The organism is Cobetia sp. Dlab-2-AX, from assembly GCF_024124625.1.
Classification (GTDB): Bacteria; Pseudomonadota; Gammaproteobacteria; order Pseudomonadales; family Halomonadaceae; genus Cobetia.
This window is the reverse complement of sequence record NZ_JAMXRV010000001.1, coordinates 1-57,671: the sequence shown is the minus strand read 5'-3', so window position 1 is coordinate 57,671 and position 57,671 is coordinate 1. Positions and strand designations below refer to the sequence as shown.

Genomic DNA, 57,671 nt, shown 5'->3' with positions numbered 1-57,671 from the left:
ATAGTGCGTCAATGTCTGTTCCGGGGTGCGGTGGCCGATCCAGACGGCAAGTTGATACAACAACATGCCGCGATCCTGACTGTCCTGTCCGGCATAGCCTCGAACCCCCTTCAGAAAGCGTTCCAGGGGCGCTTTTTGCAGTCCCCAGGAGCCGTGCTCCTGCAAGTCGTCGAGAATGTCACGGCTCTGCGCCGCCTCAAGACGGATCAGCCACCAACTGACCGCTGCATGGCGCAATGAGTGAAAGTCGATGGCGCTCCCCAGCACACTTCGCATGGTGTCAATTGCCGGAGCGATCAGCCCGGCATGATTGAATGCCTGACAACTCTCTTTCGGGCCGAACAAGGCGATGTCAGATAGGGCTGTCGAGGGGAAGCATCGCCGTCGATATACCCACCATACTGCCAACAGTTCGATATCGCCGAAGAATGTCAGAAGGTGCAGGGGAAGTACGCGCCGCGCTGAAGGCGTCTTTCCGGCGTGAATATAAACGCGGCACTCAATCTCCGGCAATGACTTCAGCAGTTCACGCAACTTCACGTGCAGGGTATCTCTCTCATGTGGTGCGGGAGGTGAGAATCCCGTATCAGGTAGCGCCTTTGCGAGCTCGGCTGGGCAGTTGTCCTCCAACCACTGCTCGAGCGAAAAGGTGCCCTGAGGACATTCGATGCGAATGTCCCGTAGGGTCAGGGCGCAGACCTCGCTGGCGCGCATCCCCCCGTGGAAGCCCAGTGCGATGCTGAGCCACTGCATGGTGGCATCAGGCATTGCATCGGGGACTGCGAGAAGATGGGTACGTACCTTTTCCATCTGTCTCAGGGTGGCGAAATGAATGCGTTTGGCGCTGGGGGTCTTGTGATTGCCTGATATCGGCGGCTCCACGTCCAGCAATACCCCCATGCTGTGCATGAAGCGGATGAGCTGCCCAATATTGCCAAGAAAGCTGTGTGTCGTGCTGGCAGACCACCCCATATCGCGTGGCACGCACCAGCACATTTCCTGGGCACTGTCGTTGTCCCACTCCTGAATGTCGATCGACAAGGTGTAGTCCGCCATCGCCATCGGCAAGCTGCGAGAAAGATAGGTGTGCAGCGAACTGACGCGTAGCATGCGAGTCACGCGCAGATCATGCAGCCAATAGAGCACCATGACCGGGTAGCTATGGCGGATGCCCATGAGTCTTGTGAGGCGTCTGCTTGTCTCGAGCAGCAGCGCCTCCAGACGCTTCTTGACCCTTTCGTCACTTGTCTTGCGAAGATGATCAGAGGAAATGACCCCGATCCATTGCTTTAGGATGCGTCTCGCCGACGGAAGCCAGTCGATCGGCCAGGAATCCGGGGGCATCAAGCGCTGCCCCGGAGGTTGTGTCAGTACGGGTGAGTGGGGGGAAGCGTTCGTTTCTGATGCTTTGGTCGCGAAAAGATCCATGGCGCTCATCGCGTCGTCATTCGCCACGGATTCCTGCTGATGGTTGCCGGAATCAGCCGCCATGACCGTGCTGACCGGTGGTGAATCGAGCCGAGCGAAGTAGGAGTGGGGCTCATAAAGCCCATGCGCGCTGCTGTAGGGAATCGGATAGCGACTGAACTGGCTGACCCAGTAGCCGGGCAATCCCCCCAGGACTGCGGCATGAGGCAATGCGCTCAGCAAGGTGGTCAGCTTAAGCCTTCGGCGTTCCTCGATTGTCATGGGCAGTGTGGTGATCAGGGAGGCTAGCTCCTGTCTCATGCGACCCTTGACGATGCGAATCCGTTCGGGAATCGAGAGGGACTGGTCTTCTGGCCTCTCGGCCAATAACCACTCGTCCCTGGCGGTGGTGGGTTTTCTGGCTCTCAATGTCTTGAGCGCAGTCGTCAGTGTCGACTCCAATGGCAGACGGTAGGCCGTCATGTGAGGCGACATGACCGGCGACGGTGTCGCGTGAGCGGGGATCCAGACCCACTCATTGGGGGCGTTGCGATCGCTCTCGAAGTGACGACGCGTCAGGCAGGCCAATGTGACCAGAATCACCTGTTGGCCTAACCCTGCACGCACACCGAGCTCTACGGCAGCGCGCAACAGTGCAAAGCCAGTCCCGGGTTGACGTAGCGCGCGGATGATCGGCAAGACCCTGGTCGCGCGGTCCAGAGCTTTGGCCTCCATTGGTAGCACGCTTTTGCGCCGAGCCTGTGTGGGCCACTGTGGCAGCATCGCCACGACTCCCGGGCTTTGGTTGACTTCCTCCAGAAAGCGGCCGATGACGCGGTAAGCTTCACGGGGGCTTATCGGCCGGCGATGATGCGCCTTTCTCCATCGAATCAGCTCCGTGACCATTGCCTTGGCTTGCGTATGGTTGAGGGACAGCATCATGCTTCCAGCCTCTGCCGGCATATCGTTGGCCGGTTGGCGCTTGGCGTGACGCTCGATCCAGTACAGCAGGTGTAGGCTTTGCTGGCGTTGCGTGCCTTTGACTCGATCAAGTCGGCGTTCCTCCCAGCGCGACCAGAGCTCTTGCATGTGGTGGGTGCTCATGAGCTTTAGGTGCAAGTCAGGGTCGAGCTTGGCCAGTGATCGGATTCCTGACGCCTCCCTTGCAGGTGCAAGGTAAAACTTCCCATCTCTACTCATGGCAAATCCTTGAGAGGTATCACCTTGATTCGCAACTCATCGGACAACTCCCCCAAGAGGCGTTGCATCTCCGGCGGTAGGCAGATGTTGCTGGCATAGGGGGCGTGACGCTGCTGGCCGCGTTTGACATGGCCCAGCAGCATATCCAGCGTGTTCGCTTGCATTCGCCCATCGAGTGTCTGGGCGACGAAATGACGTGGCGCGTTATCGGGAAGTGCCAGCAGGGTAGCGAGTGCACTGCGTGACGCGGCTGTCAGTGACGGCGCTTGATGATGTGTGCTGATCCAGCCTCGGATGTGGGTCTGCTGGCAAGGCTTTGCGGTCAGATTGAGGCTGGCTTGGCGTCTTGACCACCACATGGCCAGTGCCTGCTCGTCTTCAGGCCATGACAGCCAGGTCCCGCCATTTCGTGGCCAGTGCTGTCGCCAAGAGGCCTGCCATGCCTGCAGGGTATCGAGATTCTGGCAAACCGGGAGAGGCAACGGGATGACCCGGCTTTCTCTGTAGAGACCTGAATCCTTGTCAGCGACCCACAGCAGTCGTCCACGCCGAGACATTTGCGTAGTGGCACCTGGTGGACGAAGTCCTGCCGTCAGCTGGACTCCCATGAGCACGTAGCAGCACAGCGCACTGTTGAGCTCGATCAAGGCCGAGCAGTCCTCAGGTGAAGGGGTTCGGCCACGGGCAGCAATGGGAAAGTCGGAAAGCCCCTTTTGGACCAGATCATGCAAGCCCTTCAGTGCCTCCCTGGCAGTGTGGAGCGAAAGTGTCACGCTCGAGCCCAAGGTCGTGATGGCGTGTGCATTCCTGGGAGGCACGGTCGCTTTCATCGGTGTCGCGATCCCCCACCACGCCAGCGAGGTGTTCATGAGACGCTGCAGTTCACGTAGGGACGTCTTGCGGTAAGCGGCAGGCGCTGCTGTTTTCAGACTGAGCTCCCCGTGAAGCCACTCCGCTTCGATATCGGTCTTCGCCATGCCGAGAAGGTGATGACGTGCGGCTCTCGCCACGCGCTGGGCCGTGGGAGTCGTGCCTGTGTGCGTTGCCATGTGTTGCCTCAGCTGGCGGTTGAGCACCGCCAGGCTCTTGGTCAGAGGCTGAGTTGTCGCTTCGCTCAATTGATTGAGGGATATCGCGAGGACGTCCGGTAGGCGCAGAGGCAGGGCTGAGCTTTTTGACGGTGCATGAATGACAGGGACGTAGAGTGTGTTGCTTTCGGGGACCCACTGCAGTGATTGATTCCGCGACACCGGCGTAGTGCGGAGCAATGCCTCCTGCTCGACGTCCGTCACACGGAGCTGACTGAGACGTTCGGGGGCAATACCTGTTGCGAGGACAAGCTGCACCAGCAGTCTGGCATCAGGCGGCAAAGGTAATGTCAGTATTCTTCGGATCTGCCCTTGAGTGGTGGCGAAATTCGACAGGCTTCCCAGGCTCTGTGCGATAGAGGTTTGCTGACGTTTGCGCGCGATCACCCTGCAATCTTCCGGTGTCAACAGGGTGTCTCCCTTGTGATGAAAGGGCGCTTCCTCTTCGTCTTGTGGCTGCGAGATCTCGTCTGGTTCGAGACTGGTGTCAACGTCCTCGTTGTCGTCCGAGTGTCGTGCGGTACCGAGTGTCTCAGGTAGTTCAGGATTGGAGGCAACCGATGAAAAGTCGCGCTTGAATGAGTCTTGAAACAAGACGGAGCGTTGCGGAAGCCGCTTCGCGTAGGGCGCGCGACGAGCCCCGATGGGCAGGTAACCAGATAGCAGTTCCTGGGCCAGCTGCAATTGGTCATACAGCCTTGGGTTGCCGTTTTTCAGCCACGGGATATGTTTACAGGCGCTGAGTAACGAGAGATTGGCAGAACGATGCCACGCGATCGGGTGCTGCCAAAGTGGCAGCATGTACTTCAATGCGATATGGAGGGTCGATAGATGCTGGTAATAGAGATTGCAATCGACAGAAGGCCCCGAGTGGTAGCCAGCCATGTCGCGCAAGGCAAGACGAATCAATCGGCGATTGTGCTCGATGGGGGATGGCTCGCCATTGCCTGGCAAGAGTTCGAAAGCGTGTGTTGAGGGCGTGTCATGGCGCGCGAGCTGTATTGCCTGGTTTGCGATATTGGCTCGCACCATGGAGGGAGCGAATTTATCGGGAAAGGTCAGCTGACTATGCAGTGGGTGGCTCTGGCGAATCGCCTGTAAAGGCCCCGGCGCAAGAGGGAGTCTCCTCAGGAGTTTGTTGATGAGATCGAGCAATTCAGGATCATTGTCATCTGCTGCCTGAATATGAGCGGATATCCAGAGATCCGCCTGACTACACGGGGGAAGATTACAGTGAAGAAACGGCCATAAGCGCGTTTCCTCCGAAGCCGACAATACCACGTCATCGAGTTTCTCTTCCCACTGATGAAGGATGGTTTCGGGGAGCCATGTCTTGCTCTCGGGAATGTCATGCATCATGAGGAGGACTCCCTTCCTCGTCCAATAGATCGCCCAACAGGTCGTCAACCCTTTGTGCTACATGGGACCTGCGAGTGGGTGAGGTGGCTGGCCTCGTGGTGTCTTTAGCGGGGCCTGATGCTGCTTGCCACCGAGTGGGTGGAGTCGGCTTGGGTGCCTGTGGAGTGAGGGGCACTGATGTTGGCGCCGCTTTTTGTGCCTCGTTGTCCTTGCTTGTCTCGGGGGAGAGTGGCTCTGAGGCTCCGCGATCGTCGTCGAGACTCTGCTGGCCTTTGGGACTGTGGGCACGTTGCAGTGTGCTCTTCGCCCAGCGACCCTGGGTCAGGATCATGAGACTCTTGATATCCAGGGTGGGTTTCGATAATCCGAACACGATACGGGCCAATTTCTCTTCCAGCCCAGGCCTCGCATTGAGCTGTTTGATGAATGCACGGGCTTCCATCACGTGTGTGGTATTGAAAAGCTCCTGTGGCAGCATCTCTGACAGATAGCGCAATACCTCCAGCTCCTCGTGGGTGAGAGTTTCACGGTCTACCTCAAACACCTTGAGGGAACGGAAGTTCTCGAGAGATGCCCCTCTGAGTTGTCGCAGGAGCATGCCATGGGTGAGCAGTTCGGTGTGGCCCTGGGCACCGACAAGCACGATGGGGAGGTGACTGAGCAGTAGCCCCTTGTGTGAAAGGGCCTTGCCTTTGCGTGGAGGCGGGAGATAGATGAGATCGCCAAGATAGCGTCGTGAAAGATTCCGTATCTTGCCTGAGATGGAAAAGTCAGCCTCAGGCAGGGGCGTGTAGGTATCGGTCATGAGCTGTCCCTTGTGTCTTATTAATCATCTAATTCTTATAGTAGGATAAATATCACCTCGTTGGTGCCTTGGGAAGTGCTGCCATCCTTGGCAGCGTCCTATATGGGCTGAGCTATCAGAAGAGGTCATTGCCCGGGTCATGCATGTCATCCGCCAGTCGAATGTAGCGTTCGAAGGTTTTCTGATCACGATGCCCGCTGATGCGCTTTATCTGTTGATCGCTTTTCCCACGAAGATGCGCTTCGGTAATGAAGCCGGCACGAAAGCTGTGGGTGGTGAACTTTTCTGCACTGAGGTTGGCGCGCTGTAACGCCTTCTTGAGTAGATTGCCGAACGTGACGGGGTGCATTCTGCCGGCCCCCACTCGATCTGCCTGATCGATGGAGCGATACAGTGCACCTCGACGAATACCACTCCAGGCAAGCCAAGCCTCCAGTAACGTCACTGGGCAGCAACGCCCCCCCGATGGATTGCGGGGGAGCGTCTTCTGTTCGATCCGTCCGCTTTGATTGGTTTTGCTGTGGCGCAACGTGATCACGATACCGCCATCACGCCATTCGATATCCTCTCGGTAGAGCGCGACGACCTCACTTGCGCGAAACGCCCCGTAGAAGCACAGGCAGAACATGCTGGCATCACGTAGATCTCGGGGAGCATCGAGGTCCAGAGCCTGCAACAGCTGTTGCAAATGATGGAGTCGCAAAGCGGGGGCCTGGCGCTGTCGTCCATCACTCTTGCGATGAATCCCCTTCAATACCCCTTTCACTTCCAGGCTCAGCGTGGGCGAGGGCAACTGCATATAGACATGCCAGGTACCCAGCGAGCTGGCGTGACGAGAAATCGTGGCAGGCTTGCGTCCTTTGGCATGCATCTCCGCCAGATAATTGGCGACCTGATGGGAAGTGGCGGGGAGTGAGTAGCCGGCTTTTAAGAAGCCCCGGATATCTGATCGAAATGCCAGGATGGTGTTCTTTGCCATGCTGTCAGCCAGTAGCCGTCTCGCGGCGCGTGACAATTGCATGTTGTCTGTCAGCTCATGGCTTTGCTCCTTGCCGAGCCATGGCGTGACTTCGCTCGGTAAGCGTCCCGGTTCCTTTTCAAGCGACATGCTCACCTCCTGATGATGTCAATCCATCGAAGTCAGAAGTCGTTATCCAGCATGTGGCGTTTTCACGCCTGGATGAATACCGGTATGGCAATGGGATGGTCATGAAGCACCTCGGTTGATCAGTAGTGTGGGGCGTCGACGATGTGACGCCTGTGGCTTGCGCTGTTGTTCGCAAGTCCCACCTACGCTATCGGGCTTCGTGCTTCAGGGAAGGCGATCTGCAACGGCCTGACGGCCGCACTCCTGCAGTCTGTATGCCAGAAGTCGCTGTCCTCATAGAGAGGGGAAGGGCTGTTAAATAGGGATTGATTTCGCAGAGACACCCTGTGGTTGGAAGGTCTATCGAGTGCGATATGCACCAGTACGCAACAACAAAACCAGTCTAAGAAGTACTGTGAAACAGAGGCTTATATAAGGAGTTTATAAAAAGCTCACCATATTGGTGCGCTTTCAGCATGAAGGAGATTTTGTTGCTCTGTTTCGGTGCGCTTGAGGTGCGCGCGCATCTATCCACAAGCGCGATACAAGGATGATGTCTCAATAACGGGGCGCTTGATCACGGGCTGGCACATCGATTGCAGTACCTCAGTCGGGACAACAAGTACAACAAGACACGAGGGAATGTCGTGAACAAGAAAATCGCTGCCGCAATGCTATCCGCCTGTGTCGGTTTCTCGCTCGCCAATGTCGCTCAGGCAGAAGAGGGGCCGATCAAGGTCGGCATCCTGCATTCGCTGTCCGGCACCATGGCGATCAGTGAATCGACACTGAAAGACACCATGCTGATGCTGATCGAGAAGCAGAACGAGCAGGGCGGGCTGCTGGGACGCAAGCTGGAGCCTGTGGTGGTCGACCCGGCCTCCAACTGGCCGCTGTTCGCCGAGAAGGCGCGTGAGCTACTGGCGCAGGACAAGGTCGACGTGATCTTCGGCAACTGGACGTCCGTCTCGCGAAAGTCGGTGTTGCCGGTGGTCGAGGAGCTCAACGGCCTGCTGTTCTATCCGGTGCAGTATGAGGGCGAGGAGTCCTCGGAGAACGTCTTCTACACCGGAGCGGCGCCCAATCAGCAGGCGATTCCGGCAGTGGATTATCTGATGAACGATGTCGGCGTGGAGCGCTGGGTGCTGGCGGGCACGGATTATGTCTATCCGCGTACCACCAACAAGATCCTGGCTGCCTACCTCAAGTCAAAGGGCGTGGCGGACGCGGATGTGATGATCAATTACACCCCCTTCGGCCATTCCAACTGGCAGTCGATCGTCTCGGACATCAAGTCCTTCGGCAGTGCCGGCAAGAAGACGGCTGTGGTGTCCACCATCAATGGCGATGCCAACGTGCCGTTCTATCGTGAGCTGGCCAATCAGGGCATCAATGCCGAGGATATCCCGGTGGTGGCCTTCTCGGTGGGCGAGCAGGAACTCTCGGGCATCGATACCGCACCGCTGGTCGGTCACCTGGCCGCTTGGAACTACTTCATGAGCGTGGACAGCGACACCAACTACGACTTCATCGATGAGTGGATCGATTACACCGGCAAGGAAGATGCGGTCACCAATGACCCGATGGAAGCCCACTACATCGGCTTCAACATGTGGATGGAAGCCGCGCGCAAGGCCGGCAGTGTCGAGGTCGATGCGGTCAAGGACGCCATCATCGGTGTCTCGGTGCCTAACCTGACTGGCGGCTACGCCACCATGATGCCCAACCATCACATCACCAAGCCGGTGTTGATCGGCGAGATCCAGGACAACGGTCAGTTCTCCGTCGTCTGGCAGACCCCGTCCACCGTGGCCGGCGATGCCTGGTCTGACTATCTGGAAGGTTCCAAGGACCTGATCAGTGACTGGCGCAAGCCGATGGAATGCGGCAACTACAATGTCGTGACCCATTCCTGTGGGGCTCAACAGAGCGTTGCGGCGCAATGATGCGTCGCACGTTCTGAGAGCGAGGCGGCGTGCAGGGGAGCCTGCATGTCGCCTCGTTGAGTGTCAGCTCCGAGGCCGCGATGCCCTCGGAAACTGATGACGCCTTTGCGCGTTCACCATGGATGGCCTTATTGATGTCTATCTCCGTTGCAACGATGTACCGCTGGTGCTGGCAGTGGATGCTGCTGGTCTGTCTCTTGTCATTCCCCCTGTTTGCCGCTGCCCAGTCCGAGTCCGCGACTGGCCAGTCTGCACGCCTGTCCGATGACGCTGCCCAATCCCTGTTGACCCGGCTTGCCGAGGCACGCAACCCGGCCAAGCCGGCCGTGATCGATGAGATCGCCATGAGCGGCGATGCACGTGCACGTGGCTGGCTGGAAGCCTTTTCTGCCAGCAAGCTGGCACGCCTCAAGGACGCCGAGCGCTTCTTGATCATCGACAATAATCGCGGCCGTGAGTGGGCCGTTTCCGACGCCCTGTCGGGAGAATCGGCGGGCAAGGTCTCGCGCCGCGACCTCAAAACGCTGCGCAGCAACAACTCGCTGCGTGGGCATATCGATGGCGTGCTCTCGATGATCGACCTGTCTTCCCCGGATGCCGAGGTCAGACTCGCGGCGGCGCGCGGCCTGCGCGGCAGTGTCGACGAGGCGATGGCCGAGCGGCTGCCGAGCTTGATCGAGCAGGAAGGCGATGACGCTATCCGCACCACTCTGAAGGAAGCGCTCGCCATCCAGCAGCTGGAAGCCACTGGCGACCTTGCGGCGCTGGACACTCTGTCCGGCAGTCTGAACGCCGCCGCGATCGCTGCCATCAATGGCGCCGCGGTGAGTGATGATCCACAGCTTGCCCAAGCCGCCAAGGTGGCGCTGGCCGGTATCGAGCAGAAGCTTCAGCTCAACAGCGGGCTCGAGACGCTCTACTTCGGCCTCTCGCTGGGCTCGGTACTGGTGCTGGCCGCCATCGGACTTGCCATCACCTTTGGTGTCATGGGCGTGATCAACATGGCGCATGGCGAACTGATCATGCTGGGCGCCTACACCACCTGGGGCATGCAGCAGCTGTTGCCGGGGCAGCCGGGGCTGGCGCTGTTGCTGTCGATTCCGGCGGGCTTTCTGGTCGCGGCGGCGGTGGGCGTCATCATCGAGCGCAGCGTCATCCAGCACCTCAAGGGGCGTCCGCTGGAGACCTTGCTGGCCACCTTCGGTATCAGTCTGATCCTGCAGCAGCTGGTGCGTACCACCATCTCGCCCTTGAATCGCATCGTGGTCACGCCGGAGTGGATGAGTGGCTCGCTGATGATCAACGAGGCGCTGTCACTGACGCTCAATCGTCTCTACATCATTGGCTTCGCGCTGTTCGTGTTCGCCGGCTTGATGCTGATCATGCGCCGCACCCGTCTCGGCCTCGAAGTTCGCGCGGTGACCCAGAACCGGGCCATGGCGCGTTCGATGGGCATCAAGGCGACCCGTGTCGACATCATGACCTTCGCGCTGGGCTCCGGTGTGGCCGGCCTGGCCGGGGTCGCGCTCTCCCAGATCACCAACGTCGGGCCGAACCTGGGCCAGAACTACATCATCGATTCCTTCATGGTCGTGGTGTTCGGCGGGGTCGGCAATCTGTGGGGCACGCTGGTGGCCGGCATGTCGCTTGGGCTGCTCAATCAGTTCCTCGAGCCCTGGGCGGGCGCGGTTCTCGCCAAGATCGTGGTGCTGGTCTTCATCATCCTGTTCATTCAAAAGCGCCCGCGGGGACTCTTCCCGCAGAAGGGCCGCGCCGCGGAGGGTTGATCCATGCCTGATTCACGTTCCTGGCTGGCGCGCCCCTTCACGGAGCGCTCCACCCAGATCTTCCTCGCGGTGCTGACGCTGTCGGTGCTCGCGATCACGCTGCTGCATGTGCTGCTGCCCGAGGGGCATCCGCTGCATGTCAGCACCTTCACCGTCACCCTGCTGGGCAAGTACCTGTGCTATGCGCTGCTGGCGGTCGCGGTGGATCTCGTCTGGGGCTACCTGGGCATTCTCAGCCTGGGTCACGGCGCCTTCTTCGCGCTGGGCGGTTACGCCATGGGCATGTACCTGATGCGCGAGATTGGTGACCGCGGCGTCTATGGCAATCCGGAACTGCCAGACTTCATGGTCTTCCTCAACTGGCAGGAGCTGCCGTGGTTCTGGCAGGGCTTCGACATGCCCGGCTTCGCCTTCCTCATGGTGCTGCTGGCGCCGGGGCTGCTGGCGCTGGTGTTCGGCTTCCTCGCCTTCCGCTCCCGCGTCACCGGCGTCTATCTCTCGATCATCACCCAGGCGCTGACCTTCGCCTTGATGCTGGCGTTCTTCCGCAACGAGATGGGCTTCGGTGGCAACAACGGCCTGACCGACTTCAAGGACATTCTCGGCTTCGATCTGCGCACGGATGCGGTACGCATCGCGCTGTTCATCGCCAGTGGCGTGGCGCTGGGGCTCGGCTATCTGCTGTGTCGTGGCATCGTCGGCTCCAAGCTGGGGCGTTTGAGCATCGCCTGTCGCGACGCCGAGGCACGCACGCGCTTTCTGGGTTACCGCGTCGAACGTGTCCAGCTGTTCATCTTCGTGGTCTCGGCGATGCTGGCCGGGGTAGCCGGGGCGCTGTACGTGCCGCAGGTCGGCATCATCAATCCCGGCGAGTTCTCGCCGCTGTTCTCCATCGAGGTGGTGGTGTGGGTGGCGCTCGGTGGCCGCGCGACGCTCTACGGCGCCGTGCTGGGGGCGCTGATCGTCAACTACGCCAAGACGGTGTTCACCGGCATCATGCCGGACGCCTGGCTGTTCGCCCTTGGTGGCCTGTTCGTGCTGGTCACCGTGCTGTTGCCCAAGGGCATCGCCGGCCTGTTCGCTCAGCGTGGCTGGGGCAGACGCTCGCAGTCATCCAACGCGAAGAGCGAACCACCGTCCGAATCGGCATCCGGTTCCCGTCCCATCGAGGAGGCCACGGCATGAGCCTGTTGAAAGAGATGGCCACGCGTGACCGCGTGTTCGACTTCCTGACCCCGCGCACCTCGCCGGTGGATGTGACCCATGGGCCGATCCTCTATCTGGAGGATGTCAGTGTCAGCTTTGATGGCTTCAAGGCGATCAATGACCTCAACCTGACCATCGACGATGGCGAGCTGCGCTGCATCATCGGCCCCAACGGCGCGGGCAAGACCACGATGATGGACATCATCACCGGCAAGACGCGCCCCGACAGTGGCTCGGTGTGGTTCGGCAGCCGTCACGATCTGCTGCGCATGAGTGAGCCCGAAATCGCCACCCTCGGCATCGGGCGCAAGTTCCAGAAGCCCACCGTCTTCGAGGCACTCAGCGTGTTCGAGAATCTCGAACTCGCGATGGCCACCGACAAGCGCATCTTTCCGACGCTGGCTGCACGCATGAGCGGCGAGACCCGCGCCAGGATCGAGGAAGTGCTTCAGACGATCCACCTCAAGGAGTGGCATGCGCGCGAGGCGGGCATCCTGTCCCACGGCCAGAAGCAGTGGCTGGAGATCGGCATGCTGTTGATGCAGAAGCCGCGTCTGCTGCTGGTCGACGAACCGGTAGCCGGCATGACCGAGCAGGAGATGGAGCGCACCGCGGAGCTGCTGACCAGTTTGGCGGGACGCCAGTCGGTGGTGGTGGTCGAGCACGACATGGGCTTCGTGCGCTCCATCGCGCGTAAGGTCACGGTGTTGCATCAGGGCGCGGTGTTGGCGGAAGGCAGCATGGATGCGGTATCGAGCGACCCGAAAGTCGTCGAGGTCTACCTGGGAGAGAGTGACGGATGACGCAAGCGCTGAACACCAAGGCACCGATGCCGAGCGGCGAGTCGCCGCTGCTGACCATCGACACGCTCAACCAGTTCTATGGGGAAAGCCACACGCTATGGGACCTGACGCTGGAGATTCCCGTTGGGCAATGCACCTGCGTGATGGGCCGCAACGGCGTCGGCAAGACCACGCTGATGAAATGCATCATGGGCGAGGAGAGCGTCCGTGACGGCAAGCTTCTGTACCGCGCCGATACCAGTAGCAATGAGCCGCTTGATCTGACAGGTCGCAAGCTCGAGGAGCGCGCCCGTCTAGGGGTTGGTTACGTTCCCCAGGGGCGGCAGATCTTCCCGATGATGACGGTGGAAGAGAATCTGCGCACCGGGCTTGCCGTGCGCCGGGATGGCCTGCGCCAGATTCCCGAGCGCATCTATGAGCTGTTTCCCGTGCTCAAGGAGATGCGTCACCGCCGCGGGGGTGACCTGTCTGGCGGCCAGCAGCAACAGCTCGCCATCGGCCGCGCGCTGGTGATCGAGCCGCGCCTGCTGATTCTCGATGAGCCCGGTGAGGGCATCCAGCCCAATATCGTCGCCCAGATCGGTGAGGTCATCCGTCGCCTGATCAAGGAAGACGGCCTGACGGTGCTGCTGGTCGAGCAGAAGCTGCCCTTTGCGCGCAAATACGCTGATCGCTTCGTGATCATGGATCGCGGCCGCCGGGTGGCCGAAGGCGAGATAGCAGCGCTGTCCGATGAACTGATCAAGCAGCACCTGACCGTATGACGATCCGATGCGTGATTCCCGCTGATGGCGCGACGGATGCCGCGCGCAGTGAGGCCAATGTCTCCGGCCACCGCTTCGATGACCAGCGCCAGTGGCAGGCCTCGCTGGCGCTGCGGTTCGAGGCGGATGCGCGCGACACCAGTGATAGCGGGCGCGCCATCACCCGCCTGACGCGCAGACGCCATCACGGCCCGCTGCGCGTGCAGCGGCCGTTCTACCCCGAGGGCCGCCACGGCTGCTGCCACGTCTATCTGCTTCATCCCCCCGGTGGGCTGGTCAGCGGCGATGCGCTGCAGGTCGAGGCCGAGGTGGAGGAGGGCGCGCATGTGCTGCTGACCACGCCGGCGGCGGCCAAGCTCTACAAGGCAGACCGCAACGGCGTGACCTGGGGCCAGCATACCCATCTCAAGGTCGCCGACGGGGCCATCCTGGAATGGCTGCCCCAGGAGACGCTGGCGTTCAATGGCTCGCGCGGTGAACAGACCACCACCCTCGAGCTTGCCGGCTCTGCGCGCTGTATGGGCTGGGAAGTGCTGGCACTGGGGCGCCCGGTCGGTGAGCTGCCCTTCGTCAGTGGCCATCTCGAACAACGCTTTCGCTTGACCCGTGACGGCAAGCCAGTGTGGATCGAGCGCCAGTCGCTGGACCCGCTGCATCCGCGCTTCACCGGGCGCTGGGGGCAGGGCGGTTGCAGTGTGCAGGCCACGCTGTGGGCGGTCGGGCTCGAGGATGAGGCGGCGGCCATCGAGGCCCTGCGTGAGGCATTGCCGGCTTCCCCGCGCTGGGCGGTGACTCGCCGCGAAGGCGTATTGCTACTGCGCTATCTGGGCCATGAACGCAACGAAGCCTGGGCGCTGTGCCAGCAGGCATGGCAGCTCCTGCGCCCACTGATGACGGGGCGTGAGGCACAGGTGCCACGTATCTGGCTGACCTGATCTCGAAAGTCCCACTGAATGACAACCACAAGAGCCACGACATGGAACTGACGCCAAGAGACAAGGACAAGCTGTTGCTGTTCACCGCAGCGCTGCTGGCGGAACGCCGCAAGGCCAAGGGCCTCAAGCTCAACTACCCGGAATCCATCGCCTTGATCAGCGCCGAGATTTTGGAAGGCGCACGTGAAGGCTTGAGTGTCGCCGAGCTGATGGGGCGCGGGGCGGAGGTACTGACCCGTGATGACGTGATGGAAGGCATCGCCGAGATGATTCCCGAAGTGCAGGTCGAGGCGACCTTCCCGGATGGCACCAAGCTGGTGACCGTTCACAACCCCATCGTGTGAGGCGAGCAATCATGATTCCCGGCGAATATCTGGTGGCGGACGGCGAGATCTCTCTCTGCGAAGATCGCCTGCGCACCACGCTCTCGGTCGGCAATACCGGCGACCGGCCGATCCAGATCGGCTCGCACTATCACTTTGCCGAAGCCAATCCGTCGCTCGTGTTTGATCGCGAGGCCGCCCTCGGGCAGCGCCTGGACATCGCCGCCGGCACGGCGATTCGCTTCGAACCGGGGCAGACGCGTGATGTCACGCTGATTCCCTTTGCCGGCAGTCGTCATATCTATGGCTTCCGCGGCGAGGTGATGGGGCAACTCAAGGATGACGGCAGTGTCGAGCGCTGAGCGAGCGATGCCTCTTACGACAAGGCGTCAGGCAATGGCGCTGACAGGCATTCGGCTCGGAGCAAACTTGGCAACGGCAGTTCAGCAACTGCAGCTCAGAAGCGTTGGCTTAAAAGCTGTAGCTCAGGGATCAAGAGGCAATCCATGAAGATAACGCGACAGGCCTATGCCGACATGTACGGCCCGACCACCGGGGACCGCGTGCGTCTGGGCGATACGGCGCTGTGGATCGAGGTGGAGAAGGATTTCACCCATTACGGGGAAGAAGTGAAGTTCGGCGGTGGCAAGGTGATCCGCGATGGCATGGGCCAGAGCCAGCGCGCCGATGACAGCGTGATGGATACCGTGATCACCAACGCGCTGATTCTGGACTGGTGGGGCATCGTCAAGGCGGATGTCGGTCTCAAGGCCGGGCGCATCGCGGCCATTGGCAAGGCCGGCAATCCCGACACCCAGCCAGACGTGGATATCGTGATTGGCCCGGGCACCGAGATCATCGCCGGCGAGGGCAAGATCCTCACCGCCGGTGGCGTCGACCCGCATATCCACTTCATCTGCCCTCAGCAGGTGGAAGAGGCGCTGATGAGCGGCATCACCACCATGCTCGGCGGTGGAACGGGACCGGCCACCGGCACCAATGCCACCACCTGCACGCCGGGGCCTTGGCATATCAGCAAGATGCTGCAGGCAGTGGACAGCCTGCCGATGAACATCGGCTTTCTCGGCAAGGGCAATGCCTCGCTGCCACAGGGGCTGGAGCAGCAGATCGAGGTCGGCGTGATTGGCCTCAAGCTGCATGAGGACTGGGGCACGTCGCCGGCCTCCATCGACAACTGTCTCACAGTCGCTGATGCCTATGACGTGCAGGTGGCGATCCATACCGACACCCTGAACGAGTCGGGCTTCGTTGAGGATACCCTGGCGGCCTTTAAGGACCGCTGCATCCACACCTTCCACACCGAAGGTGCCGGTGGCGGCCATGCCCCGGACATTATCACCGCCTGCTCGCGGCCCAACGTGCTGCCGTCATCCACCAACCCGACGCGTCCCTACACCGTCAACACGGTTGACGAGCATCTCGACATGCTGATGGTCTGCCATCACCTGGACCCGAGCATCCCCGAGGATGTCGCCTTCGCCGATTCGCGCATTCGCCGCGAGACCATCGCCGCCGAGGACATCCTGCATGACCTGGGTGTCATCTCGATGATGTCCTCGGATTCCCAGGCGATGGGCCGCGTGGGCGAGGTGATCTGCCGTACCTGGCAGACGGCGCACAAGATGCGCGAGCAGCGCGGCTTTCTGGCGGAGGATGCCGAGCGCGGCACCGACAACTTCCGTGCGCGCCGCTATATCGCCAAGTACACCATCAACTCGGCCATCACCCACGGTATCGCCCATGAGGTCGGCTCCATCGAGGTCGGCAAGCTGGCGGACCTGGTGCTGTGGTCACCGGCGTTGTTCGGCGTCAAACCGGCCTGCATCCTCAAGGGCGGCATGATTGCTGCCGCGCCGATGGGCGACCCGAATGCCTCGATTCCCACGCCGCAGCCGGTGCATTACCGCCCGATGTTCGGTGCCTTCGGCAAGGCGGCCAGCGCCACGCGCTTGACCTTCGTCTCCCAGGCGGCGCTCAAGGCCGGTGTCGGGGAGGCGCTCGGGCTCGACAGCCCGCTGTCCGCCTGCCGCGACGTGCGTCAGGTGCGCAAGTGCGACATGAAACTCAATGACGCCTGCCCGGAGCTCAAGGTCGACCCCGAGACCTACGAAGTCTTCGCCGACGGTGAGCTGCTGACCTGTGAGCCAGCCAGCGAGCTGCCATTGGCCCAGCGCTATCACCTGTTCTGACTCCTTATTTGAGATTGACGCCATGATGGAACTAATACATCGCCTGCCAGACGCCAACGGTTCAGGCGACTCAGCGAGCGCTCACACCGAGGCCGAGCCCCTCGATACCTTGACCCTGCCGCTGGAGCTGCGCATCCGCGGGCGGCTGCGTGCCACCACGGACGGCGGGCGCGAGGTCGGCCTGTTTCTGGATCGCGGACCGGTACTGCGTGATGGCGATCGACTGGCCTCGCGCGAGGGTGAGGTGATCCGCATCCGCGCCGCGGATGAGCCGGTAGTGACTGCCCACATCGCCGCCGGCCGTCCGATGGCCGCGCTCTGCTATCACCTGGGCAATCGCCATGTGCAGCTCGCCATCGGCATGCAGACGCCTGGCGCTGATGCTGAAGGAAAAGGCGAAGCAAAGGGTGAAGCAGCGGGCGAAGCACAGAGCGCAACCGGCTGGGTGCGCTTCCCGCCGGATCACGTGCTGGAAGAACTGGCCGAGCGCCTCGGCGCGACCCTCACCTATCACGAGGCGCCTTTTGACCCTGAGCCGGGCGCCTATGCCCAGGCAGGACAGGGGCATGCTCATTCACACGGCCACTCACATGCTCACGACCATGACTATGACCATGAGCACAGCCACGGCCACGGCCATTCTCACAACCACGCCCATGAGCACACGCATGAGCACTGATGGCGTGGTGGGCCTGCCGGCGCAGGAGGATCTGGCGCTGCTGGGGCTGTTGCAGCTGGTAAGCCCTGCCTTGCCCATCGGCGCCTTTGCCTGGTCTCAGGGGCTGGAGAGTGCCTTCGAGCTTGGCTGGGTCACTCAGGAGCAGGAGCTTGGCGAGTGGATCGACGGTGTGCTGGAAGACGGGCTTGGCCGTTGCGAACTGCCACTGTTGGTGCGTCTGCAGCAGGCATGGGCCGAAGGGGATGCAGCGGCGCTCGACGAGTGGGATGGCTGGCTCAAGGCCACCCGTGAAACCGCCGAACTCAGCGATGAGGACGCGCGTCTCGGGGCGGCGCTGCTGCGCCTGCTCAAAAGTCTCAAGCTCGAACCGCCAAGCGCGCTAATGCCGCAGGCGCCCGGCTACGTCACGGTGTTTGCCTGGGTGGCGCATCAGCGGGGAGTGCCGCCGCGCCAGACCTTGATCGGTTTCGCCTGGGCCTGGCTCGAGAACCAGCTGGCGGTGGCCTGCAAGGCCATGCCGCTGGGGCACACTGCCGCCCAACGCCTGACCGAGCAGCTGCGCCCCCGCGTAGTGGAGGTCGTCGCGCAGGCGCTTGAGCGTTTGGATGGTGAGCTTGGCCCGATATTGCCGGGGCTGGCGCTCGCCTCCGCCCAGCACGAAACACAATATTCCCGTCTGTTCAGGAGTTGAGCCAAAACCGCCCGTCTTGAGGCGGCGGCGCCTGAACCGACCGACATAAACGTCTGATACCTCACGAGAAAGGAAGCTGCCATGAAGCATTGTCTACGCGTAGGAGTGGGTGGGCCGGTGGGCTCCGGCAAGACGGCGCTGTTGCGCCAGCTGTGTCTGGCCCTGCGCGATCATTACAACATCGGGGTGGTCACCAATGACATCTACACCCGCGAAGATGCCGATTTCCTGCTGCGCCATGAAGCGCTGGCCGCGGATCGTATCCTCGGCGTCGAGACCGGCGGCTGCCCGCATACCGCGATTCGGGAGGATGCCTCGATGAATCTGGCGGCCATCGATGATCTGCAGGCGCGTCACCCGGACATGGAGCTGGTGCTGGTGGAATCCGGCGGCGACAACCTGTCCGCGACCTTCAGCCCCGAGCTTTCCGATCTCACCCTCTATGTGATCGACGTCTCGGCAGGCGACAAGATTCCCCGCAAGGGCGGGCCGGGCATCACCAAGTCGGACCTGCTGATCATCAACAAGATCGACATCGCCGAGCAGGTGCATGCCTCGCTCGAAGTGATGGATCGCGATTCGCGCAAGATGCGTGGCGAGCGGCCTTTCGTGTTCGCCAATCTGTATGACGGTGTCGGGCTGGAAGAGATCATCGCCTTCATTCTGGATCGGGGCATGCTGCCGGAGCGTCGCCCAGAAAAGCTGGCCGCACAGGCCTGACAGCGCAGCGTTTCCTGCCGCTGGCTCAGGATTCATTGTCTCCCGACATGTGCCTCACCACGGGTGTCGGGGGATTCATCATCATCTTTTTCAGGAATGACATATGAAGCGTTCTCACTCCGCACTGCTTGCCACCTCGCTGCTGCTGGTGGCGACCTCGGCCTCCGCACACCCCGGCCATGATGCCCAGGGGCTGATGGCTGGCCTCTCGCATCCCTTTACCGGGTTGGATCACCTTCTGGCCATGCTGGCCATCGGCATCTGGAGTGCGCGTCAGTCGCGAGCCTTGAGACTCGGCACGCCGCTGCTGATGGTCGTCGGCATGCTCGCTGGGGCGGGCATTGCGCTGCTCAGCGGTGGACAGGCCTTGCATGCCCTCATCGCCGAGCAGGGCATTCTGCTCTCGGTGCTGGTGTCCGGTGCGCTGGTGGCGCTGCTGCTGCGTCTGCCGACTCTGGCTGGTGCCGTCATGGTGGCCGGCTTCATGGCCTTCCACGGCTTCGCTCATGCGCTGGAAATGCCGGGGGGTGGCAGTGCCATGGGTTACATGGCGGGCTTTGTGGTCGCGACGCTGGCCTTGTCGATGCTGGGCCGTGTTGTGGGTCAGCGTCTGATGAGCGTGCCGGTGATCGCATCGCGTCTTGTGGGTGGGGCAGTGATGGCCTCTGCGGTGATGATGGCGGTCTGATCATCACCTGCCATTCTGCTCGCGGCTAAAAAGTACCGCTGATTACACCACTTCACGCCCCGCTGGCTTGCCAGCGGGGCGTGTGCGTTTCTGCTTGCTGCGCGCTCTCGCCGTTCTGTTGGTCGCTTGGGGGACTTACGCGCTGGGCGGCACTGATAAAAAATGGCTGACGAATGATTATGTTATAACGTATCATTTGGCGCGTTTGATGATCGAGAAACCAGAGGTCCCCACGTCCAGGCGCTTACCTGACCCTCGTCCTGACCCTGTCCCAGGCCCTGCGCCGACAAGGATACCTTCAGGCGAAAGCGACGTGGCCAAGACCCTATCCTATCGAGGTGCCGCTTGATGAACTCCCCACAAGACCCCCTTTCGCAATCCCTGTCTCACCCCCTACCAGTCACCGTACTGTCCGGTTTTCTGGGCGCTGGCAAGACGACGTTGCTCAATCATATTCTCGCCAACCGCGAAGGGCGCCGAGTGGCGGTGATCGTCAATGACATGAGCGAGGTCAACATCGATGCGGCCATGGTGCGTGGCGCGCCTGGTGCCGAGAATGAAGTCACCCTCAATCGTGCAGAGGAGCAGCTGGTCGAGATGAGCAATGGCTGCATCTGCTGCACGCTGCGTGAGGATCTGCTCATCGAGGTACGGCGGTTGGCGGAAGAAGGGCGCTTCGATTGCCTGGTGATCGAGTCCACCGGGATTTCCGAGCCACTACCGGTGGCGGAGACCTTCACCTTCGAGGACGAAGATGGTCAGTGCCTCTCCAGTGTCGCGCGCCTCGATACCATGGTCACCGTCGTGGATGGTGCCAACTTTCTGACCCAGTATCGCGAGGCGCAGTCCCTGGCCGAAGCGGGGGAAAGCCTCGGTGAGGACGATGAGCGCAATGTCGCGGATCTGCTGGTCGATCAGATCGAGTTCTGTGATGTGCTGTTGATCAGCAAGACGGATTTGATGGATAACGCAGCGCTCGACGAGTTGAAGGCGGTGCTACGCTCGCTCAATCCGGAGGCCGAGATCCTGCCCATGACCCAGGGTGCTGTGCCATTGGACAAGGTGCTGGACACTGGCCGTTTCAGTTTCGACCGCGCACAACAGGCACCGGGCTGGCTCAAGGAGATGCGTGGCGAGCATGTTCCGGAGACCGAGGAGTACGGTATCTCGAGTTTCTCCTATCATGCGCGCGTACCGTTCCACCCCGAGAAATTCCATCAGCTGCTTCACGGAGACTGGTTCGGGGGCAAGCTGCTGCGTTCCAAGGGTTTCTTCTGGCTGGCCACGCGTCCACAGTTCGCGGGGCAGTGGAACCAAGCCGGTGGCATCGCCCACTACGGGTTTGGTGGGATGTTCTGGAAGGCCGTTCCGCAATCTCAGTGGCCGGATGATCCAGAGTATCTTGAGTCGATCCGGGAAAAGTGGCAGGAGCCGTTCGGCGATATGCGCCAGGAGCTGGTCTTCATCGGTCAGAACCTCGACGAAGCCCGTATCCGCCAGGCGCTTGACGAGTGTCTACTCGATGACGCCACGTTGCTGGCAGGGCAAGAGATGTGGCGCACCTTGCCCGACCCGTTCCCCGCTTGGGAGTGAGACTCTGCTTTGGAGTGAAAGAAGTCGCTTGAGCCATTGAAGTCAGCGCTGTCACTACAACGCCCCGCCATGAGCGGGGCGTTGCAGGTTTGGAGAACGTCAACCTGGGGTCAGGATAAAGGCAAGTCTTGGTCAGCATATATAGGAAGAGGCGTGAGGTTCATTGTCCTTGCGATGGTGCGGTATTTCTTGTCTGAGTCCTTGAGGTGAGGATTCGGCCTGCGACGGTGGTCAGTGCGAACATCAACGTGGCGAGGCACACGATGGTGGGGCCAGTGGGCGTATCCAGCCAGTAGGCTGCCTGCAGTCCGCCGGTGGTGGAGACTCCGCCGATGATGGCCGCGGCGATCGCCATCAGCTCCGGTGTGTGACAGAAGCGACGCGCCGTGGCTGCTGGGATGATCAGCAGTGCGGTGATCAGAAGCGCACCGACCACCTTCAATGCAACCGCGACCACCACGGCCAGCGACAGTGTCAGTACCAGCTGCTCACGCCGTGGATTGATACCGCTGGCTCGTGCCAGATCCTCATTCAGGGTGGCAGTGAGCAGGGCATCCCAACGCCAACGCAGTAGGCCAATGACCAGCAAGCCGCCGATGGCGATGATCGCGAGATCCGTCTTGCTGACGGCGAGAATGTCGCCGAACAGGTAGGCCATCAGATCGATGCGCACCCCGGGCAGGAAAGAGACGGCGACCAGCCCGAAGGCGAGTGCCGAATGTGCCATGACGCCCAGCAGAGTATCCATGGCATAGCCGCGCCCGCTGAGAAGCGTGACCAGGGTGGCCATGATGAGTGATACGACCAGGACGCCGCCTAGCACCGAGGCGGACATCAACAAAGAAAGTGCCACGCCGAGGATGGCGGCATGGGCCGTGGCATCGCCGAAGTAAGCCATTCGGCGCCATACGACAAAGCAGCCCAGTGGCGCAGCAGCGAGCGCAACGGCGACGCCCGCGAGGCTGGCGCGAATCATGAAATCATCAAGCATCAGTGGTGAGTCCTGAATGAACCGGTTGAGGGTTCCCCGCCTGGCGCGTCGTGTCGGTCGAGCTGCCATCAGGGGATGGCGCGGGAACATGGTGTGAGTGATGGTGGTCATGGCGATAGAACGCCAGAGCATCGCCAGTATCCAGACCGAACAGGTCCTGATAGGCCGGTGACGCCATGACCAGTTCCGGTGTGCCTTGACAGCAGACATGGCGGTGTAGACAGACGACGCGGTCGGAGGCACGCATCACGACATGAAGCTCGTGACTGACCATCAGGACGCCGCATCCCAATGTGTGACGTACGCGGTCGATCTGGCGGTAGAAGTCGGCAATTCCGCGGTGATCCAGCCCCTGGGTCGCCTCATCGAGCAGCAGGAGATCGGGGGAATCCAGCAAGGCCCGCGCCAGCAGGATTCGCTGAAACTGACCGCCCGACAGGTCGGCGACTTGCTGACTCTCTACCCCTGGAATGCCGGCCTGGGCGAGTGCCTTCGCGACTTCGTCGAGCGAATGGCGATAGGGGAGGTTGAGGAAGCGTTTCACCGTCATCGGCAGAGTTGGATCAAGGCTCAGGCGTTGCGGAACATAGCCAATTTTGAGGCCCGGTTGATGCTGTACCTGTCCGCATTCCGGGGAAACTGCGCCAATGATGCTGCGAAGCAGCGTAGACTTCCCCGAGCCGTTCGGCCCTACCAGAGTGACGATCTCTCCACGGTCGACATGCAGGTCGATACTGTCGAGTACGCGGTTCCTGCCAAGGGTCACGGAGAGGTTCTCGATCGATAACAACGACACGGACTACCTCATGATGGGGTGGGGTTGACGGTTCAGTTACCGTTAATGTTATGTTATAACATATTCTACAAGAATCTGCAGCTTCCTCGCCTTGTAACCTGTGTCATCGTCATCCTTGGAGAACTCGCATGCGTCATCGGTCACTGATTCCTCTTGGTTTGCCCTGGTTGTTGCTACCCAGCCTGGCTGCGGCGGATGTTCCGTCCGTCGCCGTCGATATCCCCCCAGTGCAGTCCTTGGTGGCACTTGTCATGGGGGAGCTGGGTTCACCGGATCTGATCATTCAGCCTGGCGCCTCACCGCATGGATATTCGATGCGGCCCTCGGAAGCCAAGGCGCTGTCGGATGCGAATGTCGTGTTCTTCGTCAGTGATGATTTGACGCCATGGTTTGCCAAGGCGCGCGCATCCCTCGCATCAGAGGCAGAGGTCGTCGAACTGATGCAAGTCCCGGGCACCTTGCATCTGGACTATCGCGAAGGCCCAACCTTCGAGGCCCATCATCATGACGAGCATGAAGAGGGACGTGAACACGCAGCCCACGATCAAGATGGTCATGGCGAGCATGAATTAGAGGATCACGATGACCACGGGCACGACGATCATGATGACCACGGGCACGACGATCATGATGACCACGGGCACGACGACCATGATGATCACCATGCTCATGATGGTATGAATCCGCATGGCTGGCTGGACCCGTTGAATGCTCAAGCCTGGTTGGGTGCCATCGCGGACTCTTTGGCGGCACAGGATCCGGAGAATGCGGATACCTACCGTGAGAATGCCAAGGCAGGGCAACAGGAATTGCAGACGCTGACGGATGAGTGGACCTCCCGCCTGTCTGAAGTGAAGGGGACTCGCTACATCGTGTTCCACGACGCTTACCAATATTTCGAGAATCGCTTTGATGTACCGGCATCTGGTGCCATCTCCTTGGGAGATGCCGCCAAACCGAGTCCGGCGCGAGTGGAGGCGATTCAACACCGGGTTGAGGAGGGCAATATTCAGTGTGTCTTCCGCGAGCCGCAGTACAACCCCGCATTGATCGAGAGTGTCTTCGAAGGCACTGGCGTCAAGACCTCCATCGTATTCGAGCCGCTTGGCGCAGGCCTGACGCTTGGTCAGTCGCTCTATCCCGAACTGATCGAACGCCTGGGGCAGGGCATTCTGCAGTGTGCGAACGCTGATTGAGCCATTGCGCCTTGGATCCAGTGACGGGGGCCGTGGACCGGTCCCCGTGCCTCTCAAGTCAGCCATAACGTGAGATACCTTCATGCCCCATCCGACTTCCCCTCCTCTGAGTGAGCGAGATGCCGAGTTTTGCGTCAATGCCGCCACGCGCACTCTGGAGCGTTGGGCAATCGCTGTCAGCCGCGGTGAGAAGGAAACGCTTCTGTCGCTGTATGCAGATGACGCCATTCTCGTCCCCACTGTATCCAATGATGTCCGCGAGAATCGTGAATCAAGACAAGCCTATTTCGACGGCTTTCTGGCCAACGAGGGCCTCGTCTGCGAGCTGGGCGACTTCTCACGCCGTGTCAGTCGCAAGCTGGGCACGGTAGTCATCGGTGGACATTACACCTTCCAGTACCAGGAGGAGGGCAATAGCGTGACGATTCCGGCGCGTTTCCTCTTCACCTTTGAAGAGATTCTCGGTGAGTGGAAAATCACCGGGCATCATTCCTCTCAACTGGCCTGACGTGCGCAGATGAACGTCGTGCAGTGCAGTCTGTTCAGTGCCAGTACTTCCTGTGTGCCCACTTGCTGATCTGCCTGGCGATACCACTGCCAAACTTCCCCTGAAACGGCCGATATCAGCCGCTGTGTTCTTGCTTGAGATCACTGGCTGATAGAGGCCGCATTTGGATATCGCAAATGACAGCCGTACTCCCTGACGTTTCCCTGACTGAGCGATCCCAGTCATTGAGCCCCCTTGATTGGGTGGGCATGCAGGGAATTGATTTACCCATCCTCGTCGAGGAAGGTGACTATCGCCGTGAATTGCATGCCCGAGTGGATGCGCAGGTCGATCTGCCGACACCGCATACCAAGGGCATTCACATGTCACGGTTGTACCGTCTGCTGGATGGGCTGGCGGAAGGCAAGGCACTATCGCCTGCAAGCCTGCAGCAGGTACTTGCCGCGATGGTGGAAAGTCATCACGACTGTGCCTCACGCAATGCGCATGTGAAGGCGGCCTTTGCACTGCTGGTGAAGCGTCCCGCCTTGATCACGCCCGAGTTGTCTGGATGGAAGTCTTATCCGGTGACACTCGATGCCAGCCTTCGCAATGGCGAATTCACTCTCACGGCCAGCGTTACAGTGGAATATTCCTCCACCTGTCCTTGCTCTGCCGCCTTGTCTCGCCAGTTGATCGAGCAGGCGTTTCTCGAGGCTCACGCCGAGGATGCCGCCTTGTCTCCTGCACAGGTGGCGGAGTGGCTCACTCAGAATGCCACTCTTGCCACACCTCACAGCCAACGTAGCGAGGCGCAAGTGACGGTCGAACTCAAGCCCGGGACGCAGCAGCTTGGGTTGATCACTCTGATCGACACCATCGAGCAGGCCCTGGGCACTCCGGTCCAGACCGCCGTGAAGCGTGCTGATGAACAAGCCTTTGCCTCACTCAACGGCCAGAATCTGATGTTCGTCGAGGATGCGGCGCGCAAGCTGCTCGCTGGGTTGTTGAATGTGGAAGGCGAAGCACAGGTTCAGGTGCGTCATATAGAAAGCCTTCATCCTCACGATGCCGTGGCATGGGGCAGTCGTGGCTGATTGAAGCGGTGTTGGCAGGCTCAGGAGGTTCTCTGAGGCAATGTGCATGCTGCCTGCAAGAAAAGCCCTGTCGACGCGTTCGGCAGGGCTTTTCAGTGTGGGAGAGGAGGGAGTGGGATTGGCGGCGCCATTGATGCCATGTGTGGTTTGCCAGTTAGTCCAGATGGGGAGGTTACTGGGCAGATAAGCCATTTTTTCTAGACAAAGGTCTATTTCTGCAGCGTCTTGATTGACCGAAGTCACTATTGGCGGCTAAGTTTTGTTGCATCTGGTATGGTTTGCAGTCCACTTGAGCGAGGTGATGGGTGGTGAGTTGTAGGAGTCTGCATTCTCATTGCTCTCCGTGGCATTCAGCTTGCAAACCATGCTCGATACGCAGATACCCAAAATCAGAACAATCAAAGGGATTCGACAATGAAGCGAGCCATGCTTGCCGCCACGCTGTTAGCCGCCGCCCTGGGTACCACGACCGCGCATGCCGAAAAGATCGTGTTTGCCATCGGGGGTAGTCCCAACAGTCTGCAGGGCCAGACTGCACAGCATTTTGCAGATCAGCTGCAAACCAGGTTGGGCGACGAACATCAGGTCGAGTATTACCACAGTGGTCAGTTGGGTGATGAGCGTCAGCTGATCCAGAAGCTACGTCTGGGCACGGTCGATCTGGCAGCCATCTCATCGGTGATGTCATCCGTCTCGCCAAGCTTCGCACTGTTTGACATGCCGTTCATGGTCAAGGATCGCGAGCACCTCAAGCGCATCGATGATGAGATCGTGATGACGGATCTGGCCGAGGATGCCAAGGCCAAGGGCCTCAAGCTGGTCTCCACCTGGGAGAACGGCTTCCGTCAGATTACTAACAATGAGCGTCCGGTTGTCGAGCCTGAAGACCTGGATGGCCTGAAGCTTCGAACTCCGCAAAGCGAGTGGCGCACCGGCATGTTCACGGCATGGGGCGCCAACCCGACCCCGATGGCTTTCTCGGAAGTCTTCGTGGCACTCCAGACCGGGGTGGTGGACGGTCAGGAGAATCCGCTGTCCAACATCGATGGTGCCAAATTCCAGGAAGTCCAGAAGTACCTGTCGCTCTCCAACCACGTTTACTCACCTATCTGGCTGACCAGCAGTCAGTCCGGGTGGAGCAAGATGCCAGAGGATGTGAAGGCGGCAATCGCCGAGGTGTCTGCCGAAACCCAGCGCTGGGCCTTCGCCAAAGGGGAAGAACTGGATGGGAAGTTGCTGGCAAGTCTCAAGGACGGGGGGATGGCCGTCAATGAGGTCGACCGGGATGCCTTCGTCACGGCAAGTGCGCCGGTCTACCAGGCATTCTCCGACAAGGTCGACGGTGGTCAGGCGTTGGTAAATCGCGCGATGGCACTGGCTGAGGAGTAAGTCATGAGCTCGCATTCCCATGCGGCCAAGACAACCTTCCCCACCGCGCGTGGGGAAGGTGAGACGGCCACTCCCAAGGACTCGACATTGGATGGCGTCAATCGATGGGTGGAACGTACCCTCGAAGTCTTCACTGTCGGTCTGTTGCTGTCGTTGACGACCATCGTGCTGTTGGCCGTTGTTCTGCGTACTTTTGGCGGCTCCTTACCGTGGTACGACGAGGTTGCCTCAATCAATCTGGCTTGGCTGAGTTTCTATGGTGCCTGTCTGGCCGCGCTCAAACGCTCGCACATGGGCTTCCCCGGACTCATCACCAAGGCGCCTATCGCGCTGCGCAGCACGTTGTTCATCGTCTCCGAACTGATCGTGATCGGCTTCTTTGGCGTCGTTGGCTGGTTTGGCTATCAGGTGCTCGAAGTGCTTGCTTGGGATTCTCTCATCGCCTTGCCAAATATCGGCCTGAATATTACCCAGTCTGTCGTTCCCATCAGTGCGGCACTTTTCATCCTGTGTGAATTGCTGAGTCTGCCTCACGCTTGGCGCAAGATGTGTGCCGGCGTCAACAGCGAAGAGGAAGAGATCGCTGAGGCGATTCGTCTGGCGGAAGAAGACCTCAAGGAGCACCGCTCATGACGCTACTGATCATTATCGCAGCGCTGTTCGCTCTTGTGCTGATCAATGTGCCCATCGCGGTCGCCATCGGCACCGTCGGGGTTGTCGGTGTGGTGATCTTCATGGGGGTGGACGCGTTGGTCAACGTGCCGCTGACGCTCTTCAATGGCGCCACCAAGTTTCCGTTGATCGCGATTCCGCTGTTCATCCTGGCCGGTGCGCTGATGAACACCTCGGGCATTTCCATGCGCTTGATCAATCTCGTGACGGCGCTTGTCGGCTTCGTTCGCGGTGGTCTGGCCATGGTCAATGTCGGGGTGTCGCTGTTCTTCGCCGAGATTTCCGGCTCCGCGGTGGCCGATGTGGCCGCGACGGGTTCGGTATTGATTCCCGAGATGAAGAAGCGCAAGTACACCCCGCAGTTCTCGGCGGCGATCACGTCGTCTTCGGCGTCGCTTGCCATCATCATTCCGCCCTCGCTATCGATGATCCTCTACGGGGCCATCGCGGACACGTCCATCGTCAAGCTGTTCGTCGCCGGTATCATTCCGGGCATTCTGGGCGGCCTGGGGCTGGCGATGCTCTGCTACTACTATGCGCGCAAGTACAACATGCCGCGTGAGGCGGCCTTCTCGCTGTCGACTCTCGGCAAGGCGTTCCGCGAGGCCTTCTGGGCCCTTACGCTGCCGGTCATCATTCTGGGCGGTATCTTCGGTGGCTTCGTGACCGCAACCGAAGGGGCGGGGCTTGCCGTGTTGGCGGCATTGGTCATCGGTGGGCTGGTCTACCGTGAGCTGAACCTGCAGGTGCTGTATCGCGCGGTGATCGATGGCGTGATCCAGACGGCCGTGGTGATGCTGCTGGTGGCTACCTCCGCAGTGCTGGGGCTGTTCCTGACCGAAATGCAGCTGCCGCAACAGCTGGCTCAGGAGATTACCGCGATCACCACGGACCCGGTAGCGGTGCTGGCATTGCTCAACATCCTGCTGCTCCTGCTCGGCATGTTCCTGCATGGCGCCGCGGCCATCATTCTGGTGGTACCGATCGTGATGCCATTGATCCAGCAGATCGGGATCGACCCGATCCACTTTGGCCTGATCCTGACCCTCAACCTGGCCATTGGTCAGCAGACGCCCCCCGTGGCCTCGGTACTGGCCACCTCATGCTCCATCGCCAAGACGGACATGTGGGAAACCACCAAGGTCAATCTGCCGATGATCTTCGTGCTCTTCCTGGTGCTGATGCTGGTCACCTACGTGCCGGCGATTCCCATGAGCCTTGTCGAGCACTTCTATGGTTGATAGCTATGGTTGAGCGCCATGACTGAGGGATAAGGTTGAGAGGGCAGTGACGGAGACTGCCCGCCAGACACGCCAAGGCCGCCCTTTGAGGCGGCCTTGTCGTGTCTGATTTGCACAGAGAGGGCGGTTCGCTGCCAAGCCACTCGCAGCAGGCTGTTGCTTTTTTGAGAATGATTATTATTTTTTTTGCATATTTGGCAGATTCCGTCACTTTTTTGCGACATTTGGAGTCATGATTTCCTATTTGCTGTAACATAGTTTTCTTTTTTATCCAGTCTGGGGAAGGCTAGCAGCATGATGGTATTGGATAGGTGGGATGACGGCTCAGGGTGGAAGAGCCCTGGATGGCTAATGTTGATTGGTGTTGCAGCATTGGCCGTCTATACATTTTTCAGTATCCCATCAGGCGATGACATCAAGCCGGCAGAGACGCTATTGGCCTTCTCTGGATTGATAGCGTTTTGTCTATGGGGAAAAGGACTTCGCCGACCCGTCTTGCTCTTGCTTGGCGTTGTTGTCGCCGTGCAATTGATATCCTGGTGGGCAGGTCTGGCTCATCATCCACAATGGATGGACTCATCTCCGCGTCTGGCCTTGCTGGCGAAACTCTTTATATTCATCAGTGTGGCCTGGTGGTTACGAGGCAGTACGCGAAATACCTTCATTCTCTGGATATTGGCAGCCACTGGTTTTCTGATGACAACCTTTTTCCTTGCACCCTCGAATGAGGAAAACTGGATTACGGGCCTCTCAGGCGAAAGAGCTGATTTTGGAATACGTAATGCTCAGCATTCAGCCATGTTCTTTGGCACTCTCCTGTTGGGGCTGGTTGCATTCTCTCAGCGTATTTGTCAGTCAGGTAAACGTCGTACGCTCCGCATTATGCTGTGGTCTATTGCTTTGCTTATTGCACTAGCGGGTATCGTCGTGAGCCAAACCCGCGCAGTTTGGCTCGGCACATTAGCCTCCTTGAGTCTGGGGCTAGTAATCTGGGGAAGTGGAGTTGTACTGCGTCGTGGTATTCGCCACTTCTTGAAGTATCTGTCAATATTCTTGGTTGCGTCGACCTGCCTGGCAGTCGCTTTTGGAATCGGGTTAGGAGACTCCTTGAGCAAACGGGCTAATAAGGAGAGTGGTGTCATTACCCAGGTGCTCAAAGGTGAATTGACGGATATCCCGTATACGAGTGTCGGTATTCGAGTCAATAGCTGGATTGCAGCAAGCGAGTGGATCAAGGAGCGTCCGGTATTGGGTTGGGGAGCTCAAGGGAAAAAGCTTGTCATGACAGAGACGTCGTGGATCCCTGAAAACGTATCTGAAAAATACGGACATCTTCACAACTATTTTCTGGAAATATGGGTGGCTTATGGACTGTTGGGGCTCATCGCCATTGGTGCTCTGATGGTCTGGGTTGGACGTGCTACCTGGCTGGCTTGGCGAGGCGGTAGTATGCCAAGTGATATGGCACTATTTGCCCTATTGTTCTTCGTCTACTGGATGATCATCAATCAATTTGAGTCCTATGATTCCTTTTGGACGGGGTTGTATATGCATAACATCATCGTAGGGGGGCTTGTGACTCACTATTGGCGTTGGCAGTCTGGCCAAGTTACCGCTGACCAGTGATCCATGAGTGAAGTTATAAAATATTTCTCAAGATAGAAGCCTCATGCAGCAATATTCTGCATGAGGCTTCTTTTATTGGAGGTGCAAAGCTGGGTTCTTGAACCTCCATGGTCTTAGGGCGACCATGTGAGTATTACCGAATTGGTATCAGGTAATGTCGTCACAGAGTTCGCCATTCAACTGATGCGCTCTCCATCCACCAGTCGGCTGATGCTGGAGGGCGCGTCGTGCTTGAGTTCCGGCGGCAGCAGGTCATCCGGCAGGTCCTGGTAGCAGACCGGACGCAGGAAGCGGTGAATCGCAGCGGTGCCCACCGAGGTGGTGCGGCTGTCGGAGGTGGCGGGCCAAGGGCCGCCGTGGACCATGGCGTCACAGACTTCGACCCCTGTCGGCCAGCCATTCACCAGAATGCGTCCGGCACGACGCTCCAGCACCGGTAGCAGCTGACGCGCGGCATCGTGATCGGCGTCATCCAGGTGCAGAGTGGCGGTCAGCTGGCCTTCCAGCGCGCTGCAGACTTGCTTGAGCTGAGCGAGATCATCGCATTCGATGATCAACGAACTGGAACCGAAGACTTCCGCCTGCATGGCCTCGTTGGCCAGGAAGTCACTCGCCGGGGTACTGAATAGCCGGGTCTGACACGGACTGGCAATGGACGACTCGCTTTCTCCACTGGCCAGACAGGTGACGCCGTCTTGCGCGGACAGGCTCGCCACGCCTTCGGCGTAGGCCTTGTGAATGCCCGGCGTCAGCATGGTCTGTACCGGACTTGCCTGGATAGCAGGAATGGCGGCTTGCTTGAAGCGCTCCAGCGCCTCGCCCTTGACGGCCAGCACCAGCCCCGGGTTGGTGCAGAATTGACCGGCGCCCATGTTGAGCGAGCCGACAAAGGCGGCGCCGAGTGCGTCGGCGCGGGCTTCCAATGCGGCCGGCATCAGGATGACCGGGTTGATGCTGCTCATCTCCGCATAGACCGGAATCGGTTGCGGGCGTGCCTGGGCGAGTGCCAGCAGGGCGGTGCCGCCACTGCGCGACCCGGTAAAGCCGACTGCCTGGATCTCGGGATGCTTGACCAGCGCCTGGCCGACCTCATTGCCCGGGCCGAACAGTAGTGAGAAGACCCCTTCCGGCATGTCGCAACGCTTGGCAGCGCGCGCCACGGCCTGACCGACCAGTTCCGAGGTACCCGGGTGCGCCGAGTGGCCCTTGACCACCACCGGGCAGCCTGCGGCAAGCGCGGAAGCGGTATCGCCACCGGCCACCGAGAAGGCCAGCGGGAAGTTGCTGGCCCCGAAGACGGTCACCGGACCCAGCGGGATCTGACGCTGACGCAGGTCGGCGCGCGGCAGGGGTGCGCGCTCCGGCAGCGCAGGGTCGACGCGCACATCCTGCCACTCACCGCGGCGCAGTACCTTGGCAAACAGCTTGAGCTGCCCGCAGGTGCGGCCGCGCTCACCGTTCAGGCGTGCCTCGGGCAGGCCGGTCTCCTGCATGGCGCGCTGGGTCAGGGTGTCGCCCAAGGCGTCGATTTCCTCGGCAATGGTCTCGAGGAATGTGGCTCTCGCGTCCGGCGTGGTGGCGCGATAGGCATCGAAGGCCTGGCCAGCCAGCTGGCAGGCCTCTTCCACCGTACTCGCATTGGCACCCGGGTAGGCGGGCTCCAGACGCTCCCCTGTGGCCGGATTGATGGCGTGGATCGCCTCGCCCTGAGCGGCGAAGCTGCGTTGTCCGATGAGCTGATGGCCGTTGAGTGACATCGTGTCTTCTCCTGTACGGGGGTGAGCTGTGAGATGAATTACGTCAGCGGGTGGATGAGTTGAGGGTATCGAGCGGTAGTCGATACCAGTGAATGGCGTTGTCGTGCAGCACCTGATGGTATGTGCTCGCGCGCAGATCGGGGGGCGTTGTTTCGTCAATGGCTCCGGTCACCAGTGAGAGCCAGTCGCCGTAGCTGACCTTGAGGCCGGAGACCGGGAAGTTGCTGGCAAACAGACAGCGGTTTGCCCCAAAGATGTCGATGACTTCGCGCAAGAGATCCCGATTGGCGTTGGCATCCCAGCCATGCCACGGAGAGCCCAATTCTGAAAGCTTGACGGCGACATTCGAGTTGTCGGCAAGCGCTCGCATGCCATCGCGCCACTGAGCGAGACCCTCCGGCGTGCGATCCCAGGGCAGGCCGCAGTGATTGAGAATGACGCGCAGGCTGGGGTAGCCCTGAAGCGTCGTGGCCGCCTCCTCTAGGTGCCAGGCGGGCACGCGCAGATCCCAGCTCAGATCACGCTCCTGAAGCAAGGCCAGACCCTCACACCAGCGCGGGTCTTGCAGACTGCCGCTGGTGTCTTTGACCGCTCGGCGAGACTCCGGCGTGGCAGAGGTAACCGGCTTGGCGCGTACGCCACGAAACAGCGGCGATTCACGTTGGGCGTCCAGCTGAGCAGCGCACTTCTCAGTGCCGAAGGCGGCCCAGCCGACATGCGCGCTCGGCAGGCCTCCAGACGTGTACTGTTGGGTGATCCACCGCGTCTCCGCCACCGCCTGCTTGCGAGCGGCTTCGGCTTCGCAGTGCACACTGCCCACCAGCCGGAATCCCTCAGGTATCAGGCGCTTCAAGTCCGCGGCCACAAAGGGCCGGCGGATCGCGGTGTAATCGCCGAGAAAGAAGTTCTCCACCGGCGACTCTTCCAGCCAGGGGTACGCCACCTGGCCATCCAGTGCCCAGAAGTGATGGTGCGCATCGATCAGCGGCTGACTGTGTGCAGGTTCGCGGTGTATTGGGGTATCCGTCATGACTGGCTCGTGTCCTGGAAAGATGTCTCAAGTGCCATGTCTCAAGTGCCCACTGACTCAGTGATCACGTACCAGCAAGCAAGACACGTCCGGCTCGGCGCGTGTCGCGAAGCTTCTGCGTACCTGGCCGCTCTCCAGATCCAGCACCGCGATGCGGTCCCCCTTGAGCGAGACGAAGGCCTGCTCGCCATCAGGGTGGAAGCTCATCGCGATGGGAATCGCCTCAAGCTGGATGGTGCCCAGCGGCGCCAGCGTCTCATCGAACAATGACAGCGAGCTTTCCCCGTAATTGGTGGTGATCAGGCGCCCCTTGGGATCACGGTAGATGCGATTGGGATCTCGGCCGGTGGTCGCAGAGGCGCGCACGGTCATCGATTCGGTATCCACCGCCACGATGCTGTCGTCATCGCGGTTGCTGATGAACAGGGTACGGCCATCGGCGGAGAGGCTATTACCCTCCGGCTTGCGGCCTGGAATCATCGCGATGGGCGTGAAGGTGGCATCGTGAGGCTTGAACTTGGTGATGGTGTTGCTGAGCAGATTGATGCCGTAGGCCCAGTGGCCTGCCTTGGTGAGCGCGAACAGGTGGGTCTTGTAGCCACCGGAGGACACGGCCAGATCTGGCGTGGTCTGGGTCAGGGGCGTGTTGAACAGCAGCAGGGTGTTGTGGCCTTCGCTCATGGCGTAGAGGCGGTCCTGGTCATCGATGCCCAGGCCGTGGATACGATAGTACGGCCAGGTACTGAGGGTATTGACCAGCTCGAAGGTCTCGAGATCGACCACGAATACCGAGCAGCCGCCCTGATCGCCGATGCAGTCGGCACCGAGGATGCCGTAGTGACCTACGAAGGCGTAGCGGCCGGTGGAATCCACCACGAACTCATGGGGGTAGTCCGGCAGGCGCAGATGGTTGAGCTCTTCGCCGCTGGTGGCATCGTAGAGGCTCAGGGTATGAGCGCATTTCTGGTTGAGCAGCAGCACATCTCGAGACATGACATTTCTCCAATCAGCGAGGGCGCCATCAGCGGCTTGTTCCCTCGCTGGGTAACAGGTAAGAAAGGCGATCAGGCCTAAGGCGTCAGTGGCTCACGGCAGCCGTGGCCTGTAGCGATTCGCTATCGACGCTGGCTTGGCTGGCGGCCTGGATGGCGTCGATCCAGTCGCGGCCATTGGCAGCGATATAGCTGTCCCACGTCGGCAGCACGACCTTCTGGAAGGCAGCGGTATCGACATCGGTCTCGATCTTCATGCCCTTGTCGGCCAGTTCTGCGAGAATTTTCTGCTCGTTCTTCGCGTTCAGTTCACGCTGATAATCACCGGCCTCACGCGCTGCGCTTACCAGTACCTGCTGATGTTCTGATGACAGGCTCTCGAACTTGTCATCGTTCATTACCATCAGCAGTGAGGTGTAGGCCTGGTTGGTCAGTGACAGGTAGTCCTGGACCTCATAGAAGCCCGCCGACCAGACGATGCTGATCGGGTGGTCCTGCGCGTCGACCGTACCGGTTTCCATCGCGGTGTAGAGCTCGCCCAGCGGCATCGGTACCGGATTCGCGCCCAGCAACGAGAAGGCCTCGATCAGCGACTTGTTGGAGTTGGTGCGCATCACCAGGCCCTCCACATCGGCGGGCGTCTTGATCGGGTGTTTGGAGTTGGTCATCGCGCGGAAGCCGACCTCCCAGAAGGCCAACCCCTTGAGGTTGTTTTCCTCGAGCAGTGCCAGGGCATCGTCACCGACCTTGCCGTCCAGCACCTGATAGGCCGTCTTGCGGTCCGGGAAGATGTAGGGCAGGTCGAAGGCACCCAGCGCTGGCTGCAGGCCCGCGAAGTTGGGGTTGCCGGACAGCTCGATGTCGATGGTGCCGCTGCGTACGCCGGCGATCATCTGCTGGTCACCGCCGAGGACCCCATTGCCGAAGATGTTGACAGTGATCTCGCCATCCGTGCCCTGCTTGACCAGCTCGGCAAAGCGCTCCGCTGCCTGCTGTTGGGTATCAGTGGTCGGGGCGGCATGGGCCAGCTTGAGTGTCATCTGGGCATGCGCAGCACTCAGAGGGGCGAGCAACAGCAGGCTGGCGAGGGTCGTCTTGATCATGGGTGTCATTGAATGGCTCTCTTGTTGTCTTTATGGCGGCTGTTTCAGCGGATAGCTGTCTTTGTTGATGGCGTGTCGTTGGCGTCTTGCCTTCTTCTGTCCTTTTCTCCGGCTTGGTGGTTGTCACGGGGTCAGTCGGTCATCCAGTAAAGCGGTGCGGTGATGATCTGCGGGAAGGCGACGAACAGCAGCAGGATCGCGACGTAGGCGAGGGCGAAGGGCGCGACGCCACTGACCGCCTTCTCGAACTTGAGGTTGCCGACGCTGGTGATCACGTTGAGCACGTTGCCGACCGGCGGGGTGATCAGGCCGATGGCGCAGTTGAGGACGAACATGATCCCGAAGTAGACGGGGTCGATACCGGCCAGCTTGACGATGGGCATCAGGATCGGCGTGAGCACCAGAATGGTCGGCGTCAGGTCCATCACCATGCCGACCACCAGCACGATGGCCATGATGGCGAGCATCAGGATGCGCGGATCATCGGCCAGCGGCTCGAGCAGTCCGGCGACCATCAGCGGCAGCTGGGCGATGCTGATCAGCCAAGAGGCCACCATCGCCGCGGCGACCAGAAACATCACGATGGCGGTGCTGCGGGCGGCCTGGGCGAGCACGGCGTAGAGCTGGCTCAGATCAAGCTCTCGGTAGACCACGGTGGCGACGAATATGGCGTAGACTGCGGCGACCACACCGGCTTCGGTCGGGGTGAAGATGCCGCTCTTGATGCCACCGATGATGATGACCGGCAGCATGATGGCCCAGAAGCTGTCCTTGAGTGCCTTGAGGCGTTCGCGTCCGGTGGCTTTCTTCGTGACGACCAGGTCTTCCCTGCGCGTCATGAACAGCCACATCACCACCAGGGTCGCACCCATGATCAGCCCCGGCACGATGCCGGCGAGGAACAGTTTGCCGATGGAGATGCCACCGGCGACCCCGATAATGATCAACGGAATCGAGGGCGGGATGATCGGTGCGATGATGCCACCGGCGGCCATCAGGCCGGAGGAGCGCCCCAGTGGGTAGCCGGCCTTGCGCATCATCGGTAGCAGCATGCTGGCCAGCGCCGCGGTATCGGCGACGGCGGAGCCGGACAGACTCGCCATGACGATGGCGGCGAAGATGGCGACGAAGCCGAGCCCGCCCTTGCGGTGGCCCACCAATGACATCGCCAGGGTGACGATGCGCTGAGACAGCCCACCGCGCGACATCACCTCGCCGGCGGTGAGGAAGAATGGAATGGCCAGCAGGGTGTAGCTGTCGGCACCATTGACGAGGTTCTGGGCCAGAATCTGCGAGTTGAACAGATCCAGATGCAGCATCAACACGATGGCACTGACCAGCAGGGCGAACGCGATGGGGAGGCTCAGGCCGATGGCGGCCAGCAGTGAGCCGAGGAAGAGCCCGATGGTCATGGCGTGTCTCCTTGCGAATCAGAGGCATGGCGTGGCGCGATCTGTGATGTGACGCCATGCAGTGCCAGCGGCGTCAACAGACGCCAGAGCAGGATCAGTGACATCAGCACGCCTGCCATCAGACCGGCGAGATAGAAGACGCCGACCGGAATGCCGCTGATGGGAGAGAGGTTGCTCCAGTTGAGCACCGTCTGGGCATAGCTGCCCTTGAGCAGCATCAGACAGCAGCCGAGCATCGCCAGGGTCACCAGCCGATCAAGCCCGGCGCGCATGACCGCAGGCAGCTTGTCGGCGAAGGTGTTGACGCTCAGGTGCTCCTGGCGGATCAGCGCGGTGACGGCGCCCATGAAGGTGACCCACACGAACAGGAAACGGGACAGTTCGACGCTGATCGAGATGCCGCTGTTGAAGCCGTAGCGCAGCACGACATTGACGAACACCAGCACGATCATGGCCACCAGTGCCATCACCATCAGCAGGGTCAGGAGCTTTTCGAGCCCCTTGAACAGTGCCGTGATGCCGACGGCAATGCTCGAGGAGGCGGCCACGTGCTTCGCGGTTGTCTTTTGCTGCGCGGCGCCAGCGGCCCTGGCCTTGTGGGGCTCGGTATGTGTGGCAGGTTGTGCCACAGAGTGCGGTTTGATCGGCATGGATAACGGCATCTCTTGGGTCAGTTTGCTCATCGTGTCATCCCCGAAGGAAGCATCTCGATGACGGTGCGGCAGCGCTGTCACCCCTCAAATTGCAGCGATCAGGACGCTCCCGCGTGTCGGTGGCTGGAACGGATGACCAGAACTGATGGCAGGGGCTGATGAAAGCTATCAGCGCGCATCCGCCAGAGCGGTCTGGAACTCTGTCACCACATCCGCATCCAGCGCCTGGGTGTGCTGCTGGATCACCGGTGCGAGAGCCTCTCGCATGCGCTGGCGCTCACTGTCCGCGACCACATTGACGGCCATCTTTTCCTCCAGTGCGCTCAACAGCTCATCGTTCAGCTGGCGGCTCTGTGCGCGCTGATAGAGCGTGGCTTCACGGGCGGCCTCGCGCACCAGCTGGCGTTGAGCGTCATCGAGTGACTGCATGAACTGACCGGAAGCGACCAGCACCTGAGCGTCGTAGGCGTGTGCGGTGCGCGACAGATACTTCTGGACCTCGAAGAAACGCTTGGCGTCGATCACGGTGTAGGGATTTTCCTGACCATCCACGGTGCGGGTCTCCATGGCGGTGAATAGCTCATTGACTGCCATGGGTACGGCGTTGGCGTTCAGCCCATTGAAGAGGTCGATGTAGAGGGCGTTCTGCATGGTGCGAATCTTGAGGCCCTCGATATCCTCGAGCGTCTCGATGGGGCGGCGACTGTTGGTCATGTGACGGAAGCCGTTCTCCCAGTATTCGAGCGCCACCAGCTGCTTGTCATCGAGGCTTGCGAGCAGGGCACGGCCGGCTTCGCCATCCAGCACCGCATCGGCATGTTCACTGTCATCGAACTGGAAGGGCAGGCTGACGATGTTGAAGTCCGGGTTGAGGCTGCTGAGCGTCGCTGTGGAAGGCGCGGTGAAATCCAGGGTTCCGGATTGCAGCATCGAGGTCATGTTGACGTCGTTGCCCAGGATGCCGTTGGAGAACACCTTGACGGTGATCTCGCCTTGCGATTTCTCCTCGACGAGCTCAGCGAATTTCTTGGCACCCAGTGTCTGTGGGTGGGAGTCCGGCAGACTGGTGCCCATGCGTGCGGTGATCTCGGCGTGGGCGGCGGTGGTGAAACTCAGCATCAGGCCCAGACCCAGGGCAGAGGCTGTCTTGATCAGGGCGTTGCCTGACAGGGAGTGGCAGGTAAGCATGGCGAATTCCTTGCAGTTTGTTGTTATGGAGACTGTCCTGAAAAGCCTGTTGTCATTGAGGCCGACAGCGTGGCGACTCGGGTGATATCGGCTGAATGCTAGGCGCTGGTGTCCAGCGAGTAGCGGCGCACGGCGTTGTCGCAAAACAGCTTGAGGCGGTGTTCAGGGCTCAAGCCGCGGCTCAAGTCCTTGAAGGCTTGCCAGAGCGTATCGAGCGATGTCACCAGCCCATCGACCGGGAAGTTGCTGGCGAACATCACGCGGTGAACCCCGAAATGCCGCAGGACAATCTCGAAGACCTCGCGGTTGTCTTCCAGCCGCCAGGGCTGACCCGCGACGCCGAGGCCCGAGAACTTGATCATCACCTGTGGCCAGGCAGCGACCTTGTCGAGGGCACGCGACCATTCACGGAGGGTGTCGGGATGACGATCAACCGGGACACCGGCGTGGTTGATCACCACCGGCATGTCCGGGTGGCGTTGCAGCAAGGGCAGCAGTTCCTCGAGATGCCACCAGGGCACCTGCAATTCGAAGATCAGGCCACTGCGCGCGACTTCACTGACGCCGTACTGATAGCGCGGGCAGCGCAGCGAGCCGGGCAGGGCGTGAGTCGCCAGTCGCGGATCATGACGCTCAAGCGCTGTCGGCTTGTGACGCACTCCCTTGACCATGGCTGACGTGCACAGCTGCTCGAGCTGCTCACCGATGTCATCCTGATCCAGCCAAGCCTGGGCGATCATGGCGTTTGGCCAGCCGCTCTCGCGGGCGGTCTTTTCAATCCAACGCACTTCCTTGAGCGCATCGCCCCGTGCCCATTCCGCTTCCATGTAGACACACCCCAGCATGCGATGGACCTCGCCCGCCGCCTGGTGATGCTCGGCGGGCAGGTAAGGGCGACGGATGGCGGCATAGTCGCCGTAGCGGAAGGGAATCATCGGTTCATCACACAGCCAGGGATGATAGTTCTGCGTCGGATCCCAGACATGCATGTGGGCGTCGATGATCGGCAGGTCCTTGTCCCGCTGCGTGGCCAGATAGCGCTCACGCTGCTCGCCCAGTTCGGCAAGCGGCGCGGGTAGCACCGGGGCTTGGAGTGCGTCAGAAAGCATGGCGAGCTTCCTCTGTTAGCGAGTCAAACGCGCGTTATCAGCGCGCGAGGGCAGCGTCGATGCGCTCCAAGAGCTCGCTGCCGTGCTTGGCGGTGAACTCGGCGCGTACCGGCTCGGCGACCTTCGCCTGCATGCTGGCGGTATCGGGCTCGCGCACGACCTGCATGCCCTGTTCCTCGAGGAAGGCCAGATCGCCCTGTTCATTGTCATGATTGAGCTGGCGCTGATAGCGGGCTGCTTCGCGGGCTTCTTCCTTGATCAGCGTCTGCAGTTCGGGGGCGAGGCTGTCGAATGTCTGCTTGTTCATGATCAAGGGCGCGGCGGTATAGGCGTGCGCGGTCAGCGACAGATGGTCCTGCACCGAATACAGGTTGGCGGAGCGAATCAGGCTGACCGGATTTTCCTGGCCGTCCACGGTGCGGGTCTCAAGCGCGGTATAAAGCTCCGCGAAGGGCATCGGAGTCGGGTTGGCACCGAGGGCCTGGAAGGCGGCGATATGCGCCGGGTTGGGTGTGGTGCGAAGTGTCAGGCCACTGATGTCATCGGCCGTTTCGACAGCACGCCGTGAGTTGGTGAGATTGCGGAAGCCGATTTCCCAGAAGGCCAGTCCTTCAATCTGTTGCGGCTGCATGGCGGTCAACAGCTCCTGGCCGATGTCGCCATCCAGCACCTGATAGGCCTGTTCGCGGGTGTCGAACAAGAAGGGCAGGTCGAGCACGTTGAGCTCGCTGACCAGACCGCTGAAGTAGGGATTGCCGGAGAGCTCCAGATCGATGGTGCCGCTGCGCACCCCGGAGATCATCGCCTGGTCATTGCCCAGCTGACCGTTGGGGAAGATCTTGACGGTCAGCTCACCGTCACTGCGCTCGGCGAGACGCTCAGCGAAGCGTTCGGCAGCCAGATGCTGCGAGTCGGTGACCGGGTGCGCGTGCGCGAAGGTCAGCGAGGTAGCGGCGTTGGCGGTACCTGTCAGTGCCAGACTTGCCAACGCGGCGGTGATCAGTGATGCAGTGGTGTGACGGGTCGTGATGGTCATGGCGAACCCCTTTTCTCGTTATTGTCGTGATGCTTTTGGTACTGCTGGTGCTGTTGGTGCCAAAGCGATGCTGATGTTGCCGGTACATTGTGGGTCGGGGCCGGAGGATGGCGGAATCCACCGGTCCCTGGTTTTTCTTCTCCAGCGTTTCTATTGATCGTGAGTGCTCACAGCACCGCCATGGCGGCTGGCTGTTCTGCGTCATTGTCGTGAGACTCGAAGGCGACGGGGTTGCGTAGTGCGCGCCCGAAGGCCGGCAGCTCGATCTCGAAGCGGTCGCCGTCCTGTACCTTGATCTGATCGGCGAAGCTCAACGTGGCGGTGCCGAAGAAGTGCACATGCAGATCACCTGGCGCGCGGAACTGGGCGTACTTGAAGTGGTGGTGCTCCAAGTTGGCCAGGCTGTGGGCCATGTTGGCCTCACCGGTCAGGAAGGGTTTCTCCCACAGAGTCTGGCCTTCGCGAGTAATGCGGCTGGTGCCTTCCAGGTGCTGCGGCAGTTCGCCGATCAGCAGCTCGGGACCGTAGCTGCAGGCGCGCAGCTTGGAGTGGGCGAGCCACAGATAGTTGGCACGCTCGGTGACATGGTCGGAAAACTCATTGCCCACGGCATAGCCGATGCGGTGCGGCTGGCCATTGGTATCGTTCACGTACAGGCCGACCAGTTCGGGCTCTTCACCGGCATCCTCGGCAAAGGCTGGCACATTGATCGCGGCTTCCGGCGCGACCACGATGCTGCCGTCGCCCTTGTAGAACCACTCCGGCTGTGCGCCGACCTGGCCTGCGGCAGGCTTGCCGCCCTCGAGGCCCATGCGGAACATGCGCATCGAGTCGGTGAGGCTTGCGTCATCCTGCGCATGAGCGGCGGCATGCATGGCATCGCGGGTATCGGCACTGCCCAGATGGGTCAGGCCGGTGCCGGTCACGGTGCAGCGCGCGCGGTCAGGGTGGGTGACCGGCGGCAGCAGTTCCTGGCGATCGATGGCCTGCTTGTAGTCCACCAGAGTGTGGGAGTAGTGCTGCTCGATCAGCGCCACCAGCCCGATGCCCTGCTCGATGGCGCGCATGGCCAGCTCATAGGTGCCGCCAGGGAAGTCGACCAGGCGCAGCTGGTCGCGGCTTTCGACCACGGCGACCCGCGGGCCGTTGGCGGTGCGAAGTTGGACGAGTCTCATGATGGCTTCCTTACTCGATGACTTTAATCAATGATATTGAACTGATCGAAGTAGTCGCTGTTCAGCTCGAGGCCCAGCCCCGGAGTCTCTTCGTCGAGGTCGATGAAACCGTTCACCGGCTCCGGATCCCCCTTGAAGATGTAGTAGAAGAGCTCGTTGCCGATCTCGACATCGTGCACCGGGAAGTACTCGCTCATCGGGGAGGCCAGTGAGGCCATGGTCAGGTGGTAGTTGTGCATCTGGCCGGCATGCGGGATGACCGGCACGCTGAAGGACTCGGCCAGGGCGTTGATCTTGCGCGCGGCGGTGATGCCACCGACCCGGTTGGTGTCGTACTGGATGACGGAGACGGCGCGCTTTTCCAGCAGCTGGCGGAAGCCGTAATGGGTGAATTCGTGCTCGCCACCGGAGATGGGAATGCTGGTCAGTTGGTTGAGTTCGGCGTAGCCATCGATGTCATCGGCGATCACCGGCTCTTCCAGCCAACGCGGCTGGAAGCGTTCCAGCTTCGGCAACATGCGCTTGGCATATTCCAGGTTCCAACCCATGTAGCACTCGAGCATCAGGTCGACATCCTCGCCGATGACCTCGCGCACGGCGGCGACACTGTCGATGTTGGCGCGCACGCCTTCGACCCCATCACGCGGGCCGTAGCCGAAGCGCATCTTCATGGCGGTGAAGCCTTGATCCAGATAGGACTGGGCCTCTTCCTGCATGCCCTTGAGGTCGGTGCGATAGAGCTTGGAGGCGTAGCAGGGAATCTTCTCCTTGGTGCGTCCACCCAGCAGCTTGAAGACCGGCTTGCCGACTGCCTTGCCCATGATGTCCCAGATGGCGATATCCACTGCGGAGATGGCGGCCATGCCGATACCCTTGCGGCCCCAGGCGTGGGTGGAGCGATACATGCGCTGCCACAGGTATTCGTAGTCGAAGGGATCCTGCCCGATGATCAGCGGGGTGAGGTACTGATCGATGATGGCCTTGGCGATGCGCGGGGCGAGTGCGACGTTCCCGATCCCAACCAGGCCGTTGTCGGTCTCGATCTCGACCACTGTCCAGCCATGGAAGCGGAAAGTGCCCATGGAGTCCCCCTTGTCCCACAGCTCATCCATGGCGTTGGAGCAGAAGTGGGCGGTCGGGGGAACGGTGTGGCCTTTCCATTCGAAGACGCGAGCGCGAACCTTGGTAATCTTCATCATGTTGTCCTTGTTGTCAGTATTGGCGTGCCATGGTGAGGCGAATGAGTGAAGTGGATCTGATGGGGGCTCACCGGGAATGAGCCCCTTGGATGGTTGAGCGGTAAGTACTCGGACAAGTCAGGCGCTGAGCGTCTCGAGTCTCAGGCTGCGCAGGTTGGTACCCATGCGCTTGGCGATCGCGAAGGCATTGCGAGTCGGGTTGACGTCCGCCTTGCCCTGGCCTGCGATATCGAAGGCGGTGCCGTGGGCCGGCGTGGTGATGGGGATCGGCAGGCCGCCCTGGACGGTAACCCCGGACTTGAAACCCAGCAGCTTGATCGCGATCTGCCCCTGATCGTGGTACATGGTCACGATGGCGTCGTACTCGCCATCGCGGGCTTTCAGGAAGATGGTGTCGGCCGGGAAGGGGCCTTCGATCGGATAGCCCTGGGCGCGGCATTCGGCGACGGCCGGCGCGATGACATCGATTTCTTCGCGCCCGCAGGTGCCACCTTCGCCGCCATGGGGATTGAAGGCGGCCACGGCGATGCGCGGGTGCTCGAAGCCGGCCAGTTTCAGCGAGTCATGAATCAACTGGCTGGCATCAATGATGCGTTCCTGGGTGACGTACTCGGCAGCGTCCTTGAGCGGGATGTGCGAGGAGATACGTGAAGTCCACAGCGTCCCCAGAGTGTTGAACTCGCAGAAATAGCCTTCGACCCCGAGTTTCTCGGCGAAGAAGTGCAGCTCGTCCTCATGGCCCAGGCCGCCTTTCTTCATCGACAGCTTGTTGAGCGGCGCGAAGCAGATGGCGTCGACTTCCTCGTTCTGGGCCGCTTCCAGGCAGCGCGACAGCACCGCGAGGGTCGAGGCACCACAGGCGGCACTTTCTTCGGCCAGCGTCACATCCTCTTGTGCCACACTTTCCAACAGCATCAGTGACAGCCCCTCGTGATGGCGGGCCTCGGCGAAGCTTGTGACCTTTGGCAGGTCGGTAAAGAGACCGGCCTGACGCTGGCCCTGCTCCCACAGCCACTGATCGCCGACCAGTACGCTATGGGTCTCGGCAAACTGCTCGGGTTCCGCGACCAGGCGAGCGATCAGCTCCGGGCCGATACCGGCGGGGTCACCCAGAGTGAGGGCAATGACAGGGCGTGTTGCGGACATGAGTTCAGCCTCTTCGCTATCGTCGTTGTTGTCGGGCGTGGCCAGCAGGGCGTTTTACAGCAGACTCTCTTTCACTGACCGTCATGTCTTCAGTAGACCGTCATGAGGCACCAGGAGTCAGTTTTATTGGCCTGCTGGTTGGTTTACCATACCAGTTGCTAGAAAACTTAGCCGAGCTTGCTCAGTCTGGTCAAGGTTTCCGGCGCAATTTCGACCATGGTCGATTTGCAGGTGCGCAAATCTCGTAATGCCGATATACTGGTATGAAATATGGACCAGTGGAGGTCGCATGAAGCAGACGCCTTTCGCCTTTGAAAAAGCGCTGAAGAATCAGACCAAGAAGGAAATTCTGGCCGACAAGTTGATCGAGATGATCCTGACTGGCCTGTTGCGTGATGGGGATGAACTGCCCAGCGAACGCGAGCTGGCCCAGTTGTTTGAGGTGAGCCGCGAGACGGTACGTGGTGGACTGGCGCTGTTGACGGGTTATGGTCTGCTGAATGTCTCGCACGGCAGCAAGTCACGGGTCTGCGCCAGTGAGGCCGTGATCGACAGTTTCCGCAATCATCCCGCGCGTCAGCAGGGCGATGAACTGAACAACCTGGATATCGAAAGCGTCTTCGAGAGCCGAATCGTGGTGGAATCGGCCATTGCCCGCCGTGCCGCGCGGCATATCGATGAAGCTGGGCTCAAGAAACTGGACGCCCTGCTGGAAGCCCAATCACAGCACTTCGACTCACCGGTGAACTTCCAGCTCTCGGATCAGAACTTCCATCATGTGATCGCCGAATACTCGCGCAATGAGATCCTGATTCGCTATGCCGATGAGCTTTACACCTACGCGCTGAACATTCGCCGTCAGGTCATGGCCGAGCATGGCTCGATCAAGCGCAGCTACGAAGAGCACGTGCGCATCGTCGAGGCGCTTCGCGCCGGCGACCCCGACGCCGCCGAGCGCGCCATGCTCTCTCACATCGACAGCGTCTATTACACGACGCGCGACAAGATGCCGCGCTGATCACGCAAGGAAGGTAAGAGCCTGACAGCCCAGGCTGGGGCGGTGGGCCCAGTATTCATTAGCTCAAGGTCACTGGGCTTTTCCGTGCTCAACGCTGATCACTCAATACTCCACTCCCGTCATCACCCAGATGATGCGGGTCTCGGTCTCGCCGGGGTTGCGAATCCAGTGGGGTTCTTCCCCGGTCAGCGAGAAGCTGTCACCCGGGTTGAGGAGGAAGACCTGCTCGCCGAGGGTCAGCTCCAGCTGGCCGCTCTCCACATAGCCCGCTTCTTCACCGCGTCGTTCACGCGGTGTCTCGCCGCCGCTGCCACCGGGCTGCAGGCAGGTCATGATCAGGATGAGCTGTCCGCTCAGGCGCGGGGAGAGTAGTTCTTCGCGTGCACCGATGGCGCCAAGGTTCATGGTACGACGATGGTCAGCGCGCACGATGGTTTCCTGTTCTTCCGGTGAGTCACTCCCACCCGGTTGGAAGAACCAGCTGACGCGCACATCGAGGGCGTCACTCAACGTCTGCAATACGCCGATGGGTAATGAGGAGACACCACGCTCTACTTGGCTCAAGTAGCCGACGGACTTGCCGACACGCTCTGCCAGTTGGCTGAGGGTCAGCTGGCGGGACTTGCGCAGGTCGCGCAATTGCCTGCCGATACGACGGTCTTCCTGTTCGGCACTGCTGAGCGAGGGGCTGGAAGACGTGCTGCTGGCTGATGCCTGCGAGGAGTCTACGTCCGGGGTCATCGGGTTTCCTCTTGGCAATGGGAGCTCTCAGTCAGAGAGTCATCTTTCATATCAATGAAAAGCATGACGCTGTTTTCATCAGCAAGCGTATCAGCATGTGGCGTGGAGAGATAAGTCGCTGTCGTTATCCAATTGTCTTATCAGGCATGTGTCTTGTCAGACAAGAATCGATTTGCGGCTTGAGGCGGATTTTCATTAGAAGTCGATACACAAAAGGCCAGTCACGATGACTGGCCTTTTGCATGAGCGCTGCGGGTGAGAATTACGCGGCTGGCGTAAAGGCCGGCCGCTGCTTGCGGAAGGCCTGTTTGCGGGTGATCTTGCCTTGCTCGATGGTGAAGAGGTCGACGCTATCGGCTTCGACGCGCAAACCATCCGGCTGGGTCGCCATGAAGGTGCATTCGGAGACGACGCGCTGGTCAGCGAAGAAGAACTCGCCCTTGGCCCACTGCACATCGGGCATGGTGGTCCAGGTATTCACGAAGGCATCGCGTACGGCGGCCTTGCCGACGATACGCGTGCCGTGCGCCTCATTGCCGGACACGGTGTCGAACACTACATCATCGGCAAAATATTCCATGACTTCATCGATGGCGTGGCGGTTGAAGGCATCGAACATGGCAGTCATCTGTTCACGATTCATGGTGGAGTCTCTTGTGGGGTGCATGCCGTCCTGGCATGTCAGGGAGATAACCGCACACGCCATTGGCATGCCGCGGGGTGAGTGGTGTTGGGTCCTGCTAAATCAGGGCAGCGGGTGTCGTCAGCTCACCTTGTCCAGCACTTGGAAGTACTTGTAGAGCAGGTGCTGGCCCATGCGCCGAATCGGACGCAGTGGATGAGCGGGCAGGGGAGAGTTGAAGATCGGCAGATGGACCTCCGGCAACGACTGTCCGGCGATCAGCGCGGCCAACTGCCTGGAGGCATAGGCCGAGAATGAGACGCCGTTGCCGCTGTACCCCTGGGAATAGAAGATCTGCTGCTTGGGGTCCGGCTGCACGATGCGCGGCATCATGTCGTGGGAAATATCCATCCAGCCATGCGAGAACCATGGGGTTTCGATGCCGGCGATCGCCGGGAACTTGCGCGCGATAGCGTCATGCACCACGTCCAGATGCCGGGCGTTCTGGGCATCGGCGCCACTGATGGCACTGCGTGTGCCGATCTGCAGGCGTTTCTCCGGCAGCAATCGGTAGTAGTAGCGCAGCTTGCGAGTATCGGTGGCGAAGATGGTCGAATGCAGACCGCAGGCCTCGATTTCATCGTCTGTCAGCGTGCGCGTCCACACCGAGTTGGCCATGATCGGCATGTTGCGATAGGCCGTCAGCGAGTGAAGGTTGGGGCTGGTATAGCCTGCGGTGGCGATTCCCACTGCACGCGCCTTGACCGTACCTCCTGGTGTCTGCAGATAGTGGATGCCATTTTCGGTCGTCCAGAGCTGCACCGGATTGCTGGTGTGGATTCTGGCACCATGGCGTCGTGCGATGCGTGCATAGCTGTAGGCCAGCTTGAGCGGCTGCACTGCGATGCCCTCAGGCTCCAGCATTGCACCATGACTTTCCTGATCGCCCATGAAGTCGCGATGCACCGTCGCGCGGTCCAGTATTCTGGTCCGATAGCCAAGGATGTCGTTGCACAGGCGTGATTCGGCCTCGAGGTGTTGCATCGCCTGCGGGCTGTGGGCGTTCAGCAGGTTGCCCAGTGGCTGAGGCTCGCAGTCCACCTCCGGATCCTGAGTCAGGGACTTGAAGACCTCGAAGCCCTCCAGGCTGTTGGCGTGCAGCTGGCGCGCCATGTCGGCGCCCCATTTCTTGACCCACTGGCTGCGACTCAGGCGCCCCCATGCCAGATGGCCCTGGCCGCCGTTGCGGCTGGTGCAGCCCCAGCCAATCTGGTTGGCTTCCAAGACCACCGCCTTGATGCCATGTTCACGCGCCAGGAACATGGCCGTGGCAAGGCCGGTGAAGCCGGCACCGATCAGCACCACGTCGGCCTCCATGTCATTGCTGACCGGACCATCGTCCTCGGGAGGCGGACCGGCGTGGTAGCGCCAGTAGCTCGGTGCATAATCCACACCCTCGCCCGGGGAGCTGTCCTTGAGAGGGTCGTAGTGAGGGTTGTAAGGCTGCTTGACTGTCATGTTGGTCACCATCCGAATTGTTGTTGGCGATCGTTGCTGTCGGTGATCAGTGTCATTGGTGATCAATGTCATTGGCGATCAATGGCGGTGAATGTCCAGAGAGCTGTTGCGCTCTGGGGTTCCTCCTTGCCCGAGTCGACTTGAGGCCTATCTGCCGCTTCAGGTCGCGCCCGGGATGGGCTGGCGGCCCGGTGAAGAAAGGGTGGTTGGCGTAGTGGCAGTCGTAGTTGTAGTCATAGTCGCTGGCGTCTCGGATGTGACACCGTGCGTGGCTGCCGACTTGGAGGATTCGCCAGGGACTGGTTTGACTTGAGGGGCTGGCTGCATGGCCGTTGCGGGCTGCTCGTGGGTCGCCTTGAGCATGCGATAGACCGAGAACATGTAGGCGATGCTGACAATGAAGAAGGGCGCGCCGACCACGATCGCCAGGCTCTTGATGGCGTTGAAGCCACCGGCGAGCTGGAAGACGATGCCGGTAATGCCGATGATCACGCCCCACAGCAGCCGCATCAGGATCTTCGGGTTCTCGTTGCCATTGGAGACCTGCATGGCCGAAAAGAACGAGGCCGAATCCGAGGTGGTGACGGCGAAGACGACGATGTTGAACAACACCGCAAGGCACAGCCACCAGCCGCCGGGCATGCTACCCAACAGTTGGTAGATACCGGACTCAGGATTGCCCTGCACGCTGTCCCACAGCGGCACGATCTGATTGACCTCGGCATAGCCGGCCGAACCGCCCCAGATGCTGAACCACACGATGGCCAGCAGCATCGGCACCACCACCACGCCGAACACGAATTCACGCAGGGTGCGGCCACGGGAGATACGCGCGATGAAACCGCCGCAGAAGGGGATGTAGGAGATGTACCAGAGCCAGTAGAAGATCATCCACCAGCCCACCCACTCACGCTGTTCGAAGCTGCCCGCGTCGGTCCAGAACTGATTGACGAACACCGAGCCGAAGTAGTCGCCGAACTGCTGGGTGATCATGTTCAGCAGGTACTGGGCTGGGGCATGACCAAAGGCCAGCAGGGCCAGCAATATGGCACCGGCCATGACCATGTTGAGCAGGCTGAGGTACTTGATACCGCGCTCGATACCGGTCGCTGCTGATGCCACATAGGCGATGATGATCACCAGCATCACCATGGCCTGACCGAAGGCACCGAACTCGAGTCCGAACAGCACCTTCAAGGCATAGCTGATGGAGGTGACACCCAGCCCGATCATGGTGGCATTGCCGCCGATGGTGCCGATCACGCCCAGCCCATTGGCAAGCTTGCCCCACAGACTGCTGTTGCAGCGCTCTCCCAAAAGACCATAGAGACCGGTGGCCACTGTCAGTGGCTGTCCCAGACGATAGGCCGGAAAGGCGATGGCCCAGGCGGCCACGGCAAACAGTGCCCAGCCATGCATGCCCCAGTCCATCAGCGTGTCGAGAATCGCGGTCGATACCCCGGCCTGCTGGCCGACTTCATTCAGGTCTTGCACATGGGACGAGGTGTAGAGATGCGTCAATGGCTCGGCGACGCTGAAGAACACGAAGCCGATGCCCAGCCCGCAGCTGAAGATCATCGAGATCCACGCCACATAGCTGAATTCAGGGCGTGAATCATCCGGCCCGAGGCGGATACCACCAAAGGGGCTGAGTAGCAGGTAGAAGCTGAAGATCAGCGTCGCGGCCACACCGAGCACAAAACTCCAGCCGAAGTTGAAGATCAGGAAGTCACGTATGCCGGACAGTGCCGCGCCGGTCTGTTCCGGCGCCGCCAGGGCATAGATCATGATCAGGGTGTAGATGCTGAGGACGGGCCAGAAAAGCCCCTTGTCGTAGTCGCCAAGCAGACCGGATGAACGTTCAGCAGCGTATCCGGTCGCCTGCTCGGCTACAGCGGGATTGCGTGTTGCTGTCACTGGGTTGCCTCCAGGCAGGGCCTCGATCTTCCCGTCCAGACCTCGTCAGATACCCGACGAGCCAATAGGAATTCCGAGAGCGGATCTTGTTGTTGTCATGGAGCGAGGAGCGGGAGGTCGCCATTGATCCAGCAGGCAAGACCTCTTCTTCGTCGTCAGTGAGTACGCTACCCACCGTCAGTCAGTGCGCTACCGCTGATACAGCACTTGATGAATCTCCTCGCGTCACAAGTGAAAATAGGAGGCAGGCAAGATCATTCAAGTGAAATATTCAGATTTTTTTTCATTTATATGTAAATAATTGCCCTGTGGTCGCCAACTGCTTGATCGCCATGCGAAATTCTCCCGTGGTGTCACCTAGTCCGATGGTAGTAGACGAACGCGCGACGGGGTGGGAGGGGATAGGAAGGCACGTAGGCAGTGAAATCGGGAGAAGTAGAGGAAGTAAGAGCAGAAGGGGGAAAGGATCAATGCTCATGAGCTGGTGATTCTCATCCAGCGCTCTGGACCAGATCGGGTATCGCTCGCTCGGGCATGAAACTGATATCTCAAGACGCAACGCCGTGTGCCAACGTGAGTTTGGCGGCTGTCCATTGTTTTCCGCGGCCTGGACCCAAGGTCATATTCACTGTTTATTCGAATGAGTGAATACATTGCTCATCCTGACCCGAACGTTCACCGGAAAAGGAAAGCACCTCCATGGCAATAACCACATCTTCGTCAGCGTCCGTCTCCGAGATCATTGTCGATTCACTACTTGAGGCCGGCGCCAAGCGTTGCTACGGCATCGTGGGTGACACCATCAATCACTTCACCGACGCCATTCGGCGCTCCGAACTGGAGTGGGTGCATGTGCGGCATGAGGAGGTGGCCGGTTTCGCGGCAGGGGGCGAGTCGTTCATCAGTGGCGAGCTTTCCTGCTGTGCCGGTACCTGCGGGCCGGGCAGCACGCACTTTCTGAATGGATTGATCGAATCACATCGCAACGGCGCACCGGTGGTGTTCATCGCTTCGCAGATCGATACCAGTGAGATGGGCGTCGGCTTTCCGCAGGATGTGGATCAGAAAGCGCTTTACTCCCAGTACAGCGTGTTCTGTGAATACCTGACCAACCCCGAGAATGCCCGCCGCATGGTGGTCATCGCGGCGCAGAAGGCGCTGGCGGAAGGCGGGGTCGCAGTGCTGATCGTCCCGGGCGATCTGTTCCCGCAGAAACCCAAGGCTTCATTGCCGTGGCGCGCCCATCGCTTCTCGCCGGTGATTCGTCCGAGTGAGCAGGAGCTGGCTGCCGTCGCCGAGGCGCTGAATGCGCCGGGCAAGGTGTCGATCTACGCCGGGGTCGGCTGTCAGGATGCGCAGGAAGAAGTGCTGGCATTGGCCCGTCGCCTCAAGGCACCGGTGGCCTGGACGTCGCGTGCCAAGGACTTCATCGAGCCCGACAATGAACTCGAAGTCGGCATGACCGGCGTATTCGGGCTGCAGGGCGGCTACGAGGCCGTCGCGGAGTGCGACACCTTGCTGCTGCTCGGCTGCAGCTTTGCCTGGACCCAGTTCTATCCGGACAAGGCCACCGTGATCCAGGTGGATTTCGACCCCGGCAAGATCGGTATCCGTCATCCGGTGGATCTCGGTGTCGTCGGTAGCGTCAAGGACACCTGCGCGTCGCTGCTGACCCGCGTCGACCCTCGTGATGACAGCGCCTGGCTCGACAGCTGCCGCAAGAAGTATCTCGAGGCGCGTGACGATGCCGCCGTCACCTCCGATGATGAGCGTCTGATTCACCCGCAGGAGCTGACACTGGCGCTGGATCGCCACGCCAGCGAAGACGCCGTGTTCACCGCCGATGGCGGCAGCCCGATGGTGTGGTGCCTGCGTCATATTCGGGCCAACGGCAAGCGCCGCACGCTGCCGAGCCTGATGCACGGCACCATGGCCAATGCCTACCCCCAGGCCATCGGCATCCAGAAGGCCTACCCGCAGCGTCAGGTGATTGCCATGTGTGGCGATGGCGGGCTCTCGATGCTGATGGGGGACCTGCTGACCCTCAAGCAAGAGAAGATCCCGCTCAAGATCGTTATCTTCAACAACAGCACGCTGGGCTTTGTCGAGCTTGAGCAGAAGGTCGAGGGCATCCTGGATACCTACACCGAACTCGAGAACCCTGACTTCTCGCTGCTGGCGCAATCCATGGGGCTGTGGGGGCGTCGCGTCGAAGAGAAGCACGAGCTGGATGAGGCGGTGCAGAGCCTGCTGACCCAAGATGGCCCGGGGGTGCTTGAGGTCAAGGTCAACCGCATGGAGCTGGTGATGCCACCGCATGTGGAGGTCGGCCAGGTCGCCTCCACCGCGCTCTACTCCGCCAAGGCGGTGCTCAATGGCCGCATGGATGACGTGGTCGACCTGGTGCGCAACAACTTCACCGGTCGGTAAGACATGCTGACAAGACATCACTTACGCAAGTTTGTGTAATAGCCAGACGACAAGGCCTCGATCCTGTAGATCGGGGCCTTGTTTTTGTTGCAGCAATTGTCTACTTGCACAGTTCAGATCATCGCAGCATCACTTCCATACCTGAGATGAGAAGCCGCGCCAGTAGTCATCCATGTCGCGATAGCTGGTCATGTCATACAGGCTGAACTTGCGGTTGAGGCGAGCGCCACCATCGCGGGTCAGCGGGTTCCAGGCCAGGCCGACAGTGTCGCGGCTGGAGTGCATGAAGAAGGCATCCAGCGGCAGCACGATGTAGAGGCCCTTGTCGAAGCTACCCTCGCCGAAGTCGTCGCCGGCATCGGTGAAGGTGGCCCATGCGCCCATGCGTGCACCATTGGCGAAGCCGCGTGAGACATCCAGCGTCATGCCGACATCTTCTGCCAGGTAGCGGCCGAAGCTGGCCTTGGCCAGCACGTCTTCATAGCCGGTATCCCAGTAGATGCTGGCATGGCCAGTGGTGGTCGAGTAATCGCGCAGGCCGAACTGCTGATCGAATTCGCGCTGCTTGACCCAGTTCACATCGACCCCGTAGGCCAGTGGAGAGCCAAGCGGACGATAGAGCACCTCGGCGCCGACACCGGCATACATCATCTCCAGAATGCCGCCGTAGGCCATGCCATACCAATCACGCCCGAACTGGTGGGTACGGGTGTACTGCAGGTTGTCGATACCGACGTCGGTCTCTTCGATATAGCGACCGATATAGGAACGAACCCTGGGCAGCTTGGAGTCCGAGATGTAATCGAACTTGTCGAAGTTGTCGAACAGGGTCAGCTGTGCCGAACCGGATAGCCAGCCGTGACGATCGGTACGCCAGGCAGCGGAGCCGCGCAGATAGGCCTGATACAGATAGCCATCCGGGCCGCCGATGTTCTGGTTGAGGCCAGGCGAGAAGCCGGCGCTCCAGCGATCATCAGGATTCTCGAGTAGCACCTTTTCCCCGCTGTAGCGGGCCGCACCCTGCGCCTCGTCCGAGTTCGGCTCGGTGGCCGCCAATGCATAGACGCTGTGGGTATAGCGCAGCTGCTGGCGCGCATCGTGACCGGCATTGACGATATCGGCACGCTGGTGGATGTCCTCGCGGGTATCCAGGCCGCCGGAGCGCAGGCGGTAATGGAAGCTCTCGAAATAGTCATCCAGCCGGTTGTGCAGCACGCGGTTGGCACGCCCTTCGGCCTGAGCGGTGGAGCGGAAACGCGTGCTCTCGCCACTGACGATCAGCGCCGTACCTTCACGCGAGAGGCTATCGACACGAATGCCGGATTGCGCCTGAATCTCGCGGGAGAGCTCAGGCCAGCTGACCTGGTTGCGCGTGGGGGCCTCGGCATTCAGGCGCTCCGGCGGGCTATCCAGCTTGGCCTGCGAAAGCCCGGCGAGATCCACCCCGAAGTTGACGCCGAACATCGCGGTATTGCCACGCTCCCAGCCGGCCTTGACGGTCAGGTTGTCGGTCACGCTCAGGCGGGCGCCCAGGTTGATCGGACTGTCCTGCGCTTGATCGTTGTCCTGCGGCTCGCTCTGATAGTCATTGCCGTCAAGCTCTGCCATCAACACCAGCGGGTCCCACGGTGTCTGCCATTCCACGCCGCCGAAGATACCGACATCACCCTTGAACAGGCTGCTGAGGGAGAACTCACCGCCTTGATCGCCGCCGGTCTCGCCGCGGCCGGGGCGGTCGTTGTAACTGTCACGCACCCAGCCGAGCGGATTGCTGACATCACCGCGTGAGCCGAGATAGCCCCAGCCCAGCCCCAGCGTGAAGTCGAGGTCATACCAGCGCTTGCTGGCGACCAGGTACTCACTGCCGAACAGGCTGGTACCGCCCATGTCGCGGAGACCGACCGCGACTTCAGGCAGATAGCGGCTCTCTTCCCACAGGCGTATCTTGGCGTCGACACCCTTATCCAGATAATCGCGGTCACCGGCGATGGCTTCGCCATACAGGCGATTGGTGACTTCCGTATAGCGGAAGCCGACCTCCAGCCAATCGAGCGGCTGGAGGCTGACGTTATAGCGCCGGTAAGGTTCGACCTGACTATAGGAGAAGTGAATGCTGCCCGGTTTCTGCATGCGCGCGGTCGGGGTCTGCATCAGGCCGACACCACCGAAGTCCGATTGCCCATGCCCGAGGCCACTGAGACGCGTCTCGATCGGCTGCGGACCATCCAGCAGGCCGGCATAGCTCATCGGCGCCAGCAGCACGCCCGCGCTGAGCATGGCCAGTTGCCGAATGACGCGCGTCAAGGGAATGAGCCGGGCACGCGCCGGTGCCATGGAAGAGAAGTGCGAATGATCCATGCTGTCTGCTGCCGTTCTTTGCCTGCCTGAGCACGAGGCGTCCTGCTGTGTCATTGTCACGTCGCTCATGGAGTCTGGCCCTGAGGATGCGAGCCACTGTCCGTGTCATCAGCGTCGTCACTGTCATTACGGTTATCACGGTCATCACTGTCAGCGTATTGCCGCGCTACCTGCAGATAGTCGCGCTGCTGCGGCTCTCCCGTGATGGCATCTACGCTGCGGCACTCCTTGCCCGGCCATTGCAGACTCAACCACTCGGGCAGGCTGCGATTGACCCAGGCGGCGGCTGCCGAGATACGCGGCATGTTGACCACGACACGGTCGCCCGGCGCCAGCGTATATGGCTGGTCGTTCCAGGCGCTAATGCCGCGTTCGGTGATTCTGCCGCCCAGCGTGATGACACTGGCGTGTTCCGAGTCCGCCTGCGCGCCCGGCAAGCCAGCGATGGCGTCGTGCAGCGTCAGGCCGGGGCGCCAGTCCAGCTGGCGCACTCCAACGCCGCTCCAGAGCTGAATGCGTGTCTCGGTCTGGCATTGGCCTATCCAGTCACCCGTCGTGAGCGGGATGTCCAGACGCGGAAAACGCCACAGCGCGATGGGGTCGATCCGCCCGAGCTGACGCCCCTCGACCGGCGTGCGGCCGATGATGTGCATCCAGTGCTTGAGGCCTTCAGCCGGCAGACGATCATCAAAGACGGCCTGCGAGCTCAGTTGACGCAGCTCGAAGAACAGGCGACGCCCCAGATCACGTGTCCTGTTGCGTGTCTGTTGGGGGGCCACGAACGCATGCGGCCACTCGATACCATTGGCTTTCGTCAGCACGCCGAGCTGGCGCGATAGCGCCTCACTGATGGTCAGCGTCTGGGCACTGGCCTCCTGGTCTTGGGATGGGCCTGACGATGCTGCCGGAGTCTCGCTGGCGAGTGCTGCGCCAGGTGGCAAGAGGGCACCGCAAGCAGAAGCGAGAATCGCTACACCAAGGGGTGCCTTCAAACGTTTTTCCAGATAGCGTTTCACGATACCTCGACTGGCAAGAGACACGACACCTCGATGGACAGAAGACACACTGCCGACTCGTGCAGCCGGGGCGGTACGCTCATGGCGCTGAAAGATTATTTCTTGGCACTTACCACCAGCCACGCGCGACCTCCCAGCTCCAATGATGAGAACCCGGCCAGGGTTGAACATCCGCCGCCCAGATTCTTGGTGCCGCATTGGCATCAGTCGCAGGGAAATCATTCACAGCAGCAACCGCATAGCGGTTGACGCTACGCGAGCCATCTTGCCAGAGGATGTTTTCCTCACACTGGGCCACTGTCTGATCACCCAACGGCAAGGCCTGCACGGAGGGGGGGGCGCATTGCCAGCTTGCCTGCCCCTGCGCGTAGCCCTCTATCCCGTCGGCGCGCTGCCAGCGTGAATGAATCGCGTAGCTGCGCGTGGTTTTGCTCCTGTCCAGCGCTGACATCAGCGTGGTCAGTGATACATCGCGTCGCATGTCCAGCAGGTCGGTGTCGAAGCCGGCGGTACCGCTCAGCCAGCCGTTCTCCAGGCGCACGAAGGCATGATCCGCGGTTTCGAAACGTGCCAGCTCTGTCGTGATCGAAGGTTGTCTTGCCGTCGATTCAACAGGCGTGGCGGAAGCGGGCAGGGCTGCCAGAGGTGTCAGCCCTGCGTGTTCTTGCTGATAGGTCGCGTCCGTTGCGTCCCTGTCTTTGCGGGTCGCTGTCTCCAGAGACGCCAGCACCACCATCCCGGTGTTGCCGTCATAGCTGAAGCGCAGCGTGGCATAGGGCAGGGCGCGCGCACGCTCGGCATCGAATTGATCGCTGCCGAGTATTGCGCTGGCCGTCTGCCCCAGCTGCCCCTGCTCAAGTGCGGAGCAGCCCCCAAGCATCAATGTGGCGGACATAAGCAAAGGGGCCGCCAGGCGGCCCCCCATCGTGATGGATTGCGGCTTCATGGTGATCAGAAGGTACCTGTAGTACCGGTGGTGCCAGTCGTACCGGTAGACCCTGTGGTGCCAGTCGTTCCGGTTGTACCCGTTGTGCCAGTGGTACCGGTGGTGCCTGTCGTGCCCGTTGTACCGTCGCCATCACCCGGCTCGCCGCCTTCATCCGGGTCACTGCCGTCATCAGGGTCGGTCGTACCGGTAGAGCCTGTGGTACCGGTCGTGCCGGTAGTGCCAGTGGTACCGGTAGTGCCAGTGGTGCCGTCGCCGTCACCCGGGTCCGTACCATCGCCCGGATCAGTGCCGCCGTCGCCACCGTCGCCCGGATCAGTGCCGCCGTCGCCACCGTCGCCCGGATCAGTGCCGCCGTCGCCACCATCGCTCGGATCAGTGCCGCCGTCGCCACCATCGCCCGGATCAGTGCCGCCGTCGCCACCGTCGCCCGGATCAGTGCCGCCGTCGCCACCGTCGCCCGGATCAGTGCCGCCGTCGCCACCATCGCTCGGATCAGTGCCGCCGTCGCCACCATCG

General features: G+C 60.7%; 49 protein-coding genes (1 of these 49 running past the window's edge). 23 read left to right on the top strand and 26 right to left on the bottom strand.

Going from position 1 to position 57,671, the window contains the following annotated elements; genetic code table 11:
- From NH396_RS00245 to NH396_RS00230, 4 genes are all read right to left on the bottom strand, one after another.
- A protein-coding gene (locus tag NH396_RS00245) for a hypothetical protein (RefSeq protein WP_253060816.1) crosses the window boundary here: on the bottom strand, window positions 1-2,496 show its 5' portion. Its footprint begins 93 nt before the window's first position; 2,496 of the gene's 2,589 nt are visible here — the first part of the coding sequence; it begins with the start codon at window positions 2,494-2,496; the stop codon falls past the left edge of the window.
- Between the two features lie 107 nt (window positions 2,497-2,603).
- A complete protein-coding gene (locus NH396_RS00240) occupies window positions 2,604-5,054 on the bottom strand; it encodes a hypothetical protein (protein ID WP_253060814.1) in 2,451 nt (816 codons plus the stop codon).
- Window positions 5,044-5,859, bottom strand: coding sequence for a hypothetical protein (locus NH396_RS00235; protein WP_253060812.1), 816 nt, complete (start codon window positions 5,857-5,859; stop codon window positions 5,044-5,046). The genes NH396_RS00240 and NH396_RS00235 overlap by 11 nt, the downstream gene beginning before the upstream one ends.
- Window positions 5,860-5,974: 115 nt before the next feature.
- Window positions 5,975-6,967, bottom strand: a complete 993-nt coding sequence (locus tag NH396_RS00230) for a site-specific integrase (protein ID WP_253060810.1) — start codon at window positions 6,965-6,967, stop codon at window positions 5,975-5,977.
- Window positions 6,968-7,617: 650 nt separating this feature from the next.
- On the opposite strand from NH396_RS00230, the gene urtA reads away from it, so the two are divergent.
- The 14 genes from urtA to zigA all read left to right on the top strand — a co-directional run bounded on the left by urtA (window position 7,618) and on the right by zigA (window position 21,291).
- Window positions 7,618-8,892, top strand: a complete 1,275-nt coding sequence (gene urtA, locus NH396_RS00225; protein WP_253061511.1) for an urea ABC transporter substrate-binding protein — start codon at window positions 7,618-7,620, stop codon at window positions 8,890-8,892.
- Between the two features lie 134 nt (window positions 8,893-9,026).
- A complete protein-coding gene (urtB, locus tag NH396_RS00220; RefSeq protein ID WP_253060808.1) occupies window positions 9,027-10,679 on the top strand; it encodes an urea ABC transporter permease subunit UrtB in 1,653 nt (550 codons plus the stop codon).
- A 3-nt stretch (window positions 10,680-10,682) separates the two neighbouring features.
- Window positions 10,683-11,864 carry an urea ABC transporter permease subunit UrtC gene (gene urtC, locus NH396_RS00215; protein WP_253060806.1) on the top strand — a complete coding sequence of 394 codons (1,182 nt, stop codon included), beginning with the start codon at window positions 10,683-10,685 and terminating at the stop codon, window positions 11,862-11,864.
- Window positions 11,861-12,688: an urea ABC transporter ATP-binding protein UrtD gene (urtD, locus tag NH396_RS00210; RefSeq protein ID WP_253060805.1), complete on the top strand. Its 828-nt coding sequence runs from the start codon at window positions 11,861-11,863 to the stop codon at window positions 12,686-12,688. The genes urtC and urtD overlap by 4 nt, the downstream gene beginning before the upstream one ends.
- A 47-nt stretch (window positions 12,689-12,735) precedes the next feature.
- Complete coding sequence (gene urtE, locus NH396_RS00205) at window positions 12,736-13,452, top strand: urea ABC transporter ATP-binding subunit UrtE (RefSeq protein ID WP_253061509.1); 717 nt, start codon at window positions 12,736-12,738, stop codon at window positions 13,450-13,452.
- A gap of 11 nt (window positions 13,453-13,463) precedes the next feature.
- Complete coding sequence (locus NH396_RS00200) at window positions 13,464-14,387, top strand: urease accessory protein UreD (RefSeq protein ID WP_253060804.1); 924 nt, start codon at window positions 13,464-13,466, stop codon at window positions 14,385-14,387.
- A gap of 41 nt (window positions 14,388-14,428) precedes the next feature.
- Window positions 14,429-14,731 carry an urease subunit gamma gene (gene ureA, locus NH396_RS00195; protein WP_024952521.1) on the top strand — a complete coding sequence of 101 codons (303 nt, stop codon included), beginning with the start codon at window positions 14,429-14,431 and terminating at the stop codon, window positions 14,729-14,731.
- Between the two features lie 11 nt (window positions 14,732-14,742).
- Window positions 14,743-15,072 (top strand): urease subunit beta, encoded by a 330-nt coding sequence (locus tag NH396_RS00190; RefSeq protein ID WP_253060803.1) that lies wholly within the window; start codon window positions 14,743-14,745, stop codon window positions 15,070-15,072.
- Window positions 15,073-15,216: 144 nt separating this feature from the next.
- Window positions 15,217-16,920, top strand: coding sequence for an urease subunit alpha (gene ureC, locus NH396_RS00185; RefSeq protein ID WP_253060802.1), 1,704 nt, complete (start codon window positions 15,217-15,219; stop codon window positions 16,918-16,920).
- Between the two features lie 22 nt (window positions 16,921-16,942).
- Window positions 16,943-17,599, top strand: coding sequence for an urease accessory protein UreE (locus NH396_RS00180; protein WP_253060801.1), 657 nt, complete (start codon window positions 16,943-16,945; stop codon window positions 17,597-17,599).
- Window positions 17,589-18,290: an urease accessory UreF family protein gene (locus NH396_RS00175; RefSeq protein WP_253060800.1), complete on the top strand. Its 702-nt coding sequence runs from the start codon at window positions 17,589-17,591 to the stop codon at window positions 18,288-18,290. Before NH396_RS00180 ends, NH396_RS00175 begins: the two co-directional genes overlap by 11 nt.
- A gap of 81 nt (window positions 18,291-18,371) precedes the next feature.
- A complete protein-coding gene (gene ureG, locus NH396_RS00170; RefSeq protein WP_253060799.1) occupies window positions 18,372-19,010 on the top strand; it encodes an urease accessory protein UreG in 639 nt (212 codons plus the stop codon).
- Between the two features lie 103 nt (window positions 19,011-19,113).
- Entirely contained in the window at window positions 19,114-19,698 is a 585-nt protein-coding gene (locus NH396_RS00165; RefSeq protein WP_253060798.1) for a HupE/UreJ family protein, read from the top strand.
- A gap of 348 nt (window positions 19,699-20,046) precedes the next feature.
- Window positions 20,047-21,291 carry a zinc metallochaperone GTPase ZigA gene (zigA, locus tag NH396_RS00160; RefSeq protein ID WP_253060797.1) on the top strand — a complete coding sequence of 415 codons (1,245 nt, stop codon included), beginning with the start codon at window positions 20,047-20,049 and terminating at the stop codon, window positions 21,289-21,291.
- A 160-nt stretch (window positions 21,292-21,451) separates the two neighbouring features.
- Here the strand turns inward: zigA and NH396_RS00155 are convergent, their stop codons facing one another.
- Entirely contained in the window at window positions 21,452-22,282 is an 831-nt protein-coding gene (locus NH396_RS00155; RefSeq protein ID WP_253060795.1) for a metal ABC transporter permease, read from the bottom strand.
- Window positions 22,275-23,078, bottom strand: a complete 804-nt coding sequence (locus tag NH396_RS00150; RefSeq protein WP_253060793.1) for a metal ABC transporter ATP-binding protein — start codon at window positions 23,076-23,078, stop codon at window positions 22,275-22,277. The genes NH396_RS00155 and NH396_RS00150 overlap by 8 nt, the downstream gene beginning before the upstream one ends.
- Window positions 23,079-23,206: 128 nt before the next feature.
- Here NH396_RS00150 and NH396_RS00145 point away from each other — a divergent pair, with 128 nt between their 5' ends.
- The 7 genes from NH396_RS00145 (at window position 23,207) to NH396_RS00115 (ending at window position 30,786) form a co-directional block, all read left to right on the top strand.
- Window positions 23,207-24,274: a zinc ABC transporter substrate-binding protein gene (locus NH396_RS00145; RefSeq protein ID WP_253060791.1), complete on the top strand. Its 1,068-nt coding sequence runs from the start codon at window positions 23,207-23,209 to the stop codon at window positions 24,272-24,274.
- Between the two features lie 82 nt (window positions 24,275-24,356).
- On the top strand, window positions 24,357-24,782 hold the full coding sequence (locus NH396_RS00140) for a DUF4440 domain-containing protein (RefSeq protein WP_253060789.1): 426 nt from the start codon (window positions 24,357-24,359) through the stop codon (window positions 24,780-24,782).
- A gap of 176 nt (window positions 24,783-24,958) precedes the next feature.
- Window positions 24,959-25,858: a GTP cyclohydrolase FolE2 gene (gene folE2 / locus NH396_RS00135; RefSeq protein ID WP_290441649.1), complete on the top strand. Its 900-nt coding sequence runs from the start codon at window positions 24,959-24,961 to the stop codon at window positions 25,856-25,858.
- A gap of 414 nt (window positions 25,859-26,272) precedes the next feature.
- On the top strand, window positions 26,273-27,247 hold the full coding sequence (locus NH396_RS00130) for a TRAP transporter substrate-binding protein (RefSeq protein ID WP_253060785.1): 975 nt from the start codon (window positions 26,273-26,275) through the stop codon (window positions 27,245-27,247).
- A gap of 3 nt (window positions 27,248-27,250) precedes the next feature.
- Window positions 27,251-27,880 carry a TRAP transporter small permease gene (locus tag NH396_RS00125; RefSeq protein WP_253060783.1) on the top strand — a complete coding sequence of 210 codons (630 nt, stop codon included), beginning with the start codon at window positions 27,251-27,253 and terminating at the stop codon, window positions 27,878-27,880.
- Window positions 27,877-29,160, top strand: coding sequence for a TRAP transporter large permease (locus tag NH396_RS00120; RefSeq protein ID WP_253060781.1), 1,284 nt, complete (start codon window positions 27,877-27,879; stop codon window positions 29,158-29,160). Before NH396_RS00125 ends, NH396_RS00120 begins: the two co-directional genes overlap by 4 nt.
- Window positions 29,161-29,454: 294 nt before the next feature.
- Window positions 29,455-30,786 (top strand): O-antigen ligase family protein, encoded by a 1,332-nt coding sequence (locus tag NH396_RS00115; RefSeq protein ID WP_253060779.1) that lies wholly within the window; start codon window positions 29,455-29,457, stop codon window positions 30,784-30,786.
- Window positions 30,787-30,962: 176 nt separating this feature from the next.
- Here NH396_RS00115 and NH396_RS00110 read toward each other — a convergent pair whose 3' ends face one another.
- The 12 genes from NH396_RS00110 to NH396_RS00055 all read right to left on the bottom strand — a co-directional run bounded on the left by NH396_RS00110 (window position 30,963) and on the right by NH396_RS00055 (window position 44,586).
- The gene (locus NH396_RS00110) at window positions 30,963-32,543 is read right to left on the bottom strand and encodes an aldehyde dehydrogenase (NADP(+)) (RefSeq protein ID WP_253060777.1); all 1,581 of its coding nucleotides are present in this window, start codon (window positions 32,541-32,543) and stop codon (window positions 30,963-30,965) included.
- Window positions 32,544-32,586: 43 nt separating this feature from the next.
- Window positions 32,587-33,573, bottom strand: a complete 987-nt coding sequence (locus NH396_RS00105) for an amidohydrolase family protein (protein WP_253060775.1) — start codon at window positions 33,571-33,573, stop codon at window positions 32,587-32,589.
- Window positions 33,574-33,630: 57 nt separating this feature from the next.
- Window positions 33,631-34,566 (bottom strand): YncE family protein, encoded by a 936-nt coding sequence (locus NH396_RS00100; RefSeq protein ID WP_253060773.1) that lies wholly within the window; start codon window positions 34,564-34,566, stop codon window positions 33,631-33,633.
- 85 nt (window positions 34,567-34,651) lie between these two features.
- The gene (locus NH396_RS00095; protein WP_253060771.1) at window positions 34,652-35,677 is read right to left on the bottom strand and encodes a TRAP transporter substrate-binding protein; all 1,026 of its coding nucleotides are present in this window, start codon (window positions 35,675-35,677) and stop codon (window positions 34,652-34,654) included.
- A 122-nt stretch (window positions 35,678-35,799) separates the two neighbouring features.
- Entirely contained in the window at window positions 35,800-37,080 is a 1,281-nt protein-coding gene (locus NH396_RS00090; RefSeq protein WP_253060769.1) for a TRAP transporter large permease subunit, read from the bottom strand.
- A complete protein-coding gene (locus NH396_RS00085) occupies window positions 37,077-37,763 on the bottom strand; it encodes a TRAP transporter small permease (protein ID WP_253060767.1) in 687 nt (228 codons plus the stop codon). Before NH396_RS00085 ends, NH396_RS00090 begins: the two co-directional genes overlap by 4 nt.
- Window positions 37,764-37,901: 138 nt before the next feature.
- Window positions 37,902-38,921: a TRAP transporter substrate-binding protein gene (locus tag NH396_RS00080; protein ID WP_253060765.1), complete on the bottom strand. Its 1,020-nt coding sequence runs from the start codon at window positions 38,919-38,921 to the stop codon at window positions 37,902-37,904.
- A 98-nt stretch (window positions 38,922-39,019) separates the two neighbouring features.
- Window positions 39,020-40,030, bottom strand: a complete 1,011-nt coding sequence (locus tag NH396_RS00075; RefSeq protein WP_253060763.1) for an amidohydrolase family protein — start codon at window positions 40,028-40,030, stop codon at window positions 39,020-39,022.
- Between the two features lie 37 nt (window positions 40,031-40,067).
- Window positions 40,068-41,066 (bottom strand): TRAP transporter substrate-binding protein, encoded by a 999-nt coding sequence (locus NH396_RS00070; RefSeq protein WP_253060761.1) that lies wholly within the window; start codon window positions 41,064-41,066, stop codon window positions 40,068-40,070.
- A 167-nt stretch (window positions 41,067-41,233) separates the two neighbouring features.
- Window positions 41,234-42,241, bottom strand: a complete 1,008-nt coding sequence (gene araD1, locus NH396_RS00065; RefSeq protein WP_253060759.1) for an AraD1 family protein — start codon at window positions 42,239-42,241, stop codon at window positions 41,234-41,236.
- 23 nt (window positions 42,242-42,264) lie between these two features.
- Window positions 42,265-43,437 carry an L-rhamnonate dehydratase gene (locus NH396_RS00060; protein ID WP_253060757.1) on the bottom strand — a complete coding sequence of 391 codons (1,173 nt, stop codon included), beginning with the start codon at window positions 43,435-43,437 and terminating at the stop codon, window positions 42,265-42,267.
- A 120-nt stretch (window positions 43,438-43,557) separates the two neighbouring features.
- Entirely contained in the window at window positions 43,558-44,586 is a 1,029-nt protein-coding gene (locus NH396_RS00055; RefSeq protein WP_253060755.1) for a 4-hydroxythreonine-4-phosphate dehydrogenase PdxA, read from the bottom strand.
- Between the two features lie 289 nt (window positions 44,587-44,875).
- Between NH396_RS00055 and NH396_RS00050 the strand changes: the two genes are divergently transcribed.
- A complete protein-coding gene (locus NH396_RS00050; protein ID WP_253060753.1) occupies window positions 44,876-45,604 on the top strand; it encodes a FadR/GntR family transcriptional regulator in 729 nt (242 codons plus the stop codon).
- 102 nt (window positions 45,605-45,706) lie between these two features.
- Here the strand turns inward: NH396_RS00050 and NH396_RS00045 are convergent, their stop codons facing one another.
- The 4 genes from NH396_RS00045 to NH396_RS00030 form a co-directional block, all read right to left on the bottom strand.
- Window positions 45,707-46,345, bottom strand: a complete 639-nt coding sequence (locus tag NH396_RS00045) for an XRE family transcriptional regulator (RefSeq protein WP_253060751.1) — start codon at window positions 46,343-46,345, stop codon at window positions 45,707-45,709.
- Window positions 46,346-46,607: 262 nt separating this feature from the next.
- Complete coding sequence (locus tag NH396_RS00040) at window positions 46,608-46,988, bottom strand: nuclear transport factor 2 family protein (RefSeq protein WP_253060749.1); 381 nt, start codon at window positions 46,986-46,988, stop codon at window positions 46,608-46,610.
- 120 nt (window positions 46,989-47,108) lie between these two features.
- Entirely contained in the window at window positions 47,109-48,485 is a 1,377-nt protein-coding gene (locus tag NH396_RS00035; protein WP_253060747.1) for an FAD-binding oxidoreductase, read from the bottom strand.
- Between the two features lie 159 nt (window positions 48,486-48,644).
- On the bottom strand, window positions 48,645-50,402 hold the full coding sequence (locus NH396_RS00030; protein ID WP_253060745.1) for a BCCT family transporter: 1,758 nt from the start codon (window positions 50,400-50,402) through the stop codon (window positions 48,645-48,647).
- Between the two features lie 699 nt (window positions 50,403-51,101).
- Between NH396_RS00030 and NH396_RS00025 the strand changes: the two genes are divergently transcribed.
- Window positions 51,102-52,832, top strand: coding sequence for a thiamine pyrophosphate-dependent enzyme (locus tag NH396_RS00025; RefSeq protein WP_253060744.1), 1,731 nt, complete (start codon window positions 51,102-51,104; stop codon window positions 52,830-52,832).
- A 129-nt stretch (window positions 52,833-52,961) separates the two neighbouring features.
- Here the strand turns inward: NH396_RS00025 and NH396_RS00020 are convergent, their stop codons facing one another.
- From NH396_RS00020 to NH396_RS00005, 4 genes are all read right to left on the bottom strand, one after another.
- Window positions 52,962-55,190, bottom strand: coding sequence for a YjbH domain-containing protein (locus tag NH396_RS00020; RefSeq protein ID WP_253060743.1), 2,229 nt, complete (start codon window positions 55,188-55,190; stop codon window positions 52,962-52,964).
- A 65-nt stretch (window positions 55,191-55,255) separates the two neighbouring features.
- On the bottom strand, window positions 55,256-56,131 hold the full coding sequence (locus tag NH396_RS00015) for a capsule biosynthesis GfcC family protein (protein ID WP_253060742.1): 876 nt from the start codon (window positions 56,129-56,131) through the stop codon (window positions 55,256-55,258).
- 184 nt (window positions 56,132-56,315) lie between these two features.
- Window positions 56,316-57,101: a hypothetical protein gene (locus NH396_RS00010; protein ID WP_253060741.1), complete on the bottom strand. Its 786-nt coding sequence runs from the start codon at window positions 57,099-57,101 to the stop codon at window positions 56,316-56,318.
- 56 nt (window positions 57,102-57,157) lie between these two features.
- Window positions 57,158-57,671: hypothetical protein (locus NH396_RS00005; protein WP_253060739.1), on the bottom strand; the 514-nt coding region annotated here is incomplete at its 5' end.

Coding starts and splice junctions, on each gene's coding strand:
- NH396_RS00095 (WP_253060771.1), bottom strand. CDS start 35,677: ATGACACCCATGATCAAGACGACCCTCGCCAGCCTGCTGTTGCTCGCC.
- ureA (WP_024952521.1), top strand. CDS start 14,429: ATGGAACTGACGCCAAGAGACAAGGACAAGCTGTTGCTGTTCACCGCA.
- ureC (WP_253060802.1), top strand. CDS start 15,217: ATGAAGATAACGCGACAGGCCTATGCCGACATGTACGGCCCGACCACC.
- NH396_RS00085 (WP_253060767.1), bottom strand. CDS start 37,763: ATGAGCAAACTGACCCAAGAGATGCCGTTATCCATGCCGATCAAACCG.
- NH396_RS00100 (WP_253060773.1), bottom strand. CDS start 34,566: ATGTCTCGAGATGTGCTGCTGCTCAACCAGAAATGCGCTCATACCCTG.
- NH396_RS00060 (WP_253060757.1), bottom strand. CDS start 43,437: ATGAAGATTACCAAGGTTCGCGCTCGCGTCTTCGAATGGAAAGGCCAC.
- NH396_RS00105 (WP_253060775.1), bottom strand. CDS start 33,573: ATGACGGATACCCCAATACACCGCGAACCTGCACACAGTCAGCCGCTG.
- NH396_RS00010 (WP_253060741.1), bottom strand. CDS start 57,101: ATGTCCGCCACATTGATGCTTGGGGGCTGCTCCGCACTTGAGCAGGGG.
- NH396_RS00230 (WP_253060810.1), bottom strand. CDS start 6,967: ATGTCGCTTGAAAAGGAACCGGGACGCTTACCGAGCGAAGTCACGCCA.
- NH396_RS00175 (WP_253060800.1), top strand. CDS start 17,589: ATGAGCACTGATGGCGTGGTGGGCCTGCCGGCGCAGGAGGATCTGGCG.
- NH396_RS00115 (WP_253060779.1), top strand. CDS start 29,455: ATGATGGTATTGGATAGGTGGGATGACGGCTCAGGGTGGAAGAGCCCT.
- NH396_RS00145 (WP_253060791.1), top strand. CDS start 23,207: ATGCGTCATCGGTCACTGATTCCTCTTGGTTTGCCCTGGTTGTTGCTA.
- NH396_RS00180 (WP_253060801.1), top strand. CDS start 16,943: ATGATGGAACTAATACATCGCCTGCCAGACGCCAACGGTTCAGGCGAC.
- folE2 (WP_290441649.1), top strand. CDS start 24,959: ATGACAGCCGTACTCCCTGACGTTTCCCTGACTGAGCGATCCCAGTCA.
- NH396_RS00035 (WP_253060747.1), bottom strand. CDS start 48,485: ATGACAGTCAAGCAGCCTTACAACCCTCACTACGACCCTCTCAAGGAC.
- NH396_RS00125 (WP_253060783.1), top strand. CDS start 27,251: ATGAGCTCGCATTCCCATGCGGCCAAGACAACCTTCCCCACCGCGCGT.
- NH396_RS00025 (WP_253060744.1), top strand. CDS start 51,102: ATGGCAATAACCACATCTTCGTCAGCGTCCGTCTCCGAGATCATTGTC.
- NH396_RS00120 (WP_253060781.1), top strand. CDS start 27,877: ATGACGCTACTGATCATTATCGCAGCGCTGTTCGCTCTTGTGCTGATC.
- NH396_RS00110 (WP_253060777.1), bottom strand. CDS start 32,543: ATGTCACTCAACGGCCATCAGCTCATCGGACAACGCAGCTTCGCCGCT.
- NH396_RS00045 (WP_253060751.1), bottom strand. CDS start 46,345: ATGACCCCGGACGTAGACTCCTCGCAGGCATCAGCCAGCAGCACGTCT.
- NH396_RS00040 (WP_253060749.1), bottom strand. CDS start 46,988: ATGAATCGTGAACAGATGACTGCCATGTTCGATGCCTTCAACCGCCAC.
- ureG (WP_253060799.1), top strand. CDS start 18,372: ATGAAGCATTGTCTACGCGTAGGAGTGGGTGGGCCGGTGGGCTCCGGC.
- urtB (WP_253060808.1), top strand. CDS start 9,027: ATGTCTATCTCCGTTGCAACGATGTACCGCTGGTGCTGGCAGTGGATG.
- NH396_RS00090 (WP_253060769.1), bottom strand. CDS start 37,080: ATGACCATCGGGCTCTTCCTCGGCTCACTGCTGGCCGCCATCGGCCTG.
- NH396_RS00235 (WP_253060812.1), bottom strand. CDS start 5,859: ATGACCGATACCTACACGCCCCTGCCTGAGGCTGACTTTTCCATCTCA.
- NH396_RS00140 (WP_253060789.1), top strand. CDS start 24,357: ATGCCCCATCCGACTTCCCCTCCTCTGAGTGAGCGAGATGCCGAGTTT.
- NH396_RS00240 (WP_253060814.1), bottom strand. CDS start 5,054: ATGATGCATGACATTCCCGAGAGCAAGACATGGCTCCCCGAAACCATC.
- NH396_RS00020 (WP_253060743.1), bottom strand. CDS start 55,190: ATGGATCATTCGCACTTCTCTTCCATGGCACCGGCGCGTGCCCGGCTC.
- NH396_RS00075 (WP_253060763.1), bottom strand. CDS start 40,030: ATGCTTTCTGACGCACTCCAAGCCCCGGTGCTACCCGCGCCGCTTGCC.
- zigA (WP_253060797.1), top strand. CDS start 20,047: ATGAACTCCCCACAAGACCCCCTTTCGCAATCCCTGTCTCACCCCCTA.
- NH396_RS00155 (WP_253060795.1), bottom strand. CDS start 22,282: ATGCTTGATGATTTCATGATTCGCGCCAGCCTCGCGGGCGTCGCCGTT.
- NH396_RS00080 (WP_253060765.1), bottom strand. CDS start 38,921: ATGCTTACCTGCCACTCCCTGTCAGGCAACGCCCTGATCAAGACAGCC.
- urtC (WP_253060806.1), top strand. CDS start 10,683: ATGCCTGATTCACGTTCCTGGCTGGCGCGCCCCTTCACGGAGCGCTCC.
- NH396_RS00050 (WP_253060753.1), top strand. CDS start 44,876: ATGAAGCAGACGCCTTTCGCCTTTGAAAAAGCGCTGAAGAATCAGACC.
- urtD (WP_253060805.1), top strand. CDS start 11,861: ATGAGCCTGTTGAAAGAGATGGCCACGCGTGACCGCGTGTTCGACTTC.
- araD1 (WP_253060759.1), bottom strand. CDS start 42,241: ATGAGACTCGTCCAACTTCGCACCGCCAACGGCCCGCGGGTCGCCGTG.
- urtA (WP_253061511.1), top strand. CDS start 7,618: ATGCTATCCGCCTGTGTCGGTTTCTCGCTCGCCAATGTCGCTCAGGCA.
- NH396_RS00190 (WP_253060803.1), top strand. CDS start 14,743: ATGATTCCCGGCGAATATCTGGTGGCGGACGGCGAGATCTCTCTCTGC.
- NH396_RS00130 (WP_253060785.1), top strand. CDS start 26,273: ATGAAGCGAGCCATGCTTGCCGCCACGCTGTTAGCCGCCGCCCTGGGT.
- NH396_RS00165 (WP_253060798.1), top strand. CDS start 19,114: ATGAAGCGTTCTCACTCCGCACTGCTTGCCACCTCGCTGCTGCTGGTG.
- NH396_RS00055 (WP_253060755.1), bottom strand. CDS start 44,586: ATGTCCGCAACACGCCCTGTCATTGCCCTCACTCTGGGTGACCCCGCC.
- NH396_RS00070 (WP_253060761.1), bottom strand. CDS start 41,066: ATGACCATCACGACCCGTCACACCACTGCATCACTGATCACCGCCGCG.